Annotated in this window: 53 protein-coding genes, 1 tRNA gene and 1 pseudogene (1 of these 55 running past the window's edge); 31 read left to right on the top strand and 24 right to left on the bottom strand. The window is 39.4% G+C overall.

What is annotated here, in order from left to right:
- Window positions 1-703: the 5' portion of a Glu/Leu/Phe/Val dehydrogenase dimerization domain-containing protein gene (locus P8O16_RS12405; protein WP_300315312.1), read on the bottom strand. The gene continues 398 nt to the left of window position 1, outside the view; the window shows 703 of its 1,101 coding nt (coding positions 1-703); its start codon is at window positions 701-703; its stop codon lies off the left edge, out of view.
- Between the two features lie 147 nt (window positions 704-850).
- Between P8O16_RS12405 and P8O16_RS12400 the strand changes: the two genes are divergently transcribed.
- Window positions 851-2,641, top strand: a complete 1,791-nt coding sequence (locus P8O16_RS12400) for an ABC transporter ATP-binding protein (RefSeq protein ID WP_300315309.1) — start codon at window positions 851-853, stop codon at window positions 2,639-2,641.
- Between the two features lie 69 nt (window positions 2,642-2,710).
- A complete protein-coding gene (locus P8O16_RS12395) occupies window positions 2,711-3,028 on the top strand; it encodes a hypothetical protein (RefSeq protein WP_300315306.1) in 318 nt (105 codons plus the stop codon).
- 71 nt (window positions 3,029-3,099) lie between these two features.
- On the opposite strand, the gene P8O16_RS12390 is transcribed toward P8O16_RS12395, so the two are convergent.
- The 7 genes from P8O16_RS12390 to hemW all read right to left on the bottom strand — a co-directional run bounded on the left by P8O16_RS12390 (window position 3,100) and on the right by hemW (window position 11,008).
- Window positions 3,100-4,464, bottom strand: a complete 1,365-nt coding sequence (locus tag P8O16_RS12390; RefSeq protein WP_300315303.1) for a peptidylprolyl isomerase — start codon at window positions 4,462-4,464, stop codon at window positions 3,100-3,102.
- Window positions 4,465-4,518: 54 nt separating this feature from the next.
- Window positions 4,519-6,522 (bottom strand): peptidylprolyl isomerase, encoded by a 2,004-nt coding sequence (locus tag P8O16_RS12385; protein ID WP_300315300.1) that lies wholly within the window; start codon window positions 6,520-6,522, stop codon window positions 4,519-4,521.
- Between the two features lie 88 nt (window positions 6,523-6,610).
- Entirely contained in the window at window positions 6,611-7,024 is a 414-nt protein-coding gene (locus P8O16_RS12380; RefSeq protein ID WP_300315297.1) for an ATP-binding protein, read from the bottom strand.
- Between the two features lies 1 nt (window position 7,025).
- Window positions 7,026-7,358 (bottom strand): STAS domain-containing protein, encoded by a 333-nt coding sequence (locus P8O16_RS12375; RefSeq protein ID WP_300315294.1) that lies wholly within the window; start codon window positions 7,356-7,358, stop codon window positions 7,026-7,028.
- Between the two features lie 23 nt (window positions 7,359-7,381).
- Window positions 7,382-9,442: a GAF domain-containing SpoIIE family protein phosphatase gene (locus P8O16_RS12370; RefSeq protein ID WP_300315292.1), complete on the bottom strand. Its 2,061-nt coding sequence runs from the start codon at window positions 9,440-9,442 to the stop codon at window positions 7,382-7,384.
- 118 nt (window positions 9,443-9,560) lie between these two features.
- Window positions 9,561-9,872 carry a DUF721 domain-containing protein gene (locus tag P8O16_RS12365; protein WP_300315290.1) on the bottom strand — a complete coding sequence of 104 codons (312 nt, stop codon included), beginning with the start codon at window positions 9,870-9,872 and terminating at the stop codon, window positions 9,561-9,563.
- 14 nt (window positions 9,873-9,886) lie between these two features.
- Window positions 9,887-11,008 carry a radical SAM family heme chaperone HemW gene (gene hemW / locus P8O16_RS12360; protein ID WP_300315287.1) on the bottom strand — a complete coding sequence of 374 codons (1,122 nt, stop codon included), beginning with the start codon at window positions 11,006-11,008 and terminating at the stop codon, window positions 9,887-9,889.
- An 82-nt stretch (window positions 11,009-11,090) separates the two neighbouring features.
- Here hemW and P8O16_RS12355 point away from each other — a divergent pair, with 82 nt between their 5' ends.
- The 8 genes from P8O16_RS12355 to gldN all read left to right on the top strand — a co-directional run bounded on the left by P8O16_RS12355 (window position 11,091) and on the right by gldN (window position 20,330).
- Window positions 11,091-12,755 carry a BamA/TamA family outer membrane protein gene (locus P8O16_RS12355; RefSeq protein WP_300315284.1) on the top strand — a complete coding sequence of 555 codons (1,665 nt, stop codon included), beginning with the start codon at window positions 11,091-11,093 and terminating at the stop codon, window positions 12,753-12,755.
- 3 nt (window positions 12,756-12,758) lie between these two features.
- Window positions 12,759-13,877, top strand: coding sequence for a DUF4271 domain-containing protein (locus P8O16_RS12350; protein WP_300315281.1), 1,119 nt, complete (start codon window positions 12,759-12,761; stop codon window positions 13,875-13,877).
- A gap of 28 nt (window positions 13,878-13,905) precedes the next feature.
- Window positions 13,906-14,679, top strand: coding sequence for a uroporphyrinogen-III synthase (locus tag P8O16_RS12345; protein ID WP_300315279.1), 774 nt, complete (start codon window positions 13,906-13,908; stop codon window positions 14,677-14,679).
- Between the two features lie 76 nt (window positions 14,680-14,755).
- Complete coding sequence (locus P8O16_RS12340) at window positions 14,756-15,736, top strand: type IX secretion system membrane protein PorP/SprF (RefSeq protein ID WP_300315276.1); 981 nt, start codon at window positions 14,756-14,758, stop codon at window positions 15,734-15,736.
- 149 nt (window positions 15,737-15,885) lie between these two features.
- Window positions 15,886-16,980 (top strand): gliding motility lipoprotein GldK, encoded by a 1,095-nt coding sequence (gldK, locus tag P8O16_RS12335; protein WP_300315466.1) that lies wholly within the window; start codon window positions 15,886-15,888, stop codon window positions 16,978-16,980.
- 48 nt (window positions 16,981-17,028) lie between these two features.
- A complete protein-coding gene (gldL, locus tag P8O16_RS12330; protein ID WP_300315273.1) occupies window positions 17,029-17,829 on the top strand; it encodes a gliding motility protein GldL in 801 nt (266 codons plus the stop codon).
- A 40-nt stretch (window positions 17,830-17,869) separates the two neighbouring features.
- Entirely contained in the window at window positions 17,870-19,483 is a 1,614-nt protein-coding gene (gene gldM, locus P8O16_RS12325) for a gliding motility protein GldM (protein ID WP_300315269.1), read from the top strand.
- Window positions 19,484-19,514: 31 nt separating this feature from the next.
- Window positions 19,515-20,330, top strand: a complete 816-nt coding sequence (gene gldN, locus P8O16_RS12320) for a gliding motility protein GldN (RefSeq protein WP_300315267.1) — start codon at window positions 19,515-19,517, stop codon at window positions 20,328-20,330.
- Window positions 20,331-20,345: 15 nt separating this feature from the next.
- Here the strand turns inward: gldN and uvrC are convergent, their stop codons facing one another.
- The 3 genes from uvrC to P8O16_RS12305 all read right to left on the bottom strand — a co-directional run bounded on the left by uvrC (window position 20,346) and on the right by P8O16_RS12305 (window position 27,152).
- Window positions 20,346-22,151: an excinuclease ABC subunit UvrC gene (gene uvrC / locus P8O16_RS12315; protein WP_300315264.1), complete on the bottom strand. Its 1,806-nt coding sequence runs from the start codon at window positions 22,149-22,151 to the stop codon at window positions 20,346-20,348.
- A 63-nt stretch (window positions 22,152-22,214) separates the two neighbouring features.
- A complete protein-coding gene (locus P8O16_RS12310) occupies window positions 22,215-24,521 on the bottom strand; it encodes a transglycosylase domain-containing protein (protein WP_300315261.1) in 2,307 nt (768 codons plus the stop codon).
- A gap of 3 nt (window positions 24,522-24,524) precedes the next feature.
- On the bottom strand, window positions 24,525-27,152 hold the full coding sequence (locus P8O16_RS12305) for a gliding motility protein (protein WP_300315258.1): 2,628 nt from the start codon (window positions 27,150-27,152) through the stop codon (window positions 24,525-24,527).
- A gap of 144 nt (window positions 27,153-27,296) precedes the next feature.
- On the opposite strand from P8O16_RS12305, the gene P8O16_RS12300 reads away from it, so the two are divergent.
- Entirely contained in the window at window positions 27,297-27,527 is a 231-nt protein-coding gene (locus P8O16_RS12300) for an AtpZ/AtpI family protein (protein ID WP_300315256.1), read from the top strand.
- 28 nt (window positions 27,528-27,555) lie between these two features.
- Here P8O16_RS12300 and P8O16_RS12295 read toward each other — a convergent pair whose 3' ends face one another.
- Entirely contained in the window at window positions 27,556-27,714 is a 159-nt protein-coding gene (locus P8O16_RS12295) for a hypothetical protein (RefSeq protein WP_300315253.1), read from the bottom strand.
- 258 nt (window positions 27,715-27,972) lie between these two features.
- Between P8O16_RS12295 and atpB the strand changes: the two genes are divergently transcribed.
- The 7 genes from atpB (at window position 27,973) to P8O16_RS12260 (ending at window position 34,667) form a co-directional block, all read left to right on the top strand.
- Window positions 27,973-29,001, top strand: coding sequence for a F0F1 ATP synthase subunit A (gene atpB / locus P8O16_RS12290; protein WP_300315250.1), 1,029 nt, complete (start codon window positions 27,973-27,975; stop codon window positions 28,999-29,001).
- Between the two features lie 40 nt (window positions 29,002-29,041).
- Window positions 29,042-29,299, top strand: a complete 258-nt coding sequence (atpE, locus tag P8O16_RS12285; RefSeq protein ID WP_075349084.1) for an ATP synthase F0 subunit C — start codon at window positions 29,042-29,044, stop codon at window positions 29,297-29,299.
- 79 nt (window positions 29,300-29,378) lie between these two features.
- Window positions 29,379-29,873 carry a F0F1 ATP synthase subunit B gene (locus tag P8O16_RS12280; protein ID WP_300315245.1) on the top strand — a complete coding sequence of 165 codons (495 nt, stop codon included), beginning with the start codon at window positions 29,379-29,381 and terminating at the stop codon, window positions 29,871-29,873.
- Window positions 29,874-29,881: 8 nt separating this feature from the next.
- Window positions 29,882-30,442 carry an ATP synthase F1 subunit delta gene (gene atpH, locus P8O16_RS12275; RefSeq protein ID WP_300315242.1) on the top strand — a complete coding sequence of 187 codons (561 nt, stop codon included), beginning with the start codon at window positions 29,882-29,884 and terminating at the stop codon, window positions 30,440-30,442.
- 25 nt (window positions 30,443-30,467) lie between these two features.
- Window positions 30,468-32,045, top strand: a complete 1,578-nt coding sequence (gene atpA / locus P8O16_RS12270) for a F0F1 ATP synthase subunit alpha (protein WP_300315239.1) — start codon at window positions 30,468-30,470, stop codon at window positions 32,043-32,045.
- Between the two features lie 63 nt (window positions 32,046-32,108).
- Window positions 32,109-32,981, top strand: a complete 873-nt coding sequence (gene atpG / locus P8O16_RS12265) for an ATP synthase F1 subunit gamma (protein ID WP_075349088.1) — start codon at window positions 32,109-32,111, stop codon at window positions 32,979-32,981.
- A gap of 117 nt (window positions 32,982-33,098) precedes the next feature.
- Window positions 33,099-34,667 carry an arylsulfatase gene (locus P8O16_RS12260; protein WP_300315235.1) on the top strand — a complete coding sequence of 523 codons (1,569 nt, stop codon included), beginning with the start codon at window positions 33,099-33,101 and terminating at the stop codon, window positions 34,665-34,667.
- A 38-nt stretch (window positions 34,668-34,705) separates the two neighbouring features.
- Here the strand turns inward: P8O16_RS12260 and P8O16_RS12255 are convergent, their stop codons facing one another.
- Window positions 34,706-35,341 (bottom strand): GDSL-type esterase/lipase family protein, encoded by a 636-nt coding sequence (locus P8O16_RS12255; protein WP_300315232.1) that lies wholly within the window; start codon window positions 35,339-35,341, stop codon window positions 34,706-34,708.
- A 136-nt stretch (window positions 35,342-35,477) separates the two neighbouring features.
- Here P8O16_RS12255 and P8O16_RS12250 point away from each other — a divergent pair, with 136 nt between their 5' ends.
- Window positions 35,478-36,308: a hypothetical protein gene (locus tag P8O16_RS12250; protein WP_300315230.1), complete on the top strand. Its 831-nt coding sequence runs from the start codon at window positions 35,478-35,480 to the stop codon at window positions 36,306-36,308.
- Here P8O16_RS12250 and P8O16_RS12245 read toward each other — a convergent pair.
- Window positions 36,305-37,663, bottom strand: a complete 1,359-nt coding sequence (locus P8O16_RS12245; protein WP_300315227.1) for an acyl-CoA dehydrogenase family protein — start codon at window positions 37,661-37,663, stop codon at window positions 36,305-36,307. The genes P8O16_RS12250 and P8O16_RS12245 overlap by 4 nt on opposite strands.
- A 39-nt stretch (window positions 37,664-37,702) precedes the next feature.
- Here P8O16_RS12245 and P8O16_RS12240 point away from each other — a divergent pair, with 39 nt between their 5' ends.
- Window positions 37,703-38,308: a class I SAM-dependent methyltransferase gene (locus tag P8O16_RS12240; RefSeq protein WP_300315224.1), complete on the top strand. Its 606-nt coding sequence runs from the start codon at window positions 37,703-37,705 to the stop codon at window positions 38,306-38,308.
- Here P8O16_RS12240 and P8O16_RS12235 read toward each other — a convergent pair.
- Together P8O16_RS12235 and P8O16_RS12230 are read right to left on the bottom strand one after the other, a co-directional pair.
- Complete coding sequence (locus P8O16_RS12235; protein ID WP_300315221.1) at window positions 38,301-39,647, bottom strand: neutral/alkaline non-lysosomal ceramidase N-terminal domain-containing protein; 1,347 nt, start codon at window positions 39,645-39,647, stop codon at window positions 38,301-38,303. The genes P8O16_RS12240 and P8O16_RS12235 overlap by 8 nt on opposite strands.
- Before the next feature lie 3 nt (window positions 39,648-39,650).
- Window positions 39,651-40,814 carry an AIR synthase related protein gene (locus P8O16_RS12230; protein ID WP_300315218.1) on the bottom strand — a complete coding sequence of 388 codons (1,164 nt, stop codon included), beginning with the start codon at window positions 40,812-40,814 and terminating at the stop codon, window positions 39,651-39,653.
- A gap of 115 nt (window positions 40,815-40,929) precedes the next feature.
- Between P8O16_RS12230 and P8O16_RS12225 the strand changes: the two genes are divergently transcribed.
- Entirely contained in the window at window positions 40,930-41,124 is a 195-nt protein-coding gene (locus tag P8O16_RS12225; RefSeq protein WP_300315215.1) for a type II toxin-antitoxin system VapB family antitoxin, read from the top strand.
- Complete coding sequence (locus P8O16_RS12220) at window positions 41,121-41,513, top strand: PIN domain nuclease (protein ID WP_300315213.1); 393 nt, start codon at window positions 41,121-41,123, stop codon at window positions 41,511-41,513. The genes P8O16_RS12225 and P8O16_RS12220 overlap by 4 nt, the downstream gene beginning before the upstream one ends.
- Before the next feature lie 69 nt (window positions 41,514-41,582).
- Here the strand turns inward: P8O16_RS12220 and P8O16_RS12215 are convergent, their stop codons facing one another.
- From P8O16_RS12215 to P8O16_RS12200, 4 genes are all read right to left on the bottom strand, one after another.
- A complete protein-coding gene (locus tag P8O16_RS12215) occupies window positions 41,583-43,514 on the bottom strand; it encodes an OmpA family protein (protein WP_300315211.1) in 1,932 nt (643 codons plus the stop codon).
- Window positions 43,515-43,552: 38 nt separating this feature from the next.
- On the bottom strand, window positions 43,553-44,041 hold the full coding sequence (locus tag P8O16_RS12210; protein WP_300315209.1) for a hypothetical protein: 489 nt from the start codon (window positions 44,039-44,041) through the stop codon (window positions 43,553-43,555).
- 78 nt (window positions 44,042-44,119) lie between these two features.
- A complete protein-coding gene (locus P8O16_RS12205; protein WP_300315207.1) occupies window positions 44,120-44,914 on the bottom strand; it encodes a (Fe-S)-binding protein in 795 nt (264 codons plus the stop codon).
- 203 nt (window positions 44,915-45,117) lie between these two features.
- On the bottom strand, window positions 45,118-46,452 hold the full coding sequence (locus P8O16_RS12200) for a 4Fe-4S dicluster domain-containing protein (protein WP_300315205.1): 1,335 nt from the start codon (window positions 46,450-46,452) through the stop codon (window positions 45,118-45,120).
- 102 nt (window positions 46,453-46,554) lie between these two features.
- Here P8O16_RS12200 and P8O16_RS12195 point away from each other — a divergent pair.
- The 5 genes from P8O16_RS12195 (at window position 46,555) to P8O16_RS12175 (ending at window position 48,922) form a co-directional block, all read left to right on the top strand.
- A tRNA-Phe gene (locus tag P8O16_RS12195) sits at window positions 46,555-46,630 on the top strand.
- Window positions 46,631-46,913: 283 nt separating this feature from the next.
- The gene (locus P8O16_RS12190; RefSeq protein WP_300315203.1) at window positions 46,914-47,405 is read left to right on the top strand and encodes an RNA polymerase sigma factor; all 492 of its coding nucleotides are present in this window, start codon (window positions 46,914-46,916) and stop codon (window positions 47,403-47,405) included.
- A complete protein-coding gene (locus P8O16_RS12185) occupies window positions 47,402-47,839 on the top strand; it encodes a hypothetical protein (protein ID WP_300315201.1) in 438 nt (145 codons plus the stop codon). The genes P8O16_RS12190 and P8O16_RS12185 overlap by 4 nt, the downstream gene beginning before the upstream one ends.
- Window positions 47,836-48,381, top strand: a complete 546-nt coding sequence (locus tag P8O16_RS12180; RefSeq protein ID WP_300315199.1) for a DUF4252 domain-containing protein — start codon at window positions 47,836-47,838, stop codon at window positions 48,379-48,381. Before P8O16_RS12185 ends, P8O16_RS12180 begins: the two co-directional genes overlap by 4 nt.
- A gap of 55 nt (window positions 48,382-48,436) precedes the next feature.
- Entirely contained in the window at window positions 48,437-48,922 is a 486-nt protein-coding gene (locus P8O16_RS12175) for a DUF4252 domain-containing protein (RefSeq protein WP_300315197.1), read from the top strand.
- Window positions 48,923-48,973: 51 nt separating this feature from the next.
- On the opposite strand, the pseudogene P8O16_RS12170 reads toward P8O16_RS12175, so the two are convergent.
- Window positions 48,974-49,099: pseudogene (locus P8O16_RS12170) on the bottom strand (DUF427 domain-containing protein); the annotation flags it as partial.
- 243 nt (window positions 49,100-49,342) lie between these two features.
- Here P8O16_RS12170 and P8O16_RS12165 point away from each other — a divergent pair.
- Complete coding sequence (locus tag P8O16_RS12165) at window positions 49,343-50,455, top strand: hypothetical protein (protein ID WP_300315195.1); 1,113 nt, start codon at window positions 49,343-49,345, stop codon at window positions 50,453-50,455.
- A gap of 18 nt (window positions 50,456-50,473) precedes the next feature.
- Here the strand turns inward: P8O16_RS12165 and P8O16_RS12160 are convergent, their stop codons facing one another.
- The gene (locus P8O16_RS12160) at window positions 50,474-50,755 is read right to left on the bottom strand and encodes a DUF427 domain-containing protein (RefSeq protein ID WP_300315464.1); all 282 of its coding nucleotides are present in this window, start codon (window positions 50,753-50,755) and stop codon (window positions 50,474-50,476) included.
- A gap of 419 nt (window positions 50,756-51,174) precedes the next feature.
- Between P8O16_RS12160 and P8O16_RS12155 the strand changes: the two genes are divergently transcribed.
- Complete coding sequence (locus P8O16_RS12155; RefSeq protein ID WP_300315193.1) at window positions 51,175-51,747, top strand: hypothetical protein; 573 nt, start codon at window positions 51,175-51,177, stop codon at window positions 51,745-51,747.
- 132 nt (window positions 51,748-51,879) lie between these two features.
- Here P8O16_RS12155 and P8O16_RS12150 read toward each other — a convergent pair whose 3' ends face one another.
- Together P8O16_RS12150 and P8O16_RS12145 are read right to left on the bottom strand one after the other, a co-directional pair.
- Window positions 51,880-53,625: a M14 family metallopeptidase gene (locus P8O16_RS12150; protein ID WP_300315190.1), complete on the bottom strand. Its 1,746-nt coding sequence runs from the start codon at window positions 53,623-53,625 to the stop codon at window positions 51,880-51,882.
- A gap of 6 nt (window positions 53,626-53,631) precedes the next feature.
- On the bottom strand, window positions 53,632-55,242 hold the full coding sequence (locus tag P8O16_RS12145; RefSeq protein ID WP_300315188.1) for a M14 family metallopeptidase: 1,611 nt from the start codon (window positions 55,240-55,242) through the stop codon (window positions 53,632-53,634).
- A gap of 200 nt (window positions 55,243-55,442) precedes the next feature.
- Between P8O16_RS12145 and P8O16_RS12140 the strand changes: the two genes are divergently transcribed.
- Window positions 55,443-56,273: a universal stress protein gene (locus tag P8O16_RS12140; RefSeq protein ID WP_300315185.1), complete on the top strand. Its 831-nt coding sequence runs from the start codon at window positions 55,443-55,445 to the stop codon at window positions 56,271-56,273.
- A gap of 6 nt (window positions 56,274-56,279) precedes the next feature.
- On the top strand, window positions 56,280-57,515 hold the full coding sequence (locus P8O16_RS12135) for a cation:proton antiporter (RefSeq protein ID WP_300315183.1): 1,236 nt from the start codon (window positions 56,280-56,282) through the stop codon (window positions 57,513-57,515).
- Window positions 57,516-57,671 lie beyond the last annotated feature (156 nt).

Below are 57,671 nucleotides of genomic sequence, written 5' to 3'. Positions count from 1 at the left end.
TTGGATCTACTGCCTGAGCTCCTGTTGCTTTGGCCACTTCCCGTAGTTTCTCCTCAAAGATATCGGTCACTATGACTTCAGCGCCTTCCTTGATCAAGTATTCGATAAGGTACTTGCCGACTTGACCTACTCCTTGAACACCAATTTTTTTTCCGGAAAGTGAATCAGAACCAAAAGCCTTTTTTGCGGCTGCTTTCATTCCCGTGTAAACTCCAAAAGCAGTTACTGGGGACGGGTCACCTGAACCACCTTTGATCTCAGGCAGGCCGGCTACGTGACGAGTCTCCATGGAAATGTACTCCATGTCGGAAGTTTTCATGTTTACATCCTCTGCTGTCACATATCTTCCACCCAGACTTTCGACAAATCTTCCGAATCGTCGCATAAATGCTTCGTTTTTAAGTTTTGGATCACCGATGATTACGGCTTTTCCTCCTCCTAGATTCAAACCTGCGAGTGCATTTTTAAAAGTCATGCCTCTGGAAAGTCGGAGGACATCTGTTATTGCTTCTTGTTCTGAAGCATATGGCCACATTCTAGTACCTCCAAGAGCAGGCCCTAAAACAGTGTTGTGAATTCCAATCAGTGCCTTTAGACCAGTGGCTTGATCATTACAAATGACAAGCTGCTCGTGGTCCATCTTGATGATTTGACCAAATATAGATCCCTCATTTACGGTTTCGGTCGGTTTAATCTCTAACATGTGAACTTAGCTTTTTAGAATGTGTTATATTTGGGTTGAAACATTGGTACGAGGTCCAATACAAAATTAAATACTTTTATTGGCCTTCAAAAGATTAATTTATCCAGTTTCCCTTAACTTATTTCTCGATTTTAAAATTTTTATTTGGTGAAGCCACTTTGGAGACTCAATAAGTATTTCCTTAAATACAAGGGTTTTTTGCTCTTGGGAATAGTATTTACGGTCATATCAAATATTTTCGTAATTATTCCTGCGCAATTGGTTCGACTTGCCATAGATTATGTGGTTGAAAGTTTGTCCATTTATAGGCCTTTACAGCTAGGTGGAATAGGAGAAATAGCTCAAGAGATTTTTTTAAAATTTGTTTTTGTCTTCGGTATTCTAATTCTGGTGATGGCACTACTGAGGGGATTTTTTCTATTTCTCATCAGGCAGACCATTATAATCATGTCTCGAAAAATCGAGTTTGACATGAAGAATGAAATCTATGCACATTATCAAAATTTACCATTAAGCTTTTATCGAAAAAATAGTACAGGAGATTTAATGGCCAGAATCACGGAGGATGTCAGTCGGGTTCGGATGTACCTGGGTCCCGCGATCATGTATGGATTAAATTTATTGATCCTTTTCCCATTGGTTATTTCTTATATGATTATGATCAACCCAGAGTTGACTTTGTATTCACTTCTTCCACTTCCTGTTCTATCGATCAGTATTTATTTTGTCAATAATATGATCAATGAGCGATCAGAAAAAATTCAGCGGAGTTTGAGCGGATTGAGCACTTTCGTTCAAGAAGCCTTTTCTGGAATACGCGTCTTAAAAGCTTTTGTAAGAGAGAAGGATAGTGCAAATGATTTTGCAAAAGCAAGTAAAGACTATAAGCTAAAATCCATTCGATTGACTCGGGTAAATGCTCTTTTCTTCCCTCTTATCATGGCCTTGGTAGGAATTTCTACCATTATCACAGTGTATGTAGGAGGATTGCAGGTGATTAATGGAGAGATTGGATATGGGGTTATTGCGGAATTTATATTATATGTAAACATGTTAACTTGGCCGGTGACATCACTTGGCTGGATTACTAGTATTATACAGCGTGCAGCGGCATCTCAAACGAGGATCAACGAATTTCTTGATATTAAAAATGATATTGTCAGTTCGGAAAACCTCCTAAGAGATATTCAGGGTTCTATTGAAGTAACCGACTTATCTTTTATTTATCCGGATTCAGGTATCAAGGCTTTGGATCACATCAATTTTAAAATCAGCGAAGGACAGACTTTGGGTATTATAGGAACTACAGGTTCTGGAAAATCGACTGTGGCTAATTTGTTGATGCGAATGTATGATCCAACGAATGGAAATATTAAGATCGATGGAATCCCGGTTCAGTCTTATGACATTTCTGATCTTCGCCGACAAATTGGATATGTGCCTCAGGATGTATTCCTGTTTTCTGATACGATTGCCAATAACATTGCCTTTGGTATAGACACTCCTGATGAGGAAATAATTTTTCAAGCAGCAAAAGATGCTGATGTGTATCAAAATATTCTTGATTTTCCTAAAGGGTTTGACACCATGCTTGGAGAGCGAGGTATAACTTTGTCTGGAGGTCAGAAGCAGCGGGTCTCTATTGCAAGAGCTATCGCAAAAGCTCCAAAAATCCTTATTTTGGATGATTGTCTTTCGGCTGTAGATACTAAAACTGAAAATGTCATACTTTCAGCATTGAAGAAAATCATGCAGGACAGAACTTCAATTATTATTTCTCACCGGGTTTCTTCTGCAAAATTGGCTGATCAAATTATCGTTTTAGACGATGGGAAAATAGTGGAAAGTGGAAATCATGAAACCCTTATGGCTCAAAAAGGAGTTTATGCAGAACTGTACGAGAAACAGACCCAAGCTAGTGAATCGATCGAAAATTAAAAGAATTTAGATCGCGATAATTCTTTGTTGATTATTGCTAAATTGAAGTCTGACCAAAAAAAATGAATCATGGAAGAGCACCAATCAAAAACAAAAGATATCGAAAAAGTTCTCCAAGAGATTGGTGACAAAATAGAAGAATTGGTAAAGAAGGGTGCCGATGCAGGCATGGATGTGAAGGAGGAGATAGAAAAAAAAATTCAGGAACTCAAGGAAAATAAGACAACACTCGAAGCAGAGCTAAAAAAAGGGAAGGATTTGCTAGAGCGGGAGTTTAACGAGCGAAAGGAAGACATTGAACCAAAATTAAAGGAGTCCAAAGGCTTTTTACTAGAGGGCTTCAAACAATTTGGTTTGGCATTAAAAGCCCTTTTTGGAAAGAAATAATGATTTAAAATCATGTAACAATTTCTCAATTAAGAGTAAAAAAAAACCGAAGCATTTGCTTCGGTTTTTTTTTACTTTCCAGATAAGACATTACAACGATCATAAATTGGATCAAGGTCTATAAAGATGTCTTCTTTAGCTGTGATAAACCATTTGCTAAGGAGCTCATCTTCTTTTCTACGAAGTGTTGCGGCCTTTAGCTTTTCATAGTCATCGTCTAAATTAGCCCGATGTGCCGGATATTTCGCTTTGTAATACAAGATTCTAAGCTTTGTGCCTTCTCGGGGATCTTCATACTGAATAGGCTTGGTGATTGCTCCAACTTCCATACTATCAAGCGTGAAGTATAAAACAGGATCTTCGAGTGTTCTAAGGGTTAGACGATTTGAATTATTCGCAGGATCTGTGAAGAATCCACCATTATCGGACGTGGCTCTATCGTCAGAGTATTCCTTTGCTGCATTAGCAAACTCAATTCTACCGGCTTGAATCTCTGTTTTCAAACTATCCAAAAAGCGCTCGGATTTTTTGATATCCTCGGCTGTAGGCTTTGGGATTCTAAGAATATGTCTGGTGTTAAACGTTCCATTTTTCACCTCCAAAAGCTGGATCAAATGCACTCCAAAATCTGTCTCAACAGGATCACTCAACTCGCCCGGCTTCAATGCTAGGGCAGTAGACTCAAATTCTGGAGCAAGTTCACCCCTTCTAAAAAATCCAAGGTCTCCTCCTTGTGCTCCTGATCCTGGATCTTCTGAGTATTGACGGGCAAGTGTGGCAAAATCTGCTTTGCCAGTGCCAATATCATTTTTAAATTGTCGCAGTTGTTCAAAGATCTCCTCTTTTGTTCTAGGGTTAACCTCCGGTTTTTTTACGATTTGGCCTACAGTTACTTCAGCCGAGAAGAAAGGCAAAGAATCATTTGGAATACTATTATAAAAAGCTCTTACTTCAGCTGGCGAGACAGTAAGCCCTTCAGTGATTTTGCCTCTCATCCTTTGGACGATGAGTTGTTCTCGGATCACTTCTTCAATTTCGTTTTTCAGCTGATCTGAAGTTTTGCCGTAGGCTTGAATTAAAGTTGCTTCATCCCCGCCAAACTGCTGCATTACCATGTTGAAGCGGGAGTCAGTTTGAAGCATTACTTCTGCGTCTGTTACCAATACAGAATCAATTTCTGCCTTTGCCACCATCAATTTATTGATCATTAGTGACTCAAATACTTCACAGCGCGTAGGAGGTTCTAACCCTTGCTGTGCTTGGGCTACTGCTTCAATGTAGGTTTTTTGCACGTCTGATTCCAGTAGAATGTAGTTGTCCACCTTTGCTACAATCTTGTCCAGAACTTGACCTGTAGTGGTTGTAGCTTGACCAAAAGCAGATGTCGCCAATAGTGTAGCTAGAAATGAAAACGTAAGTCGGTTGAGTAATTTCATGTTTGTTTTTCCTTCGGGAAGTTCGATTTCAGGAAACTTCCTTTGGTTATAATTTTACTGATTTAGCGAAATGAAGGCTTCTTCTCTCGCCTTACTATTGATTTGTACAGGATACTTCTTGCGGAGTTCAGCGACTAGTTCTTTTTCAAGCGATTCCTGAAAATCCCGAATGACTAATCCCCTTGTTTCTTCAAATTCTTTGGGTCCAGCAGGAATTTTGGCCCCCAGCAAGATCAGATGTAGGTGACCGTTTGCTTCGATTTCCTGATAAGGAATATCCAAATTTGCTTTTGACAATACTGGGTCTGTCTCATAGGGTATTAAACCAGACTCTGTTTGGTATGCCAAAGGACTATTTTCCCCGAAATAGGATTCAAAACTAGTTACCAATTCCGGTGAAAGCGTTTTGTTAGCTAACAGTTCTTTAGCCTTTTCACTCTTTGAAAGATCCAACACCTTTACTATGTAGGCATTTACACGGTTAGGCCATTGGTACTTTTCGATATTTCTTTGAAAATATGCTTTTTGTGAGACTGAATCCTCAATACCTTTTTGCCAAACTTCCTTATTCATTAAAGAAAAAAGAAGAATTCCGTCTCGATACTCTTTCAAGAGCATTTGATAGTCTTTATTATTGGTTAAAAGGTCTTTTTCTTCAGCTTCATTGAGACTTTTTGCCACAAATCTGTCGTACCAAAAGTCAAATGATTTCTGATTGGTTTTGATAGCTAACTCTTCCTGATCTAAGAAATCCAACAGATCTGATGCCGTCTGGCTTTTATTTCCAATTTTGAATAGGTCTTTGGAGGTTTCTCCATTAGTTTCTATGTAGTTCCTGAATTCTGATTTGGACAGCTCGTTTAACTTACTTCTTAAGTTTGAGACATTTGTTTCATTTTCCTCAAAATTATATCGGGATTTTTGAATGGCCATCACTTGAGACTTGATCATGGTGGATCTTGAGTCTCTCAAGATTCTGGATTTGATATTGTCTTCAAGGCTTTCAAAGGATTCAAGGGGCTTTTTTTCTTCCAGTCTTAGGATATGATACCCATATTGGGTACGAATAGGAGGGGAAACTTCACCAGGTTCTGTGAGCATAAATGCTGCCATCTCAAATTCAGGAATCATAGATCCTACTGAAAACCAAGGAAGTAGTCCTCCTTTTTCGCGTGAGGAAGGATCTTCAGAATAATCTCTAACTATATCTTCCCAAGTAGTAGATTCTTTCTGAATCTCAATATAGATGTCGTTGACTTTCCGCTTTGCCAGATCTTCACCATTTGGGTTATTGGGATCAATTCGGACTAAAATATGAGAAACCTGAACTTGACCGGGATTGGGCTGACGATCCTGAACTGCAATGATATGGTAACCAAAATTGGTAAGGACTGGATTTGAGACTTCTCCCGGCTTCATGTTATATGCAGCATCCTCGAAAGGTTGGACCATTTGTAAGGCAGTAAAATAGCCTAAATCACCTTTGTTTTGCTTTGCAGATGGATCGTCTGAATATTCCAATGCCAGTTGGTTAAAGTTTCCTCCATTCTCTACCTCATTTTTTACCTTCAAAGCCATTTTCAGAACTATTAGACTATCTTCTTTTGAGGGGGTTGGAGGGAATTGAATCAGAATATGGCTTGCTCGAATGACTTCTTGCATTCTGGAATATGCCTTGCGAAGTTCCCCTTCTTCTAGGGAATTTTTGATCAGGAATGGAGCTCTTAAATTTTCTTTAAAGGATTCAAATTCTCTCATAAACTCCTCCGTCTGATCGAGACCTTGGGCTTCAGCTTCCCTTACTTTTAATTTGTAATTGATGAAAAGATCCAGGTTTTCATCAAACTCTTCACGTGCAATTCCACTTGAAACAGTCTCTGATGGTCCTTGTCCCTTGGAAATCAAGTAGATTAATTCGTCTTTGTCTATACTCTTACCACCTATAGTGAGCAGAGCTTCCTGTTGTGAAGTGGATTGTGGCTCAGTGCTTCCCTGTAAAGAAAGCCCCAAAGACAATATCAGGGAAAGTATATATGCCGAAGTCGTTCGGTGTTTCATGGATTTGATTCCTACTAAGCGAATGCAATTTTACAAATTTATTAGGATTTAAAGTCAAATGCCCCGAATACTAAGCATTTAACAAGAATTAGGAGTGAATCCATTTGATCAGCCTACAGGTGTTGGTTCCTTTGCTTGATTCAAATTCAATTTCATCCATAATCTTTTTAACCAAAATGATGCCTAAACCACCTTTTCGCTTTTCTCCTTTCACTTTAATCAGGTTAGGGACTTCATAATCCAAAAGATTAAAAGCCGTTCCTTGATCTTTTATTTCAAAAATAAGTTTATTGTCAGATTCTTTTATCTCTAGATCAATATGATCTGCTGCGTTACATTGATGCGAATGTATGATTAGATTAGCACATACCTCTTCCACCGCAAGAGTGATTTGTAGCTTCTGACTTTCGGAAAGTATAGGCATTGTCAGGGTGTTTCGAAGAAACTCCCTAAGTTCTGAAAGTGCTGTAGTCTGACAATATATGGTGATCCGATGCTCCATTTTAAGAATTAAAGGCAGCCTCCTTAGTTGGATAAATATTCATCAATTGGTGTAAACCTAATATTTTGAATACCTCGAGAACTCCTTCGGAGAGCCCGAAAATTTTAAAATCCACATTTTTTTCTTCGAAATCTTCCAAATAGGACATAAATACTCCCAGCCCTGCTGACGAAATGTATTCTAACTTTTGACCGTCAACAACAATAGACTTACTACCATCTCCAATTAATTTTTGAATCGCTTCATCAATCATTACCGAATTACTAGCATCCACTTCTCCTTCAAGTGCTAAGATGTGGCATCCATTTTCACGGGTATTTATTATAGTTAGCATTTTAATATTTCTAGTTTTCTTTATTAATTGAACTTAGCTACCACTAGCGAGTAATCGTCATCAATCTTAATATCTCCTCCAACAAAGCTATGAAGAGAGTCTATTATTTTTGATTGGATTTCTATTGGGCTAAGTTCGTGATATACCTCAAGCAAGGTCCTCAATCGTTCGAACCCGAATTGTTGAGATTTTTGATTTTTTGCCTCAACTATTCCGTCTGTAAATAAAACCAAGACGTCTCCGGAATGGTAAGTAAATGTTTTTTGCTCAACGTGTTTCTCGTACTGTATGTTTCTTAAAATTCCTAATCCCAAGCCATCTATTCCTAAATAGTCGGATTTGTTTGATTGGGACTGGTAATAAAGTGAAGGAACGTGACCTGCTCGAGCATGACTTATCGTTTTATTACTAGTATCTATCAAGAAAATTGAAGAAGTGATGAAATGGTTTCTTTCCAGGCATTTGCCCAACGCTGCATTGGCTTTTATGAAAAAATCAGCAGGGCTCAGGTTCAATTGAATCAGACTTTGAAATATTCCTTTCATCTGCGACATGTGAAATGCTGCCGAGGTCCCTTTGCCAGATACATCACCGATGATTAATACAAAGCGATCCTCACTTAACTTATAAGTATCATAATAATCACCCCCCACTTCATCGGCGGCATTGGAATACGCACAAAGGTCAAAATCAGAATTGTGATCCAAGGTAGCCGGAAGTAGCGCTTTTTGAACACGCTGTGCAATTTTTAACTCTTCCTGATACCGCTCGTTCAAAATCGCCTGATTGAGGAGTCTATGATTCTCGACCGAAATACAAGCCTGACTTACGAACGTGCTGACGATATTCATCATCTCTTTGTTGAAGCCATCTTTGACTTCTTTACATAAAACCATCCTTCCAATCGGCACTTTATTGATGATCAATGGTACCAATAATACTGATTCGAATTTTGGGTGATCTAGTCTAATGGCAAGTGGGCTTAAGTTTTCTGGTCGATTTTCAGAGATCCATTCTTTGGCAACTTTTGATCCCTCCATAAGTTCTGACAGTTCTGTTCGAGTTTCCGCATCCAGAAATTGCTCTTTCAAGAACCCGTCAGGATAGTCATTTCTACCCATCTCTATCCATGCTCCATCAGAGTAGGTTGCACTCATGCAAGAGTCCATTAAAATATCCAAAACCTGCTCTTCATTCTCTTCTGGCTTGATGGATTGACTGAGTCTCTGGAAGCTAATCGCTTCTGTAAGTTTTTGTTCAAAAACAGAAGATGTTGGTAAATTGAAGAGAGTTACCAAAAAACTGAAAAGGGCATAGGAGAAAATAAAGCCAAATAAACTAATCAGAAATAGGTTATCTGTTAAATTAACCGGGTAGATAACTTGGTCTGTATAGCCTTGCATCTGCACAAATAGAAATGTACATGAAAGCAAAATGATAGACAGAAAAAGTAAAGACTTCCATTTCTCTTTAAAAGTGAGGTAGGGGATCCATTTAAGATTACCCGAGAGTACAATCCCCAAACCAATCAGAAGCACTAAACCAAATAAAAAGCTATAGTCTAGGGTATTTTGATTAAAGAAAATGAAAAACATCGCAACCAGCATTGCAAACTCATAAGCCTGCCATTGTTTTACTACACGTTTACTTCTTTGATAAAGTATAAGATGCTTCCAAAGCAAGGCAGAAGAAATCAGAAATACCGTGGTAAGAGCAAAATTGATGTGGTAAAAAAGATTTCTCAGAAATGGTTCCTGTGAAAGCCTACTTTCACTGATAAATCCATAGAATAAGAAGATCAAAGCTGAAACCCCTACCGCAAAAATTCCCGTGGAAGCCGCTCTCCAAATTAAATTAATGAATTCATTTTTGGCGTTTTTAGAAATAGAATAGGAATAAAACAAATACACCATTAGGAAAAAGAGTATTTCCAGAATCCAGGTGAATTCGATGGCAATCCCCGATTCCATCTCATTTAGTATTCCAAAAAGCCTCACTAAATCAACAAATAGCAATGCCAGCCAAACCAAAATGGCAAGGAGCATGCTGAGTTTTCCGATGTTGAATTGTGGTAGTTTGATCATTTATCCGCCAAAGTCAATGGGCAAGAATACTAAAATTAGAATATCTGATGGACTAGGCAATTACTCCAGTTTGTTAAAAAGTCTAAAACGAAATCAGCGGGAAAAAATTATAGAGGTCCTAAATACAAACTAGATCTTCTACAACACCTTTACCATACTTTTCCTCTATCAAAAGCATTAAACTGCTTTTATGCATCATCAACTCTTTCTTGACAGGCCCTGAAGTTAGCTTTACGAATAGTTTTTGATCTCTAATGAATACACTACTAGTCCGATCTGCTATGGTTTTTCCCACAAGTTCCGGCCAATCATGAATAAGGGACTTTTCTTTGAATTTGCCTTCAATTCGGTATGCTTTGAGCAAATCGTTAAACGCTGATTCAAGGGGAGCTGCCTCTTTTTTTCTACTGAAATATGGATTGTTATTCATAAGATTAATTCTACCTAGGTAAAAAGTGCTTCTGCAATGCTATCGGCCAAAAGCTTACCACTTTTACTCAAAGATAAGTTTTTATCTTTCCAAACGAGCCAACCTTGATCTTCCATCTGACTTAAAATAGATTTTTTCAATTGCAAAAGATCTAGCTGGTAAGCCTTTGAAATATGATTAAAATCTATTCCCCACATTGTCCGAAGTCCGGTAAGAATGTATTCATTCAGATGATCATTTTTTGATAATTCCTCTATTTGAAAAGTATGATGTCCCTGTTCCAGTGATTTCAGATAGGAGGAATTATTGGCAGGATTGGCTCCCCTGTTTTCACCATCGAATGAATGTGCACTTGGACCCACACCCAGATAAGGCACACCTTTCCAATAATTGGTATTGTGGAGGGCAAACTGATTTGCTTTTCCAAAATTTGAAATCTCATATTGAACATATCCGGCCTTTTCGGTAGCCTCTTGAAGGATCTCAAATTGAGTGGCAACAAAATCCTCTGAGGCGGGAGTAAATTTTTTGTGTTTGGTCCAAGTCCCCAAAGCAGTTTTGGGCTCAACAGTCAGGGCATAGCTTGAAATATGTCCTGGATCTTGGGAGATAGCAGTGAAAAGATCTTTTTTCCACAAATCATGATTTACGTAAGGAAATCCATAAATCAGATCAAGACTAAACTTTTCAAAGCCAGCCTTCCGGGCATTTTCAATCGCATTTTTAGATTCAGAAGCAGAATGCGCTCGGTTGTAAAACTTCAATATTGAATCATCAAAACTTTGAATTCCCAAGCTTAGACGGTCAATCCCAAGGCTTTTCCACGAAAAAAGGTTTTCCCGACTTAAATCATCAGGATTAGCTTCCAAAGTAATTTCACTCAATTCAGTTGGATAGAAAGTATGAATAGCATTTAAAATCCGTTCTATCTGGTCTGCAGCGAGTAAGGAAGGTGTTCCCCCGCCAAAGTAAATGGTTTTTACCGGGACTCCCTTAAGGTAAGTGTTCCGAAGTTTTAATTCTTTGATGATCGCATTGACCATTTGATCTTTTCGATCGAGATTGGTGCTAAAGTGAAAGTCACAATAATGACAAGCTTGCTTGCAAAAAGGAATGTGTATGTAGATGCCTGCCAAGTTGAATTCTGTTATTTTGCGAATATAATCAATCCTTCGCGGCCCATTGAAGTTTCAGTTTACCTTGATAGTCTTGTTTTTTTTGGCGTTCGGATTTTCCGTGGAGGCGCAGGAGACTACTTTTTTGAAATGGGAAACCATCCCAGAAACTGAGTGGAAAGGAAGCAAAATCTTTTTTTCTAAGACTAAGGAAACTGAGTTTTTGGATTCTCTTCAGACTGCTATTCGAAATGAAGGATATTTGGAAGCTTTTTTTGAAGAAGAGCGAAGGTCCGATTCGCTCTTTGTGAAAGTGGTTTTGGGGAAGAAATACGTTTGGAAAGCAATTGGAACAGAAAATGTTCCTGCCGAATTTTCAAGAAGTCTTTATCCAATTGAGAAGAACTATAATTCAGCTTTGGTCTGGATGCAGAAGGTTGTCTCTGAAGCAGAAAATCAGGGTTTCCCTTTTGCAAAAATAAACTTTGGTGAAATCAAAATAGAGGGAGATTCTATCCGTAGTAATTTGGTTTTTGATTCAGGGCCACTTATTCTTTGGGATTCTGTGGAAGTGAGTGGGAGTACTAAAACTCAGGGGAAATACATTCAAAATCTAACAGGAATCATTCCGGGATCCCCTTTTTCCCAAAAGCAACTAAATCAAGCAAGTCGGCAACTTAGGAGGTCACCTTATTTCTCCCTTACTCGCGAACCTGGACTTTCTTTCCAAATCAAAAAAGCGCTTCCCACATTTGACCTAAGAGATCGAAATACGAATGTTTTAGATGGAATTGTAGGATTACTTCCAAATGAAAACGAGCCTGGAAAAATGCTGATTACAGGCCAATTGGATTTGGAGTTGTATCATCTTGGAGGAAAAGGAAGAGATGTAGAAATCCACTGGCAGCGACTTAATCTGCAAAGTCAGAGTTTGGATATTTCAGCAAAAGAATCTTTCCTTTTTAATTCCCCTATCGATGTACAAATTGGGTTCAGCCTACTAAAGCAGGATACTACGTTCTTAAATAGGTTTTTAAGTCTGGATTTTGGATATAGGATTTCTTCAAATAGTTATCTCAATTTCTTTACCAAAAGACAGGCGGGGGATTTAATAAGTACATATGCATATCGGGAGGTCACAGATCTGCCTGATGTGGCCGATTTTCGATGGAATCAATATGGAATTAGTGTACATTTTAATTCCTTAGAAGATCCATTTTTTCCGAGGAGAGGAAGTTTATTCAACGTTGAGCTAGCCGCCGGAAATAAAAAGATTCTCCAAAACACTGGTATTCCAGACGAGGTCTATTCGGGGATCGATCTCAATACACCACAGTATCAGATTCAGGGTAGCTACGAAAAACATTTTTTTATTAGGCCAACATGGGGAATGTGGTTTAAAGGCAGTGGAGGATTAATTCAAAATGACAACCTACTTTTAAATGACCTATTTAGACTTGGTGGCCTAAAAACAATCCGTGGGTTTAACGAAAACTTTTTTTATGCCAGATCCTTTGGATACCTAAGCATGGAACAGCGATTATTTTTCGGAGAAAATTCATTTCTGATGGTATTTGCAGATGCAGGGATTCTTGAAAACCCGTACTTTGCAACGGCAATTGACCGACCAGTATCTTTTGGTGCTGGATTGAATCTGGAGACGGGATCAGGATTGTTTCGATTTATCTACGGAGTGGGTAAGTCGAATTTACAACCGCTTCAATTTTCTTATTCGCGAATACACTTTGGTTATTTGGCTAGATTTTAATTCATGAAGCAACGTATCTTTTTTCTTTTCTTAATTCTGGGATTTTCTTTTTTTTCAAAAGGAGAAGCTCAGGTATTAGAGAATTATAGTGATCAATGGGAAGCCTCGGGTCGAGAGACCTGGTTTGATTCAAATGATCGCTTATTACTTCGGTTGGATCTAAACTCTTTCCCAAACTCATATTTTTCATTTCAGTTTCCTGAAGAGTCTGTGGCTTTTTTGGGTGAAAAGCTTTGGTTTTTCACTAAAGAAGATACGGCATTCATTGCAAGTCTGGAGAGTATAAAGGCAATTTCTGACTCCTCCAAGACTACGTTAACCTTGTTCAAATCCGGAATTAGTTTGGAGGATGTTAGTGCTAAGAAATTAATCCAACCTATAAGCGTACAATCGGGAATACAAGTAGCAGAAGCCGAGCTTCAAAAGCGAGATGGAGGGACAAGACAACAAATCAGAGATTTTTTCATTTTTGCACTTTTACTGATTTTGTTATTTGTCACGCTTTATAAAATGGCCTATCCGTTCATATTTTCAATGATGACGAGGCCGATTTCTTTATTGAATGCGGAAGATTTTTCCGATTCGGGGAGTCTCCAAAAATTCTTTTCGTTTGATATCTTGGTTTTCGTACTGATAGTCAATCTAATGTCTTCCTTAGGGTTGATCCTTGGAGCAGTTTTATTTAAAATGGATTGGTTAGAATCAAGAGTTGATATTACTTTTCAAAATCTGCTGATTGGATGGTTAATAGGGGCATTAATTTTATTAATACTTACCATAATTAAATTTACTGCTATTCGGATTATAGCATATTTATTTGAATTAAATAAAATAGAATTTCCACACTTTTTTTACTTGTTACGCTTAGTAATGATAGCCATAACAGGCCTTATTTTGATCTCAGCCTATTTTTTGATGAATGATTTCGATTTCGCAAAAAGTGCTGTAGGAATATCTTTCTCTACTTTTTTTTGGTTTTATATTATAGGCGTTTTGGTTTTGTTCTTCATTATGATGAATAGGCTCAGCTTTAAGAAATATCATTTATTTACTTACCTTTGCATCGCTGAATTAGTACCCTTTTTAATAATTGCAAAGTGGGTGATGATTCTCGGAGGATAATTTTGATATTCAAAACAATACAACAAGTATGAGCGCAGCTACAAAAGACAGGTTTAAACCGGTAAAAAGTATCCTTGTATCTCAACCTGCTCCAAGTGATGTGAATTCGCCTTATAAGCAATTGGCTGAAAAATATAATCTCAAGATTGATTTTAGGCAGTTTATCAAAATAGAGCCTGTGCCTTCTAAGGAATTCAGAAAGCAAAAAATAGATATTCTTAAGCACACTGCCATCATATTTACTAGTAGAAATGCGATAGATCATTTTTTTGCTATTTGCAAAGATTTTAAAATCGAGATGCCTGCTGATATGAAATACTTCTGTATTTCTGATCAGACTGCACATTATTTACAGAAGTATATTGTCATTAGAAAGCGAAAGCTATTTGTAGGGCAAAGGACCGCAGAAGATTTATTTGATTATTTCAAGAAGCACAAATCCGAAAAATATCTTTTTCCTTGTTCGGATATACGCAAAGACGATATTCCTAACTATCTCGAAAAAGCAGGAATAGCCTTTACCGAAGCAATCATTTACCATACCATAGCGGCGGATTTATCTGACTTAGCTGATGTTAAATATGATATTCTTGCTTTCTTCAGCCCGTCTGGGATAAAATCTTTAAAGATAAATTTCCCGGATTTTTCACAAGGGAATACTAGGATAGCTGCATTTGGTCCTACTACAGCCCAAGCAGTCAGGGACTTAGACCTAATTCTCGATATTGAAGCACCACTACCAAATGCGCCAAGTATGACTGGAGCTTTGGAGCTTTATATCAAAAAAGCCAATAATTTGTAATTCTTAGAATCAAAATCAATGGTTTTTCAGTTTAAATCCTTACAATAGTTTTGAAATTGACTTAAACCAGATAAAAATGCTTGAAAGAGGCCTGAGGAAGTGCTTTTTAAATTGTTTCTTCCTGATTATTTTCTTTTTTGGATTTACATCTTTAAGGGCCCAGCAAGATGCTCAGTTTACACAGTACATGTACAATGGCATGTATTATAATCCGGCTTTTGCGGGTAAGGATGGTGGATATAGGTTCTCCGCTCTGCATAGATCCCAATGGTTGAATTATTCAACCAGTTCTGGACAAGGAGGAGCGCCTATCACCCAGCTTATCACAGCTCAGGGTAGCTTGGATGGCAAAAATATTGGCTATGGGCTCACTATAGTGAATGATCAGATTGGACCAACTGGTAATTTGGAGATTAACCTCCAAGGTGCCTATCACAAAAAATTGAAAAGAGCTACATTAAGTTTTGGCGCATATGCTGGATTTTTTTCCAGCGCAATTGACTATGGGGAGTTGATTGTGGTCAATCCTGAACCAAATCTTCCAAATTCCGGAAAAGAAAGCCAAATAAATTTAAATTTTGGAGCGGGGCTCTTATTTGACCGGGGCGATTATTACCTTGGTTTGAGTAGTAGGCACCTCAATGAACCAGCGTTTGATTTTGGAGATGGAGCGTATGCTAATCAACTTAGAAATCATTCCTATTTGCTTTTTGGATATAGATTCAGGCCAGTTGGTCAATTGAGAATAGAGCCGAGTTTTTTGTTAAAATCTGTCTCGTTTAATAATTTTTCCTATGAGGTTAGCGTTATTGCGACGCATCAAAACAGAATAAGTGGTGGTATTGGTTTTAGAGGAGAAGAGTCTATATCACTTATAATGGGATATAGTCTATTGAGAGACAATTCTTTAAAATTAGGATATTCATTTGACTTGGTTTTTGGAGGATTGGAAGCCAAAGCTCCAACCAGCCACGAATTGTTGTTACGTTATTCTTTGTCGGATGTCACCAAAGATGTTCAGCGAGTGATTCAGCGGACGCCTAGATTTAGGTTTTGACATTCGTGAAATTTAACGCTTTATAAGAAGCATAAACATTACTTTAAATTTGGCAGGTTATTTGCATTATTGTGCCAAATTCAGCTAAATTTCGCATCTTAAGCACTTTAAGAGTTGAGGAAAATCTAATGAACGAAAAAACGTCATTTATGTATAAAAAAATGAATTTGCGCTTAATGCCAATCACTTTAGGGTTGGTGGTAGCGACACTTTTACCTGGTTGTAGTCTATTTAATAAAAAAGGATCGGCTAGTGAAAAGATGAACAGGAGAGGAGAAGTAACTGGAGTTCCGAAACGCGATAGCTGGCAACAAAACCTTCCTTACGACATGGTTCCTGTAAAAGCTGGGACTTTTTGGATGGGTCAATCTGATGAAGATATTGCATTTACTCAATCGTCTCTTAACAAACAGTTTACGGTTTCGGAATTTTTTATGGACAAGTACGAAGTTTCCAATAATAAATACAGACAATTTTTGGAATCTGTGAAAAATGGTGATTTAGATACAGGTACACCAACTACTCTAAAAGATCCTCCACAATTGAACTATGAAGAATTGAGACCTGACACGACCGTTTGGTCTACAAGTTTTACATACCATTATGGAGATCCTTTGATGGAGTTTTACTTTGATCATCCTGCTTTTGATGACTACCCTGTAGTAGGGGTGACGTATGATCAGGCTAATAAGTATGCTCAATGGAGAACTTATTATCAAAATTCAAGAGACGAATATGATTTTGATGCTCCTAGTTTCAGGCTTCCTTCCGAAGCTGAATGGGAATATGCTGCAAAAGGAGGAAAAGATGTGGCAAAATATCCTTGGGGAGGTCCTTACTTGAAAAATAAAAGAGGTTGTCTGATGGCAAACTTCAAACCAGGTAGAGGAAATTACATTGATGATGGATTTGCTTATACTGCTCCAGTAGACGTTTTTGCGCCAAATGGTTTTGGTCTATATAATATGTCTGGAAATGTAGCAGAATGGGTACTTGATGCCTATGCTACAACTTCGAGAACTGTTACATGGGATTTAGATCCAGTATTTGATGATCCTAATGAGCCAAGAAAAGTAGTGAGAGGCGGTAGCTGGAAAGATATTGCTCATTATTTAGAGACCAGTACAAGAACATACGAATACGAAGATGTTGCTCAGGCTCACATTGGATTCAGAACTGCAATGACATTTATTGGTAGGTCAGGGTCCATGGATGTTAAAAGCTCGCAAAGAAAAAGAAGATAAAAAAACAAACCCACTAAAAAACACTTAAACCTTAATTTTATTCAAAAAATGGCTAGTAACAGCAACTCTTTCTCAGCTAAATTTTATTCCAGTATTATGCCAAAAGTTTATGGTATTGGTGCTGCTGTCGTGATCCTTGGTGCTATGTTTAAAATCTTGGATTGGCAGGGCGCTAACTGGATGATCGGAATAGGACTTTCTACGGAGGCATTTATTTTCTTCCTATCGGCATTTGAGCCAAAAGCTGAAGAAGTAGATTGGTCAAAAGTATATCCAGAACTTGCAGGAGATGCTCCGGGAGTAAAGAGAACGGCGAAGGCATCAACTGGTGATAACACCACTCAAAAGTTAGATGAAATGCTAGCAAATGCTAAAGTTGGTCCAGAACTTATCGAAAGCTTAGGAAAAGGAATGCAAAACCTTGCGACTTCTGCTGCAAAGATGGGTAATCTCGCTGATGCAGCAGTAGCAACCAACGAATATGCTACAAATGTAAAATCTGCTGCAAAGACTTTAGTAGATATGAATGCTTCTTACAGCAAGACTGCTGCGGCCCTTACTGAAATGTCTTCTGCATCTCAGGACGCAAAAGCTTATCATATGCAAGTTCAGACAGTCACTAAGAATCTATCAGCCTTGAATTCTGTATATGAAATGGAACTTCAGGATGCAAACAGCCATGTGAAGACATTGAATAAATTCTATTCTAATATGACCGCTGCTATGGAAGGTCTTAGCGAGGCTGGTAAAGAAACAGAAGCTTTCAAAAACGAGCTTTCAAAATTGAATCAAAACGTGAGTTCATTGAATAAAATCTATGGTGGAATGCTTTCCGCTATGAAAGGTTAATTTCTCTTCAATTCATTTAAAAATCCATTAAAACTTAAAAATGGCAGGAGCTAAAGAGACACCTAGACAGCGGATGATTGGTATGATGTACCTGGTTTTGACGGCCTTATTGGCTCTCCAGGTCAGCAACCAAATTCTCCAGAAATTTATATTGATCAATGATGGGATGGAAAGAACTTCCAAAAATTTCATTGGTAAAAACGTTTCGACTGTTGAGTCTATCGCCTATACGGTAGAGCAGCAAGGAAATAAAGAAGTGGATGTACCAAAAGTGGCAGCTGCGAAAGAGGTAAGAGAGGCTACTAAAGAAGTCTACGATTACCTTGAAAATTTGAAGCAAGATTTGATTGTTCAATCTAATGCTAAGAATGATGAAGGAAACTTTGTCAATGCGAACTTGAAGAATACGGAAATAACTGGAAATCTCTTCGCTAATAATGGTCGTGGAGAGGAAATGAAGGAAAAGCTGAATGCTTATCCAAATCAAATTTCCGCTATTTTGACTAAGATAGGTTTCCCGGATATGCAATTCCAGCCCATAGCGAAAGATGCAAAAGACATCGAGCTTTTCGCAAACGATATGGAAGTAAAGAATAAGGATTTTGTTGCCTTGACATTTGTTAAATCCCCAGTTGGAGCGGTGATCGCCTTGCTTTCACAATTTCAAAATGAAGTTTTGAATATAGAGAGTGAATCATTGAAGGCTATACAGAATTCAATTGGATCTTTCTTCTTCAAGGCTGATGTTACAGAGGCAAGAATTGCAGCATTGTCAAATGTTGTGGCCGCTGGTACAAAATTTGAAGCAGATATGTTTATTGCTTCAAGTTCTACTTCGGCTGCACCTACCATGACAATTGATGGTAGATCTGTCCCTGTAGATGCAAAAGGATTTGGTAAAATAGAATTTTCTGTAACTCCAGCTGGTGAATACGACGATAGAGGCCTAGCTAAGAGAATTTTGAAAGGTGAAATTATTACTAATGTAGGTGGTGAAGACAAGGTCCTTCCAGTTGAATACGAATACTTTGTCGCACAGCCAGTAATCAAAGTTTCTTCTGAGGTGGTTCAGCAACTTTACGCAGATTGTGCAAACGAATTATTAATCGAGGTGCCTGCTCTTGGGAATAGTTATTCTCCTGAATTTGCAGTTTCCAATGGTCAATCTATAAAGGGTAATAAACCTGGTCAATTGACTGTAATACCTGGAGCTTCAGGTAAAGTAAACATCGGAGTAAGCAGTGGAGGAAATAAAATTGGTGCAGTTGATTATGATATCAAGCCAGTTCCTGCTCCTTCATTAGTTCCTGTAACTTCAAATGGAAGTGAGTTGGATCTAAGTCTTGCTCATCCAATCGGAACCTTGACGGGTATTAAGTTGCTTGCTAAGCCTGAGCCTACATTCGGTAGAACGATGGCTAAAGATGCTAATTTTGAGGTTACTGGTGGGGAAATGAGATTATTGAGAAATGAAGTTCCTAGACAAACAGCTCAGATTTCTTCAGGCAATTCTTTGGCGATGCGATCGTTATTAGAAAGTGCAAAAGCAGGAGATGTTATCGTTTTCGAAATTAGACAAGTAACTCGTACAAATTTTAGAGGTAATAAAATTCCTACTGAATTGAGACAAGTTGTTCCAGTCCGAATCAAGTAATCAGATTGGTTAGAGAAAAAATTATATAAATATGAAAAAGCTTCTTCCAAAATTAATCCTGTCCTTATTTCTTGTAGCAGGGCTAGCTCCTTTAAGGGGTGAAGCACAAATCGCAACAAGTGTAAATCCATCTGGATTTGGCGATAGACAATTTGAAATGGACACGGTCTTCTCTGCTAAGAGAATAAGGGAAGATGATAAGATGTATCAAATTGGTGTTTGGCGTCGAATTGACCTTAGAGAAAAGTATAATCTTCCTCTTTATGGTTCTGGAGACACTAAGTCAAATGGAATCATAAATCAGATCTACAAATCTGTGGTAGATGAAAATGCTCTTGAAGTTTTTGCAGATCCTGAATTTACTACTCCACTATCAATAGCGGAGTTTCAAGAGAATTTCTGGTTAAACGCTACGGGTGATAGTATTTTCGTGAAGCAACTTTATTACTTGGATTTCAAAGAAGACTTTGTGTTTGATAAGCATCACTCTGAGACAGTATTCGATATTAAATACATTGAGTTGGTGATGCCATCTGCTACAAATTCTGATGCGGGTCAAAAAACAATTGCATATATCCGATATAAAGATTTCTACAACTACTTCAAAAATCATCCTGAAGCACGTTGGATTAATTTCAATAATCTTTCCAAAAGTCTCACTTATGATGAAGCTTTTGAAACAAGATTATTTAGATCGGTTGTTAGGAGATTCACCAACCCTGATGATGCGCTGATTGCAGATTTGATTTCATCTCAAAATCCAAATCAGGATATGCAAGCCTATTTAGATGCACTTGCTTTCGAGTATAAATTATTAGAATTTGAAAATTCCCTTTGGGAATGGTAAAATAAAAGGGGCTTTTTAAGCCCCTTTATTTTTTTCTTTCCATTCAAATAGACCCCTTGCTTTACTAGGGCCAATAATACTTGCAATTTCTTCTTCAGTTGCTTGACTGATCTTCTTTACTGACTTGAAATGACTTAAGAGCTTATCAGCTGTATTTTCTCCAATACCAGGTATAGCTGTCAATTGAGTTCCAAAAGCATTTTTGCTTCTCACGTTTCGATGAAATGTAATTGCAAATCTGTGAGCTTCATCTCGAATTCGCTGTAATAGTCTTAGACTCTCTGATTTTTTATCGATATGAATGGGGTAGGAATCTCCCGGGAAGTATATTTCTTCCAGTCTTTTTGCTATACCAATAATCGGCATTTGACCGTAAACTCCTAATTCTTGTAAAGCTTCTACGGCTGATGAAAGTTGCCCTTTTCCGCCATCGATCACGACTAACTTTGGCATTGGTTTACCTTCTTCCAAAAGTCTTTTATAGCGTCTCCCAACGATCTCCTTCATGCTTGCAAAGTCATTGGGCCCTTCTACCGTTTTGATATGGTAATGCCGATATTCTTTTACGGCAGGCTTTCCATTTAAAAAACAGACCATGCTGGCTACGGGGTTAGTCCCCTGTATATTTGAATTGTCAAAGCATTCAATGTGATCAGGAACTTCTTGAAGGCTTAAATCCTCCTTCAATTGCTTAATGACTCTGTCTTTTTTGTCTTGGTTCAAGCCGATAAGCAATGCTTTTTCCTTTTTGTAGAATAAGGCGTTCTTATGGGATAATTCAATAAGTTTTTTCTTATCTCCGATTTTTGGAGTGTTTACATTTAGACCCTCAATTGGTTCTGTTAATTCAATATTAAGCAGGACTTCATCGGCATCACTGTTGAATTGATCTTGAAGCCGAATAAGTGCTGTTATTAGCAACTCTTCTTCTGTTTCATCCAGTCTTTTTTTCAATTCAACATTTTTGGAAGTGATCAAAGTCCCATTTTTTACGCGCATGTAATTTACATATGCTGTATTTTCATCGCTGACAATTGTACAAACATCCAGATTTTTGATAGAGGGACTTGCTACCAGTGATTTGGATTGATACTTTTCGAGGAGTTCTAGTTTTTCCTTGAGCTTGTGTGCCTTTTCAAACTCAAGATTTTCAGCATGGAACTGCATCTCTTGTTTGAAAAATGTTTTAGCCTGTCCTAGATTACCTCTTAAGATATGCTTCGCCTGTTCTAAATCTTTCAAATATTCCTGCTCTTTTTGAAGGCCCACACATGGTCCCTGGCAATTTCCGATATGATACTCAAGGCATACTTTGTATTTGTCTTCTGCAATCTTATAGGGCGAGAGATCAAGTTTGCAGGTTCTGATAGTAAATAGTTCTCTGATTAAGTCCAACACATTATTCATGGCCTTTACACTTGCAAAAGGGCCGTAGTAGGTTCCACGTTTTGGAATCAATTTCCTTGTCTGAAATATCCGCGGAAAATTTTCTTTGGTTACCAAAAGGTAGGGGTATGTTTTGTCATCTCGAAGTAAGATATTGTACTTCGGTTGTGATTTTTTAATTAAGTTATTTTCTAAAAGTAGGGCATCAAGCTCACTATTGACGATAGTGATTTCAATCTTTCTGATCTCTTTCACCATTCTCCGAGTTTTAAGATTTACCCCGGAATTTTTGTTGAAATAGCTACTAACTCGCTTTTTAAGGCTTTTCGCTTTTCCTACATAGATAAGATCATCTTCTTCATTGAAATACTTATAAACTCCCGGTTGATCTGGAAGATTCAAATGCTCACTTGGAAGATAGGAAGATGATTGCATGGTCTAAAATTAAAAAAAACAGCCTTGGATTAAGGCTGTTTTAAAAAGAGTATTTTTTGTGTTTTAGAAATCGTTTTTCTTGGCGTCATAATCAAAGTCCGCAAAGCGCTGACTTTCTTTTTCATAAACGTCACAGTCAATCTCGATACTTAGTGGTCGCTCCGGCCTTGGAAAAGGGCCTTTAGTGTACCCCAAGCTTTTGTCAGCATATACTTTCTCCATATACTTTACCCAAATAGGTCTTGCTGTTCTTCCGCCTTGCCCTGAAGTCCAGCTCCTAAAGTGAATTGCACGGTCATCCCCACCAACCCAAGTTCCACTTACCAAATCCTTGCTTATACCCATATACCATCCGTCTGAAGCGTTCTGAGTAGTTCCTGTTTTACCACCTAACTCATTTCCTTCTCTTAAAGCATATGGCACACCTTGGCTAGTACCTTGTTCCTCTTCAAAGCCACCTCGTAGCATGTAGGTCATTAAATAGGCGTGCTCCTCACTCATCGCTGGACGTTTTTTAGCTGTGAATTGCTGAATCACATTTCCATTCTTATCCTCAATCCGGTCAATATAGAATGGGGTAGTATGTTCTCCTTTATTTACAAAAGTTCCAAAAGCTCCCACCATTTCGAAAATTGACACATCATTAACTCCTAGAGCCAATGAAGGTACCTCTTCTAAGTCACTGGTCACACCCAATCTTCGAGCAGTCTCAACCACGATTTTTGGGCTTAGTTTTTTCATCATATAAGCAGTCACCGAGTTGACCGATTGAGCCATTGCTTTACGGATGGTCATTTTTTCATAGGTAAACTTCCCATTTGCATTGGCAGGACTCCAAGCAGGTTGACCCGGTATATATACTTCTACAGGCTGGTCAATTACTGAATAACAAGGACTGTAACCATTTTCGATAGCAGCGGCATATACGAAAGGTTTGAATGTTGATCCTGGTTGTCTTTTACCTCGCTTCACATGATCAAACTTGAAATACTTATGATCCAATCCACCTACCCATGCTTTAATTTTACCAGTATGAGGATCCATACTCATAAATCCAGTCTGAAGGAATTTCTTGTAATACCTCATGGAATCCATGGTACTCATCAGCGTGTCAATTTCTCCTTTTTCCCATGAGAAGACAGACATTCGCTTTTTTTCATTCAATTTCAAATTGATAGAATCAGTGTCATTGCCAAATCTGATTTTCAAAAGTCGATAAGCCTCAGTTCTTTTAACAGCATCTTCGATGAAATTCGGGATGATACGATTATCCCCATCCACCCAAGGATCGCGATTTCCCATTTCTTTATAAAATGCATTCTGCAGTGATCTCATGTGCTCATCAACTGCTTCCTCTGCATAGCGTTGCATTCGGCTATCTACTGTGGTGTAAATTTTCAGCCCATCACCGTAAAGATCGTAGGCTGAACCGTCTGACTTTAGGTTTTCTTTTGTCCATTGTAGCAAGTCAGATTTAACAATTTCTCTAAAGTAAGTTGCCAGACCTTTGTTTTGATTGGCTACGCTATAGTCTAATTCAATAGGCAAAGCTGAAAGGGAATCGAACTCTTCCTCAGTCAAATGATCATTTTTCACCATTTGGTACAACACGGTGTTTCTTCGCCTAAGTGAATTATCAGGATTATAAACCGGGCTGTAATAAGTTGGAGCTTTGAAAAGTCCCACCAAGACAGCGGCTTCTTGCACGGCCAAGTCAGAGGGTTTTTTGTTGAAAAAAGTCTCAGAGGCAGTTTTGATTCCATAAGCATTCGATCCAAACTCCGAGGTGTTCAGATAAAGTGTAAGGATTTCATTTTTGGTGTACGCTTTCTCAAGTTGAGTTGCGACGATCCATTCTTTGGTTTTGATGATTAACATACGAAGTCCAGGAATGGAACTTAGAACTCCTTGATTTTCATCAGTTCTAGTTTTGAATAAATTTTTGGCTGTTTGTTGACTTAGAGTTGATCCTCCACCAGCATCTTGACCTAGAATAATTGACTTCACAAAAACACGTATCATGGCAGTCATATCAATCCCAGAATGTTCATTAAAACGAACATCTTCAGTTGAAATAAGTGCATTTACCAAGTTTGGAGAGAGATCTTCGTATTTAATAGGGCTTCTGTTTTCTCGATAATAAGTTCCTAATAGAACTCCATCCGCTGAATATAATCCAGAAGCAATTTCTGAATCTGGATTCTCTAATGCTTTGAAGTCCGGAAGGGTGCCGAATAATCCAAGAAAATTGACACTGATCATCCAGACAAATAGGATGAATCCAAAAAAACCAGCTACAAATGCGATCCAAATGTATTTTACTACTTTGGATACCCACGTTGTGCCTTTTGGTTTAATAGCTTTACTCATAGTTTACTTATAAACGGACTTAAAAAAAGCCCTGTATTCTTCCAGATTTTTACTTTTGTTTAGCACTTGGAAATTCTCTATCGAAATAAAGAAGGAATTTCCTTTTACCTCAGCTGACATTCCCTCAGATTCAAAATCTTTTTGGAAGATGTTGAAATAATCTAAGGCTTTTTCTGCGTTTGAGAATGGGCTGATAATGTAAATCGCATTTTCCCGATTCATATTCATATTTCCCGTTCTTAATCTTGAATTAGAGAAATTCTTTGCATGAAAATTCTCCAAATCACCAAGTAAATTTTTTGCCTCCTCCGCTTCACTCGGACTCATCGCAACCACAAAGATATGCGTTTGAGAGTTGTTGATTTTAAAAGGTGAAACTGCTAAATCAATCGGATCCTCCAATTCTTTTACTTCTTCACCTGCAAGTGCTGTAGAATCACTTATTTCCAGTTTTTTGGGATTCAATGCAGCCAGCTCCTCATCGGATAGTAAAGGGTTAAGCATATTCTTTGCCAATTCTTTCAATGCCTCATCCTGAGAGTTGAGAATATAGGCTTCCAATCGCTCCCGATAGAATGCTCGACTTTCTGTTTTACCCGTAACCATGATGTCAAGTAAGATCAGTCGTTCGGTATTTCGAGTTAATGGATATTCTTCGAGTGTAGATTGAATAAGTTCCTTGGTAGTCTGATATTGACCCGAATAATAGGCTTCATAGGCTTTCTGATACCTTTGGGAGGATTCTAAGTAAGCCATGTTGCCTGAAGCAGCCTGCGGATTATTCACAGAGAAAGTATATTGAGAACTTGGGAATTCACGGTTCAAGCGCGTCACATATTGTTGTGAATTTCCTCCAAGATCTTTTTGACTTAGGTATAATAAATAATACGCTTCAGGTTTACGACTTGATCCTGGATATAACCTTACTAAGGTTTCAAGATTGTTAACACTTTGTTGAACTTCATCAAGATTGAAATAAAGTAATTTTCCCAATTCGAAATAGGATTCTTCAAGCTGCAGATTCAACTCATTCAATTGATCCGGACTGTTAGGGATTTCTGAAAGCAGAGATTCTAGATCTGGAAGATTGCTTAAAGGATTGTTTTCACTATCCAAGGCCGTTGAATCATTTTCTGATGGTTCAGGAATTGTAGGGGTGGAGCTTTGAAAACTAACTGCGCTCCGTCTCCAATTATCTTGTAGTGGTCGGGTACCCCATGTTTTTCTAAACTCTATCGCACCTTGTTGCATTGCTACTCCATTATCAAAGTAGAAGGTAGATGATCCTGAGCCCCTATCACTAAAAGCAAGAAGGTTGTCAAAGAGACTTGTGTTTTTTGGTTTTTCGGCAGCTTTAGCTTCGGCCATGAGTCGTTCTTCTTCTGATTTGATAAAGTTTTCTGCGACTAAACGTTGGTCTTCAGGAGACATTTTGGCTAGCGTAATCAAGCTGTCATTCTTTTCGATTCGTTCGAAATGAAATACATAATTGTCTAAAGATATTTTTTGTTCCTGAATTTGAAGTGCAACAGGATCAGTTGTATTGATGAATGTCAATGCAGAATCCAAATAATATTTAGTAGACCGGTAGTCTTTAAACTGCTCCAAATTGATTTCAGCGAGTTTTTGATAGATATATCCTTTCAGTCTTGGATTGCTTCCTGGTTCTTTGGCCGCTTGGTGAAGTAAGTATAGGGTCAATTCAGTGTCACCTTGTTTCTCCTCAAATAAGGCACGCTCATAAATCACAACGTCTTTTAGATCTCTATTTTTAGGGTCCTTATATAGATCCTCGTAATAATTTCGGACCTTTTTTAAGTCTTTGGAAGCATTGAGCTCGGCTACTTGCTGCGCATAGAGCTGCGCAAAGAAGCTCCTTTCATAGGGAGGGTTGCCGTCTAGTGCTTTTTTGTAATAATCATAGGCAAGAGCATCAAGTCCAATGCGCTGATAGCGCTGAGCTAAGATGAAATTGATTCGAGACTCTTCTTTTTTATCCACGGCATATTCTAGCGCCTTATCCAATGCCCCAATAATTCCGTTTTTGTCCTGACGTGATTCGTAATAATAGGCTAAGGTTCGATAAAGCTCATATCGGTTTTCATCAGATATTTCAGATTCTTTGGAGAGGTAATCAATAGTGAAGTTTGCTTTTTCTATCTCACCCAAATCGACGTAAAGTTTCAATAATGTGATAAGCGTCTTATGTCGAACATCATCATCCTTAGAGTTTACATTGACGTATTTAAACGTATTCTGCGCGTCATCAAAGTGTGATTGGTAGTAATCAATCTTCCCTAATAGGTAATAACTATCATCTACCCATTTACTTATTTTATGCCATTCGATAGCTTTTGATGCCAACTCCCGAGAAGATTGGAGCTTTTCCTGATTAGCTTGAATTGACGCCGAGTCAATTGGAATAAAGACGGGTAGCACCTGAGTGTAGTCTTCTTTATAATTTAATACGATCTCTGCCTCTACTTCTTTAAGCTTTACATCTGCAAGATAATACGCGTTGTAGTGGGCAGTTAGATTATGAAAAGTTCTATTAGTAAACGTATTACGTTCGGAAGAGCATGCTGCCGCAAAAAATAATACTCCAAACGCTACTACCGAAAACTTCTTCATGAATGACTATTCCCAAATTGAGTACCAAAATAGGTTTTTTGACTTACTTAGCGAACGAAAATTGGGTTAGTTTATTTCCTCGGTTAGAAATGGAGTATTTTTGATTGAGCAGTTTTATCTAACAGAGCATACAATGAAATTGAAATGAAAGAAACTGGAGAAAAAAAGAAATCAAACGGAACTCCTATATATGTAAAATACATTGGTCTTTCTTTCCAATTATTCGGAGTTATAGGAACCGGTACTTGGTTTGGATGGTGGATTCAGCAAAAAAGTGAAATGAAATTTCCAGTTTGGCTTTTGTTATTCTCTTTTCTATCCGTTGGAATGGCCTTTTACCAACTCTGGATGTCTATGAAGCAGGATAATAAGTGATATTCTAAAATTGCCTTAATTTTGCATTCTAAATTGGTAACAATGGTGCTCCCGAAAAACAGTCATATTCGATTTCTTCTTTTTTCTTTAATAATTGCGGTTTTGATCTGGCTTTTGACGTGGATTTTTCCCGTTGTAGTTCATGAAAAAATATGGAATATCTTCTTTTTCCTTTCGATTTTTTCATTTTTAATCAGTTTACTTAATAGCTTTTTATTAAAATCATTTGGAGAAAATTTCTTTCAGATCATGGTTTTAGCAATGATTTTGAGATTTATTGGGACATTGGTCTTTATTGGGATAGCCGTTTGGCCCGGAATGGAGAATATTATTTTGTTTATCGCAGATTTCTTTATTATTTTTTTGTTCTACTTAGTTTTTGATATCTACGCCTTTCTGTCTAACTTGCGCCCGATTTCGAAGTAGCCCTCAAAATTTAGAGTTGATGACGCGTAATATACTGGTACTAAGTCTTTTAATTTCAGCATTTTTGCTAGGTTTTTCCGGCAATTCAATAGCTGCAGGTGGAGAAGAAGATAAGACAAGCTTCATCATGCACCACGTAAAAGACTCTCACGAGTGGCATTTCGCCACTTTTGGTCATACACACGTGACTTTGCCTCTACCGGTTATAGTATATTCAGGAGACAGAGGTTTAGAGTTTTTCAGCTCTTCAAATTTCCAAAATCATGATACTCATCTTTTCGGAGAAGAATATGCTCATGAAGGTTACTTCATTGACGAGCATGATCATTTGGGAAGAGTTGATGGGGCTAGTTTCATAGAATTTTCGATTACCAAAAATGTGGTCATGCTTTTTATTGTTTTGATCTTTGTGGGTTGGTTCGCTTTATCTGCAGCCGGACATTATAAGAAGCATGGTGCTGTAGCTCCAAAAGGAGCAGCAGCAATCATCGAACCTATTGTGATTTTTGTAAGAGATGAGATTGCTCAAAAATCAATTGGACCACAGTACAAGCGATTTGTTCCATACCTTATTACATTATTCTTGTTTGTTTGGTTTGGTAACCTTCTTGGATTGATTCCTGGGGCAGCAAACATGACAGGGAATATCGCAGTCACAATGGTGCTAGCGGTATTGACCTTTATTATTACCAATGTTAATGGAAATAAAGATTATTGGAAGCACGTCTTCATGACGCCTGGTGTGCCACCGGCAATGCTTTTGATCATCGTTCCGGTAGAAATTATCGGTTTATTCACCAAACCTTTTGCCTTGATGGTTCGACTATTCGTCGCGATCACTGCAGGACACATTGTAATCTTAGGCTTTATTGCCTTGGCATTTATCTTCGAATCGATCACCATTGGTATCGCAAGTACCTTGATGGTTACCTTTATAAACCTGATCGAATTGTTAGTAGCTACTATTCAGGCTTATGTATTTACGCTGTTTTCAGCGATGTACATTGGCTCAGCAGTAGCGGAGCACGCGCATGACGATCATCATTAAGAGTAGGAATTTCTTTGTTCAATTATATAAATAAAATGTTATGTTAACTATTATCTTGTTGACTGCTGGTTATGCTCTAATGGGAGCTGGAATCGGTGCAGGTATTGTTGCGATTGGCGCAGGCCTAGGTATCGGTCGTATTGGTGGACAGGCTATGGAAGCTATTGCTCGCCAGCCTGAAGCTGCTGGAAAGATCCAGGGTGCAATGTTGATCATTGCTGCCTTAATCGAGGTGGTTTCCCTATTTGCAGCAGTTATCTGTTTGTTGATCGCGCTAAACATCGCGGGGATCGCATAATTAATCTTGGAAAGGGATTGGCGTTAGGCCTTTCCCTTTTCTTTAGTTTATTGAACAATCTGAAATAAAATTATAAACCATGGATTTAATCACACCAGGTACCAGTCTTATTTTCTGGCAATTATTTGGCTTTTTAGGCCTTCTATTCATTCTGATTAAGTTTGCTTGGAAGCCTATGCTAGAGGCACTTGAAGAAAGAGAAAGTAGCATTGAGAATGCATTGAAGTCTGCAGAAACTGCTAGAAATGAAATGGCTAACCTTAAAGCTGAAAATGAAAAGTTGTTAGCTGAAGCTAGACTTGAGAGAGATATTATCCTCAAAAAAGCGCAGGATGCTTCTATAAAGATGATCGAAGAGGCAAAAGATGATGCTACTAAAGTTGGAGCTCAAATGATCGCCAACGCAAAAGCAGTGATTGAAACTGAAAAGAAAGCTGCGTTGGCAGATGTCAAAACTCAGGTTGCAACACTTTCCCTTGAGATAACAGAGAAATTATTGAGAAAGAATCTATCGGATGACAAAGCTCAAAAAGAGCTTGTTGATGGATTTGTAAACGAACTTAAGCTTAATTAATTCACTCCATGTCAAATCATAGAGTAGCTCACCGGTATGCAAAATCTATCATGGAACTTTCCTTGGAAAAGGGAATCCTTGAAGAAGTGCATGCTGATTTTGTAAAGCTTTCTTCCATGGCTAAGGGGAATCGTGATCTTACGCTTTTGCTGAATAATCCGATTATCTCCTCAGAAAAAAAATTGAAAGTTCTTAATGCCCTTTATGCTACAGGCGCACAAAAGATGACACTTACCTTTTTTGAGATTGTCTCAAGAAAAGGCAGAGAAAATATCTTAGTAGATGTAGCGAAAGAGTTTGAAAACCAATACAATATTCATAAATCAATTCAGGTAGCTGAATTGACTACAACTTTTGCCATCGACGAAAAATTGAGAAAGCAATTCTTGGAGGTGGTAAAGGAAATCTCAGGTATGGAAACAGTTCAACTCGTGGAGAAAATTAATCCAGATTTGATCGGTGGCTATATTTTAAAAGTAAATGACCGTCAATTAGACGAGTCACTTAGCTCTAAGCTGAGAATTTTGAAAGCAGAGTTTAGCGAGAATCATTACGAAAGTAAAATCTAATTAAAAAGCATTAATCTACGATATCATGGCAGAAGTAAGACCAGATGAAGTTTCGGCAATTTTGAGAGAGCAGCTCTCAGGAACAAGAACAGCCGCGGAACTAGAAGAGGTGGGTACAGTCCTTCAAGTGGGGGATGGTGTAGCTCGTATCTATGGACTTTCCAAGGCGCAAGCCGGTGAATTGCTCGAATTCGACAATGGTTTGAAAGCAATGGTTCTGAACCTTGAAGAAGACAATGTCGGAGCCGTACTTTTTGGTGATTCAAAAGAAATCAAAGAAGGTGATACGGTAAAAAGAACTAAGAAAATTGCTTCTCTTATGGTAGGAGAAGGAATGCTTGGTCGAGTTGTTGATACTCTTGGTAATCCAATTGATGGAAAAGGACCTATTACTGGTGACTTATATGAAATGCCACTTGAGCGTAAAGCTCCTGGTGTAATTTATCGTCAGCCAGTAACCGAGCCTCTTCAAACTGGAATCAAGTCAATTGATGCCATGATTCCAATCGGACGTGGTCAAAGAGAGCTTGTAATCGGTGATCGTCAGACAGGTAAAACTGCTGTGGTAATTGATGCGATCATCAACCAAAAAGAATTTTACGATAAAGGCGAGCCCGTTTTCTGTATCTACGTTGCAATTGGTCAGAAAGCTTCTACTGTAGCTAACGTTGTTGCGGCTCTTGAAAAAGGTGGTGCTCTTCCTTATACTGTTATTGTGGCTGCATCTGCTGCAGATCCTGCTCCAATGCAGTTCTTTGCTCCATTTACTGGTGCTGCGATTGGTGAATTTTTCCGTGATACAGGTCGTCCTGCATTGGTAGTTTATGATGACCTTTCTAAGCAAGCAGTAGCTTACCGTGAAGTTTCTTTGCTTTTGAGAAGACCTCCGGGACGTGAAGCATATCCAGGTGACGTATTCTACCTTCACTCAAGATTGCTTGAAAGAGCCGCAAAAATCAATAAATCAGATAAAATCGCTCAGCAGATGAACGATCTTCCTGATTCATTGAGACCATTGGTAAAAGGTGGTGGATCACTTACTGCACTTCCAATCATTGAGACTCAAGCTGGTGACGTTTCTGCTTACATCCCGACTAACGTGATCTCTATTACTGACGGTCAGATCTTCTTGGAGACAAACCTGTTCAACTCAGGTATTCGTCCAGCGATCAACGTGGGTATCTCCGTATCTCGAGTAGGTGGTAACGCACAGATCAAATCAATGAAGAAAGTAGCGGGTACTTTGAAGCTTGATCAAGCTCAGTTCCGTGAATTGGAAGCATTCTCTAAGTTTGGTTCTGACCTTGATGCGACTACTAAGCGTACAATCGAAAGAGGTAGAAGAAACCAAGAGATCTTGAAGCAGCCTCAGTATTCTCCAGTCTCTGTAGCAAACCAAGTGGCGATCATCTATGCTTCGACAAAAGGTTTGATGGATTCTGTTCCAGTGGAGAAAGCTAGAGCATTCGAAAAAGAATTCTACACATTATTGGAGTCAACTTATCCTGAAGCATTGACATTGATCCTTAAGGGTGATATCGACGGAGCAGGAAAGATTTTGGCTACTGCTGCTGCAGAATTAGCTCCTAAATACGCGAAATAATTGAAATGAATCCGGGAGTATAACACCTCCTGGGTTTTTATACCAAGTACAAAGCATTCACTGATGGCTAACCTTAAGGAAGTAAAGCAACGGATCACCTCAGTAGTCTCTACACAGCAGATTACAAAGGCCATGAAAATGGTTTCCGCAGCTAAACTCAGAAGAGCACAGGACAAAATCACACAGATGCGTCCATACTCTCAGAAGTTGACTCAAATCCTGAATAACGTTTCCGCAGCTTCAGAAGGAGCAGCAGATATCGTCTATGCTGAAAAGCGAGAGGTCAATAAGGTACTCATCGTACCAGTGACTTCGGATAAAGGACTTTGCGGCGCTTTCAATTCAAATGTCATCAAGGCTTGTAATGCCTCTATTGCAGGGCAATTCGCCGGCAAGGAGATTACAATTTTACCATTAGGTAAAAAAGCTTATGAGTCATTTAAGAAACGTGATTTCGCTGTAATACCTGACTTTTACCAAGTTTTTGGAGACCTAACATTTGATAATGTAAGAGCTGCTGCTGAGTATGCAATGAATGCATTCTTGGAGGGTGAATACGATCAAGTAGTTTTGGTTTTCAACGAATTCAAAAACGTCGCCACTCAAATCATTCAGACAGAGCAATTTTTGCCAATGGCAAATGCTGAAACTGATGAAGTAAAGACTGTTGAAGCCGATTATATCTTGGAGCCTTCAAGAGCTTATATTATTGAGGAGTTGGTTCCTACGTCATTGAAAATTCAGTTTTATAAAGCGGTATTGGAAAGCAATGCTTCTGAACATGGTGCAAGAATGACTGCGATGGACAAAGCGACAGAAAATGCAGGTGACTTATTGAAAGAGCTTAGATTGCTTTATAACAGAAGTCGTCAGGCAGCAATTACCAATGAAATTCTAGAAATCGTCGCAGGTGCAGAAGCACTTGGCGGAAAGTAATTACAATAGCCCTAATTTCTAAACCACAATTCGCAAGGATTGTGGTTTTTTGTTTTTTGGCGAAAAGTGATTTTTCCCAATTTATCAGTAATTTGATTGGACTCATTTTGCTACGCTATGAAGAATGTCTCCAAACTCCTTTCATTTTTGATCTTGGTCTTATTTTATGGAGCATGTGCGCCAAAGCCCGCTGAGATAAAATCACCAAATATCATCTTTATTTTAGCAGATGATTTGGGTTATGGAGATATCAAGTCCTTTAATTCAGCAAGTAAAATTCCCACTCCTAATCTTGATCAATTAGCCTCTGAGGGAATGAGATTTACCGATGCTCACACCACCTCTTCGGTATGTACCCCTACACGATATGCTTTGTTGACAGGTAGATATAATTGGCGAAGTAGCTTGAAAAGTGGCGTGCTGACAGGAAAATCAAAAGCGCTTATTCCCAAAACCCGGACTACGGTAGCGTCGCTATTGAAGTCAAAAGGTTATGAAACTGCCTTTATTGGAAAATGGCATTTGGGTTGGGATTGGGGCATAAAGGAAAGTACTGAGTTTGTAGATGGAGGCTGGAACTCATCTGATTTTGATCAGATTGATTTTGCAAAACCAGTAGCCAACGGTCCGAATGAATTAGGATTTGATTATGCTTATGGTCATGCAGGGTCACTTGACATGGCTCCGTATGTTTATGTAGAGAATGGAAATGTCACTAAAATTCCAGATAAAGTAACCATCGATGAAGGAGAATATTCTTGGTGGAGGGAAGGTCCAACTTCACCAGATTTTATCCATGAAGAAGTCACACCAAATTTCTTTGAGCGATCGATTGAATACATCGAAACTCATGCCCTTCAAGAGAAGCCATTTTTTCTTTACCTCGCATTGCCCTCACCGCACACGCCTATCTTACCCCCAATAGAATGGCAGGGAAAAAGCAAAATGCTTCCTTATGGAGATTTTATGATGATGATAGACGATTACATTGGAAGGATAAATCAAACTTTGAAAATTGCCGGAATTGATGAAAATACGCTGGTCATTTTCATGAGCGATAATGGATGCTCCCCGGCTGCAGGATTTGATAAGCTGGTTGAAATGGGCCATTTTCCAAGTGCGCATTTTCGGGGACATAAGGCGGACATCTATGAAGGAGGTCACCGAGTTCCCTTTATCGCCAAATGGCCTGCTAAAATTAAGGCAGGTACTGTTCGAGACGAAACGATTTCTATTGCGGACTTTTTTGCCACAGCTGCTGATATTGTTGATTATTCCATTGTTGATTCAGAAGGGGAGGACAGCTATTCCCTTGTACCGTTATTTGATTTTGAAAAGAAATCAATTGCATTTCGAGAGGCAACAGTTTTTCATTCGGTAGAAGGGAATTTCGCGATACGCAAAGGAGATTGGAAGCTCATCCTAGCGAAGGGTTCCGGAGGCTGGAGTTTTCCAAGACCGGGAGATCCTGCGGAAGTGAATCTTCCGGATTTCCAGCTTTATAACTTAGCTTCCGACCCAGGAGAAAAGAATAACCTTGGGGCTACTGAGCCTAATAAGGTGGAAGAGCTTCGCCTATTATTGACCAAGTACATCGAAGATGGAAGGAGTACTCCTGGAGTTCCTCAGGCCAATGATGCTTTCGGAGAAGAATGGAAGCAAGTTTGGTTTATTAATGAAAAATAAGGGTGGTTTTTTGATTTTGACTACCACCCTTTTAGTCTTTACAACCGAATTGCTCTCGCAATCACCCTCGCCATAATTCCCAACCCCTCGGTATTTGGATGAACGCCGTCAGGAAGCAAGTCTTCTTTTCCCATAAATGGGGTATATAGATCGATCAATTCTGAACCGCTTTCGTGAGCGATATCAATTAGCATCAGTCGCTGCTCATTATTCATGACATCGGGCGTAATACCAAAATTCACCCGAGTTACCGGTACTGGAAGGATTACATAGACTTTACCGTCTACAGGCATGGTTTTCTTGAATTCGTGAATCATATCCAAGTAATCCTGTCTGAACTCGGAAGCGAATTTCCAGTTCTGTGGTTTGGAATCGTTCGTGCCGAGCATGATGATCAGAACATCCGCTGCAAAATCTTTGACCTCCTGAAATTGTGGCTCATTCCAGTACGGAAAGTCCCCTTTGCGAAGCAAGGTTCGACCACTAACCCCGAAATTACCCACTTGATAGTCATCGCCTAAGATGGCTTGCATCTGAAGCGGATAGCTATCTGGATTGTCTCTTCCTGGACCTTGAGTGATGCTATTTCCTACACATGCGACTTTTATTGGCGCTTGTGCAAAAGAAAAAGTAGCTATTAGAAGAAAGGCAAAGGTAAGTTTGAGATTTTTCATAGGTTTTTAGGTTATTGCGGAGAAATGAAATCTGTCTACTGAAACGATTTCGGATCAAACTAATAAAAAAAATCCTAAGTTCAGTTCAAATTTATAAAGCTGGAAAGTTGACCTACAAAGAATACCTATGAACCTTTTGAGTAAACTCTACCTTCGATTTTCCTGGCTTTCAATGGATGTAGTGTTTGGTGCTATTGCTGGGGCAGTATTTTTTTCAAAATTGCTTCGGGTTGAACTCGGTGGAGCCATTTATTTACTTTTGGGGATGGCGGTTTGGAGCATTTATACAGCGGATCACTTGCTGGATAGCCGAAAGAAAACTGAAGCCAACCTTTCTCCAAGACATCAATTTCATTTGAGAAATAGTAAAGTCTTAAGTGTGATATTGGTCCTTTTTTTAGTTGTAGGACTTGGGTTGGCTTACCAAATTTTTGGATCAAGTATAGAGTTGATCTGGAGCTTGGTACTTGGCGGGCTTATTCTGGCAAGTATGACTTTGATTCGGAAAGCAGGGAAAAGCATGGTTTGGGCCAAAGAAATAAGTATTGCGATTTTCTATGTTCTCGGAATTGCTTGGATTCCTCTTCTGCGAGTTGATGCAATTGATCTAAACTGGAATAGTTGGGCATTTTTAGGAGCCTATATTTTATTGGCTTTGATAAATCTCCTGATTCTATCTCATTTGGATCGAAAACAAGATGAGGAAGCAGGATTTGCTTCTGCCGCACAGCTATTTTCCCCGATTAGTTTTATCGAGTTGATCCGACGAGCCTGTTTTCTTTTCTTGATCCTGGGACTTGCTTGTTTTATACTTTTCCCCTCTTTCTATCGGCCTTTTGCCTGTATTTTAGTAGTGATGGGGCTAGTGCATTATCTCGCTTTTTTCAATCCAAAGCTTAGTGCAGAGCATGTAAGAATGCGAACAGAAGCAATTTTCATGCTTCCGCTCGTTTTGTATTTTCTTTAGACAAATGCGCTGTGCCCAGTAATCGCTCGCCCGACAATTAAGGAGTTGATTTCCTTGGTGCCTTCATAACTATAGACCGCCTCCGCGTCTGCCACGAATCGTGCGATATCATGTCGAAGTAAGATTCCATTGCCACCGAATAATTCTCGAGAATGATCCACAATAGACCGCATTCGAAGAGTACAAAATACCTTGGCTAGCGAGGCATGTTCATCCTTAAGCAGGTCTGCATCTTGCATTTCTGACAAACGAAATACCATCGTTTGCATAGCGGTAAGATCTCCAAGCATAGTCACCAGCATATCTTGCACCAGTTGAAAGGAAGCGATAGGCCTGCCAAACTGCTTTCGCTCGTTAGTGTAGGCCAAAGCCAACTCATACGCTCCACGTGCGCAACCCACAGCCTGCCAAGCCACGCCAGCTCGGGTCATGCGAAGGACTTTTGCAGTATCCTTAAAGGAGTTGGCCTCCTGAAGCCGGTCTGTTTCGGGTACCTCACAATTTGTTAAAGTGATCAAAGCATTTTGAACGGTACGGAGGGCCATTTTATCTTCCAGTTTTTCTGCTAAGAATCCCGGGTTTCCTTTTCGGACGATAAAACCTTTCACTTGCTGATCTTCCAGATCTCTTGCCCAGATAATAGTCATATCTGAGAAGGTGGCATTCCCGATCCATTTCTTCTGTCCATTGAGAATCCAAACATCCCCTTCTCTCTTGCATGTGGTCGTCAATCCTCCTGCAACACCAGAACCCACTTCTGGTTCGGTCAATCCAAAGGCACCTATTTTCTCCAGTTTTTGCATCTTTGGAAGCCATTCCAGTTTTTGAGCTTCTGAGCCACAGAGGTAAATTGAACCCATAGCCAATCCACTTTGCACCCCAAAGAAGGTTGAAATTGAGGTGTCGATCCGAGCCATTTCCATAGCTACAAATCCTTCTAAAAGTGCGGAATGCCCCGGGCAACCATACCCTTGATAAGTTAATCCGGCAATGTCAAGCTCAGCCATTTTCGGTATAATCTGCATGGGAAATTCCCCTCGATTCCAATAATCATTTGCAATCGGTTTGATTTCCCGCTCCATAAATTCCCGCACCCGAAGCTGAATTTCTCGCTCATGATTTGGCAGACTTTTTCCCAACTCATAAAAGTCGCCATTGATCTGTGGAATTACTTTTGGTTTGCTTCCACCTTTGAGCATCCCCATCATTTTGGAAAGATCCTCTTCACTCATCTGTGAGACCAGCCCAACCATTTTTGAGAGGTCCACTTTTTGGGATAGTTTGGAGATTTGTTCTAGGTCCACGGAAGCTAAGAGTTGGCGAAGTCCTCCGATAGTTTTAAAAATATTTTTCATAAAAAGGAATTTTGGAGTTTATTCTATTCCTTTAATCTAGTGAAAGATTTTTACAGTTTTATTGCCCCGTTTTATTCCTTTCTATCCAAATTGGTTTTTGGAAATGATTTGAATGATTTGAAAATTCGGTTTGTATCGAATCTGTATCAGAAAAAAATCCTGATCATCGGAGGTGGAGATGGACTGGATTATCGAGAATTTCAATCTGATTTGGAAGGGGAATATTGGGAGCTTTCAGAGGCGATGCTTCGCAAAGCCAAAAAAAATCTGGCACAAAGTAAGCTCACTTTTCACTTAGGTGATTTCAGATCAAACCCGAAGAATCAGTTTGATGAGATTTGGCTTCATTTTGTATTGGATACATTCCCTGATTTCGAATTGGAGCAATTTCTATTGGAGATCAAAAAAGTATTGAAACCACATTCAAAAATCTATTTGGCTGACTTTTTCAAACCTCAGTCAAATGTGCAACGAACAATTCATTCTTCAATGCTAGTTTTCTTTCGGGTTTTCACGCAGCATCAAAGGACAGATGTTCCTGATTATGAAGAAGCGTTTGGAAAGGCTGGATTTCAGAAAGTGGACGAAATGAAGAAAAGAAAAGGCTGGATTCGAGCTCAACTTTGGGTAAGCGCTGCTAGTTGACTTTTTCAATGATTCCTTCAATCATCGCATCAAAATAATTCCCATTTCCGGGCCCATACCAATTCATTTCCCGGACTTCATGGAAGTGCTCGTCATACAAATGATCAGGGGTGATGTAACCGATGTATCCACCGTTGAAAGTGGTGATGATGAGATTTAGCCCTTTTGCGCGAGCAGCTTTTTCCCATTTTTCATAAAAAACCCCTGACAATTCACCTGAAGATCCAATGATTAAAGTATTCCCGATAAGAGTGAAATCCAAATGTGGATTGGTATCGCCAAGTAAATAGTTGAATAACCAAGGACGAATCCGAATATTGTCAGAAATCCGCAAATGCGGTTCCCGAAGCGAAATGTCCAATCGTCCAAATCCAATTTCTTTACGATTGATAGTGTCGGATTGGCTCATGTGATTTCGTATGGTAGAGTCCAGAGCTGTGGCATATTCAGTGACTAATTCTGGAGTATTTCCAAACGAAAGAGGGCGATGACTTCCAACAGTCCCTGCTGCAAAAAGTGCAAAATCAAATTCATTTACCTCTAGTGCCTGCATTAAGTAAAATGGATAATCCCCCGATAATCCCATAAACTTGGAGCTCATCGTGGTCGCATGGGCAGAGTAGGTCAGAAAAGTAGCTTTCTTCCCATCTTTTTTGGAGAAAATTAATTGTCGTACAAAAGGATCAATAGGATCATCTTTGATAAAGCGATTGGCCACAAAAGCCCCAGCGTCTGCTTTCCGAAAGGAAATGGAAACAGTGTCTTGGGCGGAAATCGCTTTTTTCAAAGCTTCAATGCTTTTAGAAACCATTAGATCTACCGTTTCCTGATTAAAACCACCAAAAGCTAATTCCCCCAAAGGTCCGGGCATATAGCCCCCCATTCCAGAATGGGTATGGGTAGCAGTGAAGTTTAACTGATCAATCGAAAGATTTGCTTTACTTACCCCATCTTGAATTGATTTAGCCAAGAAAGGATGGACGATCAACAGTTCAAAATTGAGCCAGGCGATCTGAGTTTTTCCATTGCTTAGTGTCAGCGCTTTTACAAAACTGCTATCCTGTACAAACTCATAGGGCCCTCTTGGTGCATAGCCAACCAAGTCAACAGGTTCCTCAGGTGTCATGTTTGCCTTTGCCCAGCCGGCAAGCCAAGTATCACCCGTATTCCCCTGAATTGGCATATTCTCCAATCGTGCTAAAGTCTCAGAGTAGAATTCCTGATCCTCTATAGGACTTCTGTCTACTGAAGTAAGGAGAATGATCGCTAAAGCAAAAAGCACTAAAAACATCCATACGAATGCTTTTAGTGCTTTTTTACCAATAGATTTCCAATCCATCAATTAGTATTCAAATTTACCGTATTCGCTCTGAATGGTTACTTTTTTACCTGTATGCGGCTCTACTCGACCAATGATTTGAGCTTCCACTCCGTGAGATTCAGCGATGTCAATGATTTCTTCAGCATAGCGCTCATCCAGATAAATCTCCATCCGGTGACCCATATTGAAGACTTTATACATTTCTTTCCAGTCGGTTTTGCTTTCTTCTTGAATGATTTTGAAAAGAGGAGGAGTCTCGAATAGATTGTCCTTGATCACATGAACGTTATCTACAAAGTGAAGCACTTTGGTTTGTGCGCCACCTGAGCAATGAACCAATCCATGTACGTGTCCTCGCATGTAGTTTAATACATCCACCATGATAGGTGCATAGGTTCGAGTAGGCGAGAGAACTAATTTCCCCATATCTACCGGGGCGCCTGGAGCTGGGTCGGTTAGATTATATTTCCCAGAATAGACTAGACTTTCTGGAACTGCCGGATCAAAAGATTCAGGGTATTTTGTCTTCAAAACTTTGTTGAATACATCATGACGGGCAGAGGTGAGTCCGTTTGAGCCCATTCCTCCGTTGTATTGAGTTTCGTAGTTAGCCTGACCAAAAGAAGACAACCCGACGATCACATCACCACCTTGAATTTTGTCGTTTGAGATGACTTCATCTCTTCGCATTCGGCAGGTAACCGTGCTGTCAACGATGATCGTCCGTACTAAATCGCCTACATCGGCAGTTTCTCCACCTGTAAGCACTGCATTTACTCCTTTATCACGAAGCATCTGAAGGACTTCTTCTGTGCCTTCTATGATCGCTGAGATAACTTCACCCGGGATCAAATTTTTATTTCTCCCGATGGTAGAGGAGACTAAAATATTATTGATCGCACCAACGCAAAGTAAGTCGTCGGTATTCATGATGATCGCATCCTGTGCTATTCCTTTCCAGACACTCAGGTCACCGGTTTCTTTCCAGTACAAGTACGCAAGTGAAGACTTGGTCCCTGCTCCATCTGCATGCATGATATTGCAATAGTCCGGATCATTGCCAAGGGTGTCTTCTACGATCTTGCAAAAAGCTTTTGGAAAAAGACCTTTATCCAGCTTGGAAATGGCCTGATGTACATCTTCTTTGGAAGCGGAGACGCCGCGCTGCATGTATCGCTCATTCATAGTATACAAAGTTAAGTATTCCAAGGGAAATCGGGCCTTGACTGGGGAAAAGTTGAATTATAGCAAATGAAACTTTTTTTGACTAAATGTGTATATTTGATAAAATGATACACATATGAGAACCAACATAGAAATTGATGACAAATTAATGGAAGAGGCTATGAAGGCCTTAGGCTTTAATACAAAAAAGGCGACCGTAGAAGAAGGGCTCCGTCTAATTGTTAGGTTGAAAAAACAAGAACGAATTAAAGAATACAGGGGGAAGTTAAAATGGGAAGGTGATCTTGATAAAATGCGCTCTGATTTATGATAATGGTTGACTCTTCTGTTTGGATAGATTATTTCAATGGAAAAGCGACACTTCAATCTGATTTTTTGAATCGAATCTTGGGAATCGAAGACGTTTGTATTGGAGATCTAATTATGACTGAAGTACTACAAGGGTTTACTTTTGACCAAGATGTAAAAGTGGCTTATGAGTTGTTTAATGATCTACTCATTTTTGATTTGGTGGGAAAAGAAATTGCCTATGAATCAGCAAAAAGCTATAGAGAATTAAGGAAGAAAGGAGTGACAGTTCGAAAAACTATGGACATGATTATTGGTACTTTTTGCATTAAAAAAAACATTAGGCTCCTTCACTCAGATAAGGACTTTGACCCAATGGTTACGTATTTGAATCTAAAGTCTGTCTTCTAAAATCAAAAGCGGTTGATCTATTTCTTCAGACCAACCGCTTTCAAAAAATCATAAATCTAAAATCCAGATCTATTCTTTAATCTCTATCACCTTAAACTCCGTTCTTCGGTTGACTTGATGCTCCTCTTCGGTTTGTGCATTTTGGATGATCAGCTGACGCTTACCATAGCCTTTTGCAATCATTCGTTCTGGTGCAATTCCTTGAGAAACTAAGTAATCCACTGCTGATTGTGCTCTTCGTTGGGTCAAATCATCGTTATAGGCATCAGTTGCACGGGCATCCGCATGTGAACTTAACTCAATGCGAATCGATGGATTGTCTTTTAAGATTTGAACCAACTTATCTAATTCTAAAGCTGCATCCGGCCGAATATCAGCCTTATTCAAATCATAATAGATATTTTCCAATACAATGGATCGATCCAGAATTAATTGATCCAATACAATAGTCGTATCCAACGTGATATTGGTTACCTCTTGGATCAAAGTAGCCGGATCTGGAGTTTTCCCTTTAGTCGTATAAGGAACAGACTTAGAGAAATACCCAGTTTTGGAAGCGATAATAGTAAAATCTGCATTCGGACTCAGCGTAAACCTCACCCTTCCATTGGTATTGGAGAAATCACCGCCAGCTTGCTTATTGTTTCCATCATAAAGGACTACACGAGCTTGATTCAAGATTTTATCTGGTTCTCCTGCTACACGCTCTTTGGTGATCACATTGAGCAATACATTGATGATTTTCGGCTTTGGTGTCTTGTCCTCAAAGAAGTAAATGTCATCATCGCCAACACCACCATCACGGTTGGAGGAGATGTATCCAGCTTTCGGATATTCGGTGAAAAAAATCCCGAAATCATCATTGTTACTGTTGAAATTCTCACCAAGGTTAATCACTACTTGCTTTCCGGATTCATCTTTTTCTGCTACGAAAAGATCTAATTTCCCATAACCTGGATGTCCGTCGGATGAAAAGAAGAATTTCCCATCAGGAGCCATTCGTGGGAAAAGCTCATTTCCCGGAGTGTTTATTGTTGGACCAAGATTGACTGCATTTCCGAAATCCCCATTGGCAAGTTTGGTTGCTTTGTAAAGATCTATTCCTCCAAATCCTCCTGGGCGGTTCGAAGCAAAATACAATTCTGATCCGTCTGGGCTAAAAGCTGGGGTTGAATTCCACCAAAATTCATCTTCATTTACAGGCATCCAGATTGGCTGGGTGAATCCCCCGCCACGGAAGTAGGAAGCAAATAATGCCGTTTCCGGTAAGTCTTTTGGTGATGTAGAGTTTCCTCGCGCATAGATAATGGTATTTCCATCTGGACTTATTGCGATTGCAGCTTGGTTTAGCCCTTCTTCATTATTGAATTCCGGAAGTGCCTGAACTGCGCTGACATCTACCTTAAGGCCATCAGCTCTGGCTCGAAATAATTTATGGTAGGGAGAACCATCAGCTGGATATAAGCCGGAAGCTTGGCGACCAGATGTGAAATAGATAAAGTCCTCAGAAATCACTGGCGCATAGTCTGCTCCAGCAGTATTCAGCTCTTTGTAATTAACCAACTCATGCATTGGCCAATAATTTTCAATTCCTCCCGCTAGTTTGATTGCTTCAAGCTGACGCTGGGTTTCTGCTAAAAATCGATCTTCTTGAGTATAGCCTTTTGCAGCTTCGAATGCCACTTTGGCCTCTTCGTTTTTTCCTTGGGCCTTGAGACTTAAGCCAAGCCTGTAATAGCTTTCAAAGCTAGGATCAGTTTCAGTTAGTTTTTGATAATAAGGGCCTGCTTCCTCAATACGGTTTGATAATCGGTAGCTTTCTGCAATGATTTGATTTGCCTCTTGGTTGCTAGAGTCATTGGCCAAAATCTGAGAAAATGAATTGATTGCAAATTGGTATTGACCTGATAAATATTGCTCATTCCCCTTTTCTTGAAGGCTTTTACACGAACTTACTCCGGCTAGGAGAATGAGACTGATCCATAAAAAATGGTTTTTCATCTGAAGCGCTATGATTGATCTATACTGAATATTACTAATTAATTTGGAAAGTATTTGTTTAACCAACTTTCATTCGCTGAAATCCATACTTTTTCCAAGTCTTTTTTGATTTTCACAAGTGGGTTGAGCACTAGCGTGTCTTTGTCGATTTCCCCAGATAAAACTTTGGACTTAATTCCCAAAGCTGGATAAACTGAGATCTGACCTTTGCCCTTCTTAAAGCTTACTTTGCCTTGATCTGTCAAGTTGATTTCCAGTTGTTTTTCCAGCTCGCGCAGAGTTCTTACTGAGCTATCAATCGAACATCCACTTGCACCAAGGCTACTTTCATCTACTCCCAATACGATAAATTGGCCTTCCAATAGTTGAAAGGAAGTAGGCATTAAATTTCCATGTGTATTCCATCCTTCGCAAAACCGCTGAAGTGTGGAATCAATCAGTTCAATTTCTTTCGAAGAAAAAGCTCTTTCAGACTGATAAACCCATATTCTGGAATGTGCTGCTAAACTGTCAAATGATACGTACATGGACTTATTAATTTTAGGCAAAGAAAAACCCTTTCTACCTAACGGCAAAAAGGGTCAAATTGATTCAAAGCTTTTTGATCAAATTCCCATGTCTTTGGCAATCATTTCTGCTAGATCGTAGACTTTTACATCTGCTTCTCGCTCTTTGTTCTTGACACCATCCGTCATCATCGTCAGACAAAAGGGGCAACCCACAGCAATTGTACTTGCTCCAGTGGCTAATGCTTCTTCAGTTCGCTCGATATTAATGTCCTTCTTTCCTGGCTCTGGTTCTTTAAACATTTGGGCTCCACCAGCCCCACAACAAAGGCCTTTGGTCTTGCAACGCTTCATTTCCACCAATTCTATATCAAGCGCTTTGATCACTTCACGAGGAGCTTCATAGACATTATTTGCTCTGCCGAGGTAGCAAGAATCGTGGAAGGTAATCTTCTTACCCTTGAATTCTCCGCCGCCTTTTAGCGTTACTTTTCCTTCATTGATCAGCTGCTGTAGGAATTGGGAATGATGGATTACCTCATAATTTCCTCCCAATGCTGGATATTCGTTTTTAATGGTATTGAAGCAATGCGGACAGGCCGTGACTACTTTCTTTACCTCGTAGCCATTCATCACTTGGATATTTGCTACGGCTTGCATCTGGAAAAGAAATTCATTTCCGGCTCTTCTAGCAGGATCCCCTGTACAAGCTTCCTCTGGGCCAAGCACAGCAAAACTGACCCCTACTTTATTTAATATTTTCACAAAAGCCTGCGTTACGGCTTTGTATCGCTCATCGAAAGAACCCGCACAGCCTACCCAAAACAGAACTTCGGGAGTTTCTCCTTTGCCGGCCATTTCGGCCATGGTTGGTACTTTATAATTTTCTGACATAGTTAATTTACGATATGGGAATTATGATTTACAAGATCTTTTTGATGCTTGAAAACCACATAAACCTCAATTATTTTTTCTGCTATTGAACTTTACTTTTTACTCTAAATTTGCCTTAACTGCCAACTGCCAACTGCCAACTGCCAACTGCCAACTGCCAACTGCCAACTGCCAACTGCCAACTGCCAACTGCCAACTGCCAACTATTTAACCTCCTCTTCCTTCACCTTCTCAGCCCAATTGAATCGATCCGACGGGCTAAATTTCCAAGGAGAAAAGCTGGTTTCCATATTCTGGAACATCGCATTCCATTGCGCTGGAGTACCGGATTCCTCCATGGCCACATAGCGACGCATTTGAAGAATAATTGAAAGTGGATCAATATTGACAGGGCAGGCTTCCACGCAAGCGTTGCAACTGGTGCAAGCATTTAATTCCTCTTTGGTGATGTAATCTCCCAAAAGTGATTTACCATCCTCAAAGCCAGGTCCGCCAGCATCAATACTTTTGCCTACTTCCTCTGCACGATCCCGTACATCCATCATGATTTTTCTAGGAGAAAGCTTTTTTCCGGTCAGATTTGCCGGACATTCAGAAGTACATCTTCCACACTCAGTGCAGGAATATGCATTCATGATATTGATCCAAGAAAGGTCGTTGATATCTTTTGCCCCAAACCTTCCAATCTCAGCAGGTGGGTAACTTGCCGCTTCTGTTGGAATCCCAAGCATCATGTTGACCTCATTTGTGACTTCTGGCATATTTACCATTTCACCTTTAGGTTTCAGATTGGAATACCAGGTATTTGGGAAAGCCAAGAAAATATGCAAGTGCTTGGAATAAGTGACATAAACAGCGAAAGCTAAAATTCCAACGATGTGAAACCACCAAGCAAATCGCTCAATGAAGTGTAAGGCTTCTATTGACATGCCTTCAAATAATGGCCGAATCAAACCACTAAAGAAAAGTGGACCCAAGGCTAAATAATGATCAGCACCTCGCTCTGCTAAAATCTGGTCTGTCGCATTCATGGTCAAAACTGCAATCATCAAGATAATCTCTATCACCAAAATAAGTGTGGCATCAAGGGCTGGCCAGCCTTTCATTTCCGGTTTTTGGAATCGCTCCACTTTGGTGACATAGCGTCTGGTAAGAAAAACTACACAGGAAAACAGAACTGCCACTGCTAAGAACTCAAACATGTTCATAGCTGCTGTGTAAACGCCACCTAAAAAAGGAGCAAATAATCGATGAGTCCCTAATATTCCATCCAGAATAAATTCCAGAACTTCGAGATTGATTACCACAAAGCCTACATAAATCAATAAGTGAAGCAGTGCAGGAATAATGCGCTTAAACATTTTTTGCTGACCAAAAGCGACCAAGGCCATGGTTTTCCAGCGATCTTCAGAGTGATCATTTCGGGTCTCGGCTTTTCCCAAAAAAATGTTTCTTCGGAGAAATTTGATCCTTTTGGTCAAAATATAGCCTGCAACGCCCAAAATAAGCACAAATGCAAGTTGTGGTAAAAAGCTCATATTGATAGATTTAGCGTGTTACTTGAGTTTTTATGAATATTTTTTTTTCAAATGATTTGGTACAACTGTCCAAATACCTACCTTTGCATCACTTTAAAAAACGGTGATATAGCTCAGTTGGTAGAGCATCGGACTGAAAATCCGTGAGTCGGTGGTTCGAGTCCACTTATCACCACCAGCCTCGACTTCGGTCGAGGCTTTTTTTATGCCCTTTTTTGAACTGTATTTTCTCATTTATCACTTGATTATTCTGGAGGCAAATTAATAAATAGTCGGCATGCATACTATTTTTCAAATTAATTTAAAATCAATCTATACTTTATAGTTTTGATTTTCATTAGATTAAAATTCAAATAAGAAACTCAAAATGATCTACTGAGTTTCTAAAAAAATATCATTCGCTCAAAATATTTTTTGTAACATCCTGTAACATTCCCAATTCTCATGCATTACCCTAGCAAATGAAGTCATTTTTTGAAGCACATATTTGGCCGCAGCGAGGCAGACTCTACCGTCTCGCTTTTAGCTGGGTAAAGGATCGAGCGCTGGCCGAAGATGTACTTCAGAATGTTTTCGAAAAATCATTTACCCGCGAAAAGGAACTAAGCAATCATGCAAATCTCTCAGGTTGGCTGGTGCTAAGTCTTAAAAACGAGGTCTTGTCTCACTTTCGACAAAATAAAAAAATAGAGTCCTTGGAAGAAGTGAAACACCTAACGGATGAAGAATCACAACTTGAAGATCAAAGTGATTCGGTTCGAAAAGTGATGTTGCTTTTGAAGGAATTACCGGAAAAACAACAGGATATCTTTCAATTGCGAGAAGTGGAGGGACTGGATTATGAAGAGATAGCAGCTCATCTGGAGATTTCACTGGATCAAGTGAAAGTGAATCTACATCGAGCCAGAAAACGAATCCGGGAAATGATGATCAACCAACAACTAGCCAAATGAACGAACGAATAGAAGACCTGCTTGCCAAATACTACGATGCAGAAACCAGCCTTGCAGAAGAGCAGGAGTTGAAGGTTTTGCTTCGAGCTTCGGAAGGGTATACAAATGAAAAAATGCTCTTTGGAATTCTCGCCGATTTCAAAAAAGAGGAACCTTCTAAAATTAGCTTGCCTGAGGCAAAAGTGAGAAGACTGAATCCATCTTGGATGAGTTGGGCAGCTTCAGTTGCGATTTTGATCGGATCTGTTTGGGGATGGCAAGTTTATGAGCAAAAGCAGGCTGAGGAAGCTGCTTATGAGGAAGTAATGATGGCTTTTGCACTAATTCAGAACAATTTGTCTAAGGGACAAGATCAGATGCTACCGATGAGTAATCTAAAATATTTGAATACTACTGACCAGATTTTTGGTCATTCCAAAACTATAGAAAAATGAAAAAATTACTGATTGCTCCGTTTTTATTGATGGCTATCATTTTCCAGGCAAATGCCCAAGATGATGCGATCCAGAAGTTTTTCTCCAAGTATATGGATGATGACCGGTTCTCCAGAGTCTACATTTCTCCGAAAATGATGCAAATGGCTGGAGGATTTCTGAAAAGTAATGCCGGTACGGACAAAGACGCGGAGGAACTAGGCACTCTGATCTCCAAAGTAAAAGGAATTCGTATCCTTTCTTCAGAAGAAGTCGATGGTATGGCTTTTTATAAAGAAGCGATGGGAACACTTTCTAAAAATAAGTACGAGGATCTGATGATCGTCGAAGACAAAGGAAGTAGTTTGAAATTTATGGTTCGGGAGGAAGGTGGTCTGGTTAAGGAACTGATGATGATCTCCGGAGATAAAGGTGATTTCACATTGCTCTCAATGCTGGGAAGCTTCACTTATGCAGATCTAAATATGCTTGCCGAAAAAACCAACATTCCTGGCATGGATCAATATGGCAAAGGAAGTAAGGGCCCAAAAGGGGCAAAATAAAATAAATAAGACAAGAGAAATTTTAAACTAATAAAAAAAACTAAACCAACTAATTATGAAAAAACTACTCTTAACCCTAGCACTAATCGGAGCAGTATTGACTGCCCAGGCTCAAAGCAAAAGTGTAAAAACGCTTTATGAAAAGTACAAAAGCAATGATGATTTCTTTCATCTGGAGCTGGGAGGGAACTTTATGAATTTTGCCGAAGGCTTTAAAATTGATCTCAATGAAGATGATATGGCTACAGTGGCCAAATCAATCGAGAAACTAAATTTCTTTACCCTTCCTGATAATGCCGACCAGAATAGAGCGGAATTTAAAGCTTTGCAAAAGGGTCTGGAAAAAGAGCGATACGATCTACTGATGGAAACTTCAGAGGCAAAAAGCGGTATCGTAGTTTATTCCAAAGGAAATTCAAAAATCTCTGACCTTGTGGTGGTTGTTAGTGGCGACGAGGGAGATTTGATGGTATTTGAGATGAAAGGATCATTTGATCAGGAGACGGTCGCCAAAGCGACTAGCTACAAAGGGAAAAAATAGAGTCCGAAAAAATTTAATAAAAATGCCAGCAAATGATTGCTGGCATCTTTTTTAGTTCTCTACTTTTACACCTTTCCAGAAGGCGACATAACCTTGAATTTCTTTGGCAGCAGGTTTGGTTTCCGGATAGTACCAAGCGGCATCTTTATTGGATTCGCCAGCTACTTCCACAGTATAATAGGAGGCTCTTCTCTCGAATTAAATTGTTTAATTCGATGTACACCAGGTCAACCTAACGGAACAAGCGTAAATGATTGCACCAGAAACACAATGAATTTTTATTGTACTGAGGATCAAAACCCTGAAGCTACTTGCAATTGTACAGCTGGAAGTATAGGATAAAATTAGAATCATCACAAAAACAGGTTCAATGGATAAAGGTGTATTTATTTGCACCTTTATTTTTTATGTTTCAGAAATATGGAAAAATTTATCTGCACAGCATTTTCGCTACTATTGTTTTTATCGTCCACCAAGGCTCAAGTTAGCCTTAAAAAAGTATCTGAATTTAAAATTGACAGCTTCTATGAGGTTGGGATTCTGGATTACTACGAAAAAGATCAAGTTTATTTAGGATATACCAAAAGTAAAGATGCTGGTGTAGAAATAAGTTTATTTAATTCGAAGGGGACCAAGATCATTTCTGAAAATCTGTATGGGGAAGGTCCCAATGAGCATGTTTCTCTTTTAAGTGGTCTTGCCTTTTCCAAGGATGGAAATATTTGGGGGAAAACCGACATTGAAATTTTGCTTTATGACCGAAATTTGAAATTGATTAAAAAGACTAGATTTCTTCCGTTATCTACCTCAACAATTTATTTTCCGAAGAAACTGGCTATGCTAAAAAATGCCTCGGGTGAGAATATTGTTATCACAACTATCTCTAATGTCTTTTCTTTTGTTTTTGCCAAGGATTTTGGAAGTCTCAATTTTATCGAAGGAATTAATTTGGAATCCGAAAAATCCCTTGGACTTATTTCAGCTCGTTCTCTTCCAATTTTTTCAAAAACGGATATCAACATGAAAAATATGGTTGCTGCGATCTACACACTAAGTCCGGATGGACGCAGTTTTTATTTAACTTCTAGTTTTAATGATCAAATCACAGTTTTTGATTCTCAAAACTTAGTGAAAAAGGGTCAATTTGATATCGAGCACGAGTCATTTGATGCATTAGGTAAATCAAAATTATCGATTTCCAATTTGCAAAGATTAAATAACATTATTTTATCAGGAAGGAATTATGCCCTTCATGCTTGGGATAATGGCTTTATGGCAGTTGAATATCTTCAAGATATATCTAGTAGTTCTTTAGAAAAAAAACTAACAGAAGACAAATACTATAGCGTTTCAAAGGACCCAGCTTATCATAGGCTGATTTTATTCAAAGATGGTAAGCAGATTTCGGGTGATATTCCGATTCCCTATGGCGAGATTCAAATGGCACTTCCGGGCAACCGACTTTTAATCCGACTGATCAATCCGGATGAGGAAGAAGATTTTATGCGATTCGGGATTTTTGAATTAAAATAATTTTACTCTTTATTTAAATTACTCCAAGACCTTCACCCTTTTCCAAAAGGAAATATATCCTTCGATTTCTTTGGCTGCCGGAGAAGGATCGGGATAAAACCAAGCAGCATCTTTGTCGGTCTCTCCGTCCACTTCGATGGTATAGTAAGGAGCCCTTCCCTTCCAAGGACAGGTAGTCTGAGTAGGAGAGAATTTGAGGTATTCCATCCGGACAGCATCCGGCGGGAAGTAATGGTTCCCCTCAATGACCAAAGTTTGGTCTGATTCTGCGATGATTTGATTGTTCCAAATTGCTTTTATTTTGATTTTTTATTTATAAAACACCATAGAATTAATTCTTGTTAAAAAAAAGTTTTACGAAATTTTATGGATGAATCAAGCGATATATTTTTTATTTAAGCAAATAATATTTTACAAATTCAATTTTTACAGAATAAATACAGGAATGAATGTGTTTTTTCAAAATCCCGACTACTTCGCTATCGATTGCGGGAAAATAATATTGAATTCGCAATAAATAGCGTAAAATGTTAAGTAATCAGTAATTAAAATAATGTTTTGTTGAAACATTTGCAAAATTAAAACTGTTAGGTACCTTTGTAATGTAATCTTATCACAACCGCATACCCGGTTGACTGAAGTAGCCCAAAATTCCCTCTGCAGATGAACCCATCTGCCGGTTACAAAAATTAAGAACCTATTTAAACCAACTAGTAAACATGAAAAATCTATTCACCATGCTTTTTGTTGCAGGGATTGCAACAGGAGCTTTCGCAGCAGGAACAAAAGCTGACGAAACAGTACAAATCACAAAGCCAGAAGCTGCTAAAGTAGCAGTAGCATTTACAGAAGCTCCTAAAGGAACTGTAATTGTGAAGATTTCCGATTCTCAGGATCGATTGATTATGAGAGATCGAATCAATCAAACTGAGGCTTTTGCAAAAAAGTATGACTTGACAGATCTTCCAAAAGGAACCTACTCAATTCAAGTTTTAGATCAGTCTGGTGTGATTTCTTCTGCTTCTGTAGAAAATTTTATAGAAGTTAAGCCTGAAGTTTTTTCACGGGTATCTAAAATAGAAGGTAATTCTTACCGTTTGTTGGTAAGTAACCTTGATTCAAAGGAAGTAGAAGTAATGATCTACGATGGAGACAAAATGATCCATTCAGAGATGATCGACAATCCTCAAGGACTGCATAAAATTTACAAAATCGAGCAAGCTGGAAAAGATGGAATCAGTTTCAAAGTGAAGACTGCTTCAGGATTTGAAAGCTTTGTTTCAACTCTTTAAATTAAACCAACTCAATTACCAAGCCCTGCTGGAGCGATCTGGCAGGGTTTTTTATTTGAAGTTTATCACCCTTTTGGACAAAAAAAATCCCCGATTTAATCAAAAACCGGGGATTTAATACGTTAAGAATTTTTACTTCTTCCAGCTGGCTTTTCCGCCTTTGGCAGAGTCCACTGTGATGGAATAATTTGATCCTGAAGATACAATCCACTTCACTTTTACCGCACTCATTCCCGGTACATTTTCGACAGCAATTCGCTCCGGAGACATTTTTTGTTCGGCGAACTTATTGAAGTCTTCATCTTCTACGACGAATCCAGCTACCACTTTAGCTCCTGAAATCGTCACATAATCCGGTCGCTCGATTTTGTATTTCAAATCCTGGCTGGCGTGAGTTGGCATCAATCGCTCATTAAAGATCGTCGCAGTGATAGCTTTCAATCCGCCTCCAAGCTCTTCTTCCTTCACATCCATGATGCTCAGCTTCGGAGTGTGATATGCATGGTAAATCGTAAATGCAGCATTTCGATGCGCATCTTGCTCTAGCAAGAATCCTGGATGTGCGCGTCCAAAGGTCTTTTTGAATCCACCAATCTCGACAGTACCAAACTGAGGATGCTCATATTCATGCCAGTTCACAAAAGCATCGCCCATAGTCAGGTATTTATCCACATCGAAGTTTTCATCTTGATTTCCTCTTCCGGCAGATTGCTTATGGAAATAGAGGTAAGAAGTCATCAATTCATTGGAATAAGTGAAGATTCCACGATTGCCATAGAACCAATCCAGTTCACCGCCGAAAACAGAATACAAATCCTTGTAAACCACGATATATCTATATCCAGGAAGTAATTCTTCTCCTTTTTTCCCGATGACATCGTAGATGCGAATATCTTCTCGATTGTAGGTGTTGACATCTTCTTCAGCGCCTGGACCTCGAAGGATCATTCCGCCACTATTGTGAAAGCTTTGCGCGCCAGCAATATTTGGATGTTTCATCACAAACTCCATCACGGATCTGTTTTCAGGAAGTGTAAATGGGTACCTGAGTGCTCCTCGTTGAATGTAATCTGGCTGCCAATTCCATCCCCAATCCCGGTTTGGATCGTAATAGCCCACCCCGTCATCATTTACCCGACCATCGCCATCACCGTCAGTTCCTTCTTGACCAAGCATTTCATATTCCCCAACTTTATCTGCTTCGACCATAATCAATTTTCTTGGATCCTGCGGATCTTTGATAAATCTGCCCGTTGGTGATTTTCTGATCATCATCGTGATATGTCCATCGCCGTCGAGGTCATCCATTCCATCTTCTCCAGCCATTCCATCTCCATCATTATCGAGCACCATCATACCTGACCGTGGAGAGTTTGCGGTATTTGGTTCTAAGAAAAAGTCATTTCGAGCATCTGGATTGATTGTAGGGGTGATGTAGAAGGTCTTATCCCGAAGTAGTTCTTGAATAAATTCATTATCTCCTTGCATTTCGGTCAGATACCAAGCTGCATATAGGGAGAATTCCCCGCCTTGAATCTCGTTGGAGTGAATATTTCCATCGATCCACATGGCTGGTTTTTCTTCTGATTTGCCAACCGAAAAATCGGTAATAGTCAAGGTCATAATGTCTCTACCTAGATAGGATTTTCCGATTGATTCAATCTTTGCCAATCCCGGATGAGCGGCTGCAATTTTCTTCATTGCATCCACCAAACCTTCGTAAGTATAGTATTTATTGAAAGTCAATTCCACTTTTGGTTTGTGGGGAGTTCCCACAGCCCGAAAGAATTTCTCTTGCGCTTTTGCTGGGTTAACTGCTATCCAAAGGGTAGCAAAAGCCAGCATAACGATCATTTTTAAGGTATTTATCTTTTTCATGATGGCTTAGAGTTTAAAGTTTGCATTTATAAAACCGACATGTGGCGCACCGGCTTTCACTGGTACAGCTCCAGATCCTTTAACGATCCAGCTCAGTGATACTTTTTGATAGGCATCGATTACATCTATCAGTTGAATTTTATCACCTGAAATGATTCGATCCTGAGGTACATCGAGATCTACCCTGACTTTGCGAAGCCATCTGGAGCGCTCACCCATATCTGAATGTGTAGGAAGCGGAGAGTTATTGAAAAGATCAGCAGAGATTCTGGTCAGACCATTTCCTAAGCTTTCAATCTTGATGTTAAGCATTTCCAGTTTTGGTTGCATCGCGGCAAGTTTCAAGATGAAATCAGTATGCTCGTCTGCAATTTTCCCCACTTGCACATAAGGGGGATTTGCCATCAGAAAAGGTTTGATTCCTCCAACCTCAACTTTTTTTCCCGGGAAGTCAGGATGCTGGATTTCAGTCCAAGGCACGAAAACGTCATTCCAACCCAGAGAATCTGCCCAAGCCAAATAATTCGCTTCGGCATTTGATTTCCCTTTGCCATCAGCACCTTTGTATTCAGGCACCCAATAGCCTGGCGTACCGAAACTCAATCTTCCGAAGTGGAAATAGGCCCATTGGAAAAAGTCTCCGTCAGTTCCCTGATTGTTCTGCTGGAAGGCTTTCTGAGAAACTGTCTCGTTGTAAATGCCAGAAATCATCGCATTTATCGTCTGGTCTTTCTCTAGTATGGAAGTTACTACTCGTTTGCGAGCATCTCCAGCATTGTATTTTAGTGGAGTACTAAGGTTATTAGCTGGTGAAAAAGTGACAAAAGCGAAAATATTCCACTGCTCAAAAAGGTAATCAAGCATCGCACGAGATTCCAGCTGTGATACTGGAATGTCTCCGGCCAATGGTTGGAAAACCGGGAATTTGTAGGTCATTGATTTATTGAAAGCGATTCCCTCTTTCAGATCCTCAGCGAAATTGCCGTCTTTATCATCATCTCGACTTTCTTTATACACCAAGTATTTTCCTGCTTCACCTTTGGATCGATCAGCTTTTTCGAGAACGCGATCATCTTGCTTTGATACCACGTAATCACCCATAGGATCTTCAACACGCATCCAAGTGATCATACCATCTCCATTCAAATCTGAATAGCCATTCTCTCCTGCTTTTCCATCACGGTCATGATCGACGGAAATGGCATTACCTCTCCGCTCATATTTCAAGGCAGCGTGGTATTGCTCGTAAGCATCAGGCGACATATTGGGAAAAATGTAGAAAGTGGTAGTTTGCAATGCATCTGCATGCTCTGCGACTAGTTTTTCTGCAAATTGAACTGCGAGTTCGGTACTTAAGACATGGAATCCTTCAACTCCTCCGACGACTGCGATAGCGGGTTTTTGATCCAGATCACCAGTACCCACTTTGAGTACCCAGATGTCCTTTCCGCCAGCTGTTTTGATCAGAGAAGTGAGAGTGGCATTGCTGTTTTTTGCCACTTGCTGCATGCGCTGATTGACTTGACTCAGCGTAGGGTAATCATCGGACTGTGCGAATGCTGTTCCGAAAAATCCCAGACTGGAAATCAACAACCAGCTGAATATAGATTTTTTCATAAATGAGATAGGGTTATTTTTATTGGATTCTAAAAAGACCAGACATTAAATTTTGTCAAAAAATATTGAAAAATGGGTCTTCCTTTTTCCGAAAGTCAAATTAGGGCATAAATGGAACCTGTTCGGGATAAATGGATTCCATTGAGAATCTTGGAATGAAAAGGAAAATTCGCTTATTTAAAGTACTTAGTCTCCAATTTATGTTTCGAAAAATCGCCCTTGCTATTGCTTTTTCCCCACGAATGGAAGCCTTACTTGCTGAAGTGAAGCGGCTTTCCATCCTTTTCGAATCTGATTTGATTTTGATCCATGTCGGTGAAAAGTCAGAAGAGCAGGAGTCCAAGTTTCAGGAAATCTTGGATCGGCATGGTCTGGATCGAGATCGAACCAAACTAATCTGGAAACAGGGCAAGCCTGTGAAAATGATATTAGAAGCCTGTAAAGAGGAGGAAGTAAATCTTTTGGTGGCGGGAGCATTGAAAGAGGAAGGCTTACTGAAATACTACCTCGGATCGGTGGGAAGAAAAATCATCCGTAAATCGCCATGCTCTGTACTCACACTGATTGATCCAAAACCTGAGACTACGAGCTTTTCCAAGGTAGTGATCAATGGGACCCAACTTGAAATCACCCCTTTTGTGATCGCTCAGGGTGCTGTTTTTTCCAAAGCGGTCCAAGCAGATCAGGTTCATATTCTAAATGAAATCAAGATGTATGGCCTTCAAATGGGTACTGCAGGTGAGGATTCGGAAGAAGAAATAGCCAATACCCGAAGGCAATTGGTACAGGATGAAATGGACTATGTGGAAGAAATCCTAAAGGATATTGACGTCAGTACTCTAAAAATAAATATTAAAGTAACCGGTGGGAAATGGGCTGTGGAGTTGGGTAGATTTTGTGAGAAAATAGGTGCAGATCTTTTGGTAGTGGGAGATGATCGACGGCTGACATTTTTTGACCGCTTATTCCCGCATGATCTTGAGGACCTCTTGAGTACCTTGCCTTGTAATCTATTAATCGTTAAAAATTAGACCTCCATGGAAACATTAAACCATAAGGAGGTTATCAACCTTCTCCTTCAGCTTGCGACCATGTTGATCATGGCGCGAATCTTTGCCGAGATTGCCCGCAAACTAAGGCAGCCTGCCGTTGTCGGGGAGATTCTGGCGGGAATTATAATTGGTCCAACAATTTTAGGATCACTTTTTCCAGCTGCTCAGGATTATTTATTTGGGTCTCATGCCATGTCCAATATTGCACTGGATGGTTTTGTGCAAATATCTGTGGTGTTGTTACTCTTCATTGCAGGATTGGAGGTGGAGCTTCAAGTCGTATGGAATCAGGGCAAAAATGCGCTGAAAATTGCAGTGGCTTCGATGGCGCTACCCATTATTGCCGGTTTTGTGGTTGCCTATGCATTTCCTGAGTTTCTCGGTGTCAACATCAATGATCGAATTGTGGCTTCCACTTTTTTTGGACTAGCCATCTCTATCACTGCACTGGCAGTAGTAGCGAGGGTTTTGATGGATTTGAATCTATTCAAAACTCCAACGGGACTTCTCATCATTGCCGCTGCAATGATTGTGGATGTATTGGGATGGATAGTGTTTTCTGTGATTCTTTCGCTCTCCGAGTCTGGAAGTGGAGGATTGGGCGTTTGGCCTACTATAGGGCTGACCCTATTTTTCACATTTTTCATGCTGACTCTGGGCAAGGGATTGATCAACAAAACTCTCCCATGGATCAATAAGAAGCTCGCATGGCCGGGAGGATTACTTTCACTTTCCCTAGCAATCTGCTTTTTGGCAGCATCTTTTACCGAATTCATAGGGATCCATGCGATTTTTGGAGCATTCATAATCGGGGTTGCGCTTGGAGATTCTGAGTATCTAACTGAAAAAGCAAAGGAAATTCTCCATCAGTTTATCAATAATATCTTCGCACCGATCTTTTTTGTATCGATCGGACTCAAAGTGAATTTCATTGAAGCCTTTGATCCTGGAATTGTAGGGGTAGTGGTCATAGTGGGTCTCTTGACCAAATACTGGGGAGCCTATATCGGAGGACGATTTGCAAGTTTACCTCGAAAAAAAGCTATGGTAGTCGGGTTTGGATTAAGTACGCGTGGGAGTATGGATATCATACTTGGGTTAATCGCTTTGGAAAATGGGTTGATCACCGAGTCTCTCTTTATCGGATTGGTGATTTTGGCACTGATCTCTAGTATCAGTAGTGGGCCATTGATGGGCTGGGCAGAAAAGTTGAAAATCTAAGGAAAAGTCAGAAAGCTAAAATAAGAAGTCTGAAAAATGTACTTTGTACTTCCCTAAATAGCGTTGACCGTTTGGTTCAACATTTATTTAATTCCATCGGGCAATTATGAGCCAGAGGTTCTTCTCTTGGGTAAACTTCCAAGGGGCTCGATGCCT

The sequence above is a fragment of the Algoriphagus sp. genome, assembly GCF_029254265.1.
In the GTDB taxonomy this organism is placed as follows: Bacteria; Bacteroidota; Bacteroidia; order Cytophagales; family Cyclobacteriaceae; genus Algoriphagus.
This window is presented reverse-complemented; position numbering and strand designations above follow the sequence as displayed.

Bases quoted from the DNA above. Each gene is read 5' to 3' on its own strand.
- P8O16_RS12165 (WP_300315195.1), top strand. From the start codon at position 49,343: ATGGAAAAATTTATCTGCACAGCATTTTCGCTACTATTGTTTTTATCG.
- P8O16_RS12385 (WP_300315300.1), bottom strand. From the start codon at position 6,522: ATGAAACACCGAACGACTTCGGCATATATACTTTCCCTGATATTGTCT.
- P8O16_RS12300 (WP_300315256.1), top strand. From the start codon at position 27,297: ATGAAAGAAACTGGAGAAAAAAAGAAATCAAACGGAACTCCTATATAT.
- P8O16_RS12235 (WP_300315221.1), bottom strand. From the start codon at position 39,647: ATGGATTGGAAATCTATTGGTAAAAAAGCACTAAAAGCATTCGTATGG.
- P8O16_RS12135 (WP_300315183.1), top strand. From the start codon at position 56,280: ATGGAAACATTAAACCATAAGGAGGTTATCAACCTTCTCCTTCAGCTT.
- atpA (WP_300315239.1), top strand. From the start codon at position 30,468: ATGGCAGAAGTAAGACCAGATGAAGTTTCGGCAATTTTGAGAGAGCAG.
- P8O16_RS12150 (WP_300315190.1), bottom strand. From the start codon at position 53,625: ATGAAAAAGATAAATACCTTAAAAATGATCGTTATGCTGGCTTTTGCT.
- P8O16_RS12230 (WP_300315218.1), bottom strand. From the start codon at position 40,814: ATGAATGAGCGATACATGCAGCGCGGCGTCTCCGCTTCCAAAGAAGAT.
- gldL (WP_300315273.1), top strand. From the start codon at position 17,029: ATGGCTAGTAACAGCAACTCTTTCTCAGCTAAATTTTATTCCAGTATT.
- P8O16_RS12280 (WP_300315245.1), top strand. From the start codon at position 29,379: ATGGATTTAATCACACCAGGTACCAGTCTTATTTTCTGGCAATTATTT.
- atpE (WP_075349084.1), top strand. From the start codon at position 29,042: ATGTTAACTATTATCTTGTTGACTGCTGGTTATGCTCTAATGGGAGCT.
- P8O16_RS12210 (WP_300315209.1), bottom strand. From the start codon at position 44,041: ATGTACGTATCATTTGACAGTTTAGCAGCACATTCCAGAATATGGGTT.
- P8O16_RS12145 (WP_300315188.1), bottom strand. From the start codon at position 55,242: ATGAAAAAATCTATATTCAGCTGGTTGTTGATTTCCAGTCTGGGATTT.
- P8O16_RS12310 (WP_300315261.1), bottom strand. From the start codon at position 24,521: ATGAGTAAAGCTATTAAACCAAAAGGCACAACGTGGGTATCCAAAGTA.
- P8O16_RS12205 (WP_300315207.1), bottom strand. From the start codon at position 44,914: ATGTCAGAAAATTATAAAGTACCAACCATGGCCGAAATGGCCGGCAAA.
- P8O16_RS12380 (WP_300315297.1), bottom strand. From the start codon at position 7,024: ATGGAGCATCGGATCACCATATATTGTCAGACTACAGCACTTTCAGAA.
- P8O16_RS12305 (WP_300315258.1), bottom strand. From the start codon at position 27,152: ATGAAGAAGTTTTCGGTAGTAGCGTTTGGAGTATTATTTTTTGCGGCA.
- P8O16_RS12220 (WP_300315213.1), top strand. From the start codon at position 41,121: ATGATAATGGTTGACTCTTCTGTTTGGATAGATTATTTCAATGGAAAA.
- gldK (WP_300315466.1), top strand. From the start codon at position 15,886: ATGTATAAAAAAATGAATTTGCGCTTAATGCCAATCACTTTAGGGTTG.
- atpH (WP_300315242.1), top strand. From the start codon at position 29,882: ATGTCAAATCATAGAGTAGCTCACCGGTATGCAAAATCTATCATGGAA.
- P8O16_RS12140 (WP_300315185.1), top strand. From the start codon at position 55,443: ATGTTTCGAAAAATCGCCCTTGCTATTGCTTTTTCCCCACGAATGGAA.
- gldN (WP_300315267.1), top strand. From the start codon at position 19,515: ATGAAAAAGCTTCTTCCAAAATTAATCCTGTCCTTATTTCTTGTAGCA.
- P8O16_RS12345 (WP_300315279.1), top strand. From the start codon at position 13,906: ATGAGCGCAGCTACAAAAGACAGGTTTAAACCGGTAAAAAGTATCCTT.
- P8O16_RS12245 (WP_300315227.1), bottom strand. From the start codon at position 37,663: ATGAAAAATATTTTTAAAACTATCGGAGGACTTCGCCAACTCTTAGCT.
- P8O16_RS12180 (WP_300315199.1), top strand. From the start codon at position 47,836: ATGAAAAAATTACTGATTGCTCCGTTTTTATTGATGGCTATCATTTTC.
- P8O16_RS12190 (WP_300315203.1), top strand. From the start codon at position 46,914: ATGAAGTCATTTTTTGAAGCACATATTTGGCCGCAGCGAGGCAGACTC.
- P8O16_RS12370 (WP_300315292.1), bottom strand. From the start codon at position 9,442: ATGATCAAACTACCACAATTCAACATCGGAAAACTCAGCATGCTCCTT.
- atpG (WP_075349088.1), top strand. From the start codon at position 32,109: ATGGCTAACCTTAAGGAAGTAAAGCAACGGATCACCTCAGTAGTCTCT.
- P8O16_RS12185 (WP_300315201.1), top strand. From the start codon at position 47,402: ATGAACGAACGAATAGAAGACCTGCTTGCCAAATACTACGATGCAGAA.
- P8O16_RS12215 (WP_300315211.1), bottom strand. From the start codon at position 43,514: ATGAAAAACCATTTTTTATGGATCAGTCTCATTCTCCTAGCCGGAGTA.
- uvrC (WP_300315264.1), bottom strand. From the start codon at position 22,151: ATGCAATCATCTTCCTATCTTCCAAGTGAGCATTTGAATCTTCCAGAT.
- gldM (WP_300315269.1), top strand. From the start codon at position 17,870: ATGGCAGGAGCTAAAGAGACACCTAGACAGCGGATGATTGGTATGATG.
- P8O16_RS12390 (WP_300315303.1), bottom strand. From the start codon at position 4,464: ATGAAATTACTCAACCGACTTACGTTTTCATTTCTAGCTACACTATTG.
- P8O16_RS12375 (WP_300315294.1), bottom strand. From the start codon at position 7,358: ATGCTAACTATAATAAATACCCGTGAAAATGGATGCCACATCTTAGCA.
- P8O16_RS12200 (WP_300315205.1), bottom strand. From the start codon at position 46,452: ATGAGCTTTTTACCACAACTTGCATTTGTGCTTATTTTGGGCGTTGCA.
- P8O16_RS12225 (WP_300315215.1), top strand. From the start codon at position 40,930: ATGAGAACCAACATAGAAATTGATGACAAATTAATGGAAGAGGCTATG.
- P8O16_RS12260 (WP_300315235.1), top strand. From the start codon at position 33,099: ATGAAGAATGTCTCCAAACTCCTTTCATTTTTGATCTTGGTCTTATTT.
- P8O16_RS12395 (WP_300315306.1), top strand. From the start codon at position 2,711: ATGGAAGAGCACCAATCAAAAACAAAAGATATCGAAAAAGTTCTCCAA.
- P8O16_RS12340 (WP_300315276.1), top strand. From the start codon at position 14,756: ATGCTTGAAAGAGGCCTGAGGAAGTGCTTTTTAAATTGTTTCTTCCTG.
- P8O16_RS12350 (WP_300315281.1), top strand. From the start codon at position 12,759: ATGAAGCAACGTATCTTTTTTCTTTTCTTAATTCTGGGATTTTCTTTT.
- P8O16_RS12365 (WP_300315290.1), bottom strand. From the start codon at position 9,872: ATGAATAACAATCCATATTTCAGTAGAAAAAAAGAGGCAGCTCCCCTT.
- P8O16_RS12155 (WP_300315193.1), top strand. From the start codon at position 51,175: ATGAAAAATCTATTCACCATGCTTTTTGTTGCAGGGATTGCAACAGGA.
- P8O16_RS12295 (WP_300315253.1), bottom strand. From the start codon at position 27,714: ATGAAAAAATCGAAAGGAAAAAGAAGATATTCCATATTTTTTCATGAA.
- atpB (WP_300315250.1), top strand. From the start codon at position 27,973: ATGACGCGTAATATACTGGTACTAAGTCTTTTAATTTCAGCATTTTTG.
- P8O16_RS12175 (WP_300315197.1), top strand. From the start codon at position 48,437: ATGAAAAAACTACTCTTAACCCTAGCACTAATCGGAGCAGTATTGACT.
- P8O16_RS12255 (WP_300315232.1), bottom strand. From the start codon at position 35,341: ATGAAAAATCTCAAACTTACCTTTGCCTTTCTTCTAATAGCTACTTTT.